At 66.6% G+C, this 55,385-nt stretch carries 50 protein-coding genes, 2 tRNA genes and 1 pseudogene (2 of these 53 only partly in view); 25 read left to right on the top strand and 28 right to left on the bottom strand.

Features of this window, described 5'->3' with window-relative positions; genetic code table 11:
* A protein-coding gene (locus tag ACQUQR_RS01170; protein ID WP_435194081.1) for an amidase crosses the window boundary here: on the top strand, positions 1-1,419 show its 3' portion. 93 nt of this gene lie to the left of the window's left edge; 1,419 of the gene's 1,512 nt are visible here — the last part of the coding sequence; the start codon falls outside the window, past its left edge; its stop codon occupies positions 1,417-1,419.
* A gap of 1 nt (position 1,420) precedes the next feature.
* Here the strand turns inward: ACQUQR_RS01170 and ACQUQR_RS01165 are convergent.
* Positions 1,421-1,708 (bottom strand): annotated as a pseudogene (locus ACQUQR_RS01165) (hypothetical protein); the annotation flags it as partial.
* The gene (locus tag ACQUQR_RS01160; RefSeq protein ID WP_435194079.1) at positions 1,624-2,667 is read right to left on the bottom strand and encodes an Mrp/NBP35 family ATP-binding protein; all 1,044 of its coding nucleotides are present in this window, start codon (positions 2,665-2,667) and stop codon (positions 1,624-1,626) included. The gene ACQUQR_RS01160 and the pseudogene ACQUQR_RS01165, both read right to left, overlap by 85 nt.
* 130 nt (positions 2,668-2,797) lie before the next feature.
* Here ACQUQR_RS01160 and ACQUQR_RS01155 point away from each other — a divergent pair, with 130 nt between their 5' ends.
* The 3 genes from ACQUQR_RS01155 to moaA all read left to right on the top strand — a co-directional run bounded on the left by ACQUQR_RS01155 (position 2,798) and on the right by moaA (position 5,272).
* The gene (locus ACQUQR_RS01155; RefSeq protein WP_435194078.1) at positions 2,798-3,412 is read left to right on the top strand and encodes a proteasome subunit beta; all 615 of its coding nucleotides are present in this window, start codon (positions 2,798-2,800) and stop codon (positions 3,410-3,412) included.
* Positions 3,412-4,149 carry an archaeal proteasome endopeptidase complex subunit alpha gene (gene psmA, locus ACQUQR_RS01150; RefSeq protein WP_435194076.1) on the top strand — a complete coding sequence of 246 codons (738 nt, stop codon included), beginning with the start codon at positions 3,412-3,414 and terminating at the stop codon, positions 4,147-4,149. The genes ACQUQR_RS01155 and psmA overlap by 1 nt, the downstream gene beginning before the upstream one ends.
* A 163-nt stretch (positions 4,150-4,312) precedes the next feature.
* Positions 4,313-5,272, top strand: coding sequence for a GTP 3',8-cyclase MoaA (moaA, locus tag ACQUQR_RS01145; protein WP_435194074.1), 960 nt, complete (start codon positions 4,313-4,315; stop codon positions 5,270-5,272).
* On the opposite strand, the gene ACQUQR_RS01140 is transcribed toward moaA, so the two are convergent.
* Genes ACQUQR_RS01140 through ACQUQR_RS01130 form a run of 3 tightly spaced genes read right to left on the bottom strand, consistent with a single transcriptional unit; the run spans position 5,269 to position 10,077 of the window.
* On the bottom strand, positions 5,269-5,766 hold the full coding sequence (locus ACQUQR_RS01140) for a hypothetical protein (protein ID WP_435194072.1): 498 nt from the start codon (positions 5,764-5,766) through the stop codon (positions 5,269-5,271). The genes moaA and ACQUQR_RS01140 overlap by 4 nt on opposite strands.
* A 37-nt stretch (positions 5,767-5,803) precedes the next feature.
* A complete protein-coding gene (locus tag ACQUQR_RS01135; protein WP_435194070.1) occupies positions 5,804-6,691 on the bottom strand; it encodes a hypothetical protein in 888 nt (295 codons plus the stop codon).
* A 35-nt stretch (positions 6,692-6,726) separates the two neighbouring features.
* Positions 6,727-10,077: a PKD domain-containing protein gene (locus ACQUQR_RS01130; protein ID WP_435194068.1), complete on the bottom strand. Its 3,351-nt coding sequence runs from the start codon at positions 10,075-10,077 to the stop codon at positions 6,727-6,729.
* A 146-nt stretch (positions 10,078-10,223) separates the two neighbouring features.
* Between ACQUQR_RS01130 and ACQUQR_RS01125 the strand changes: the two genes are divergently transcribed.
* Positions 10,224-11,567 (top strand): sensor histidine kinase, encoded by a 1,344-nt coding sequence (locus ACQUQR_RS01125; protein ID WP_435194066.1) that lies wholly within the window; start codon positions 10,224-10,226, stop codon positions 11,565-11,567.
* Between the two features lie 13 nt (positions 11,568-11,580).
* On the opposite strand, the gene ACQUQR_RS01120 is transcribed toward ACQUQR_RS01125, so the two are convergent.
* Positions 11,581-12,171 carry a response regulator transcription factor gene (locus tag ACQUQR_RS01120; protein ID WP_435194064.1) on the bottom strand — a complete coding sequence of 197 codons (591 nt, stop codon included), beginning with the start codon at positions 12,169-12,171 and terminating at the stop codon, positions 11,581-11,583.
* Between the two features lie 59 nt (positions 12,172-12,230).
* A complete protein-coding gene (locus ACQUQR_RS01115; protein ID WP_435194063.1) occupies positions 12,231-12,680 on the bottom strand; it encodes a hypothetical protein in 450 nt (149 codons plus the stop codon).
* Between the two features lie 122 nt (positions 12,681-12,802).
* Between ACQUQR_RS01115 and ACQUQR_RS01110 the strand changes: the two genes are divergently transcribed.
* Positions 12,803-13,507, top strand: a complete 705-nt coding sequence (locus ACQUQR_RS01110; protein ID WP_435194062.1) for an alpha/beta fold hydrolase — start codon at positions 12,803-12,805, stop codon at positions 13,505-13,507.
* Between the two features lie 7 nt (positions 13,508-13,514).
* Here the strand turns inward: ACQUQR_RS01110 and ACQUQR_RS01105 are convergent, their stop codons facing one another.
* Genes ACQUQR_RS01105 through ACQUQR_RS01090 form a run of 4 tightly spaced genes read right to left on the bottom strand, consistent with a single transcriptional unit; the run spans position 13,515 to position 17,470 of the window.
* A complete protein-coding gene (locus ACQUQR_RS01105) occupies positions 13,515-14,243 on the bottom strand; it encodes an ABC transporter ATP-binding protein (protein ID WP_435194060.1) in 729 nt (242 codons plus the stop codon).
* Positions 14,240-15,100, bottom strand: coding sequence for an ABC transporter ATP-binding protein (locus ACQUQR_RS01100; protein ID WP_435194058.1), 861 nt, complete (start codon positions 15,098-15,100; stop codon positions 14,240-14,242). The genes ACQUQR_RS01105 and ACQUQR_RS01100 overlap by 4 nt, the downstream gene beginning before the upstream one ends.
* Positions 15,093-16,364, bottom strand: a complete 1,272-nt coding sequence (locus tag ACQUQR_RS01095) for a branched-chain amino acid ABC transporter permease (protein ID WP_435194057.1) — start codon at positions 16,362-16,364, stop codon at positions 15,093-15,095. Before ACQUQR_RS01095 ends, ACQUQR_RS01100 begins: the two co-directional genes overlap by 8 nt.
* Positions 16,361-17,470, bottom strand: a complete 1,110-nt coding sequence (locus ACQUQR_RS01090) for a branched-chain amino acid ABC transporter permease (protein WP_435194056.1) — start codon at positions 17,468-17,470, stop codon at positions 16,361-16,363. The genes ACQUQR_RS01095 and ACQUQR_RS01090 overlap by 4 nt, the downstream gene beginning before the upstream one ends.
* Positions 17,471-17,653: 183 nt before the next feature.
* Here ACQUQR_RS01090 and ACQUQR_RS01085 point away from each other — a divergent pair, with 183 nt between their 5' ends.
* The 6 genes from ACQUQR_RS01085 (at position 17,654) to ACQUQR_RS01060 (ending at position 20,390) form a co-directional block, all read left to right on the top strand.
* Positions 17,654-18,844: a phosphoglycerate kinase gene (locus ACQUQR_RS01085; protein ID WP_435194054.1), complete on the top strand. Its 1,191-nt coding sequence runs from the start codon at positions 17,654-17,656 to the stop codon at positions 18,842-18,844.
* Positions 18,845-19,306 (top strand): GNAT family N-acetyltransferase, encoded by a 462-nt coding sequence (locus ACQUQR_RS01080; protein WP_435194052.1) that lies wholly within the window; start codon positions 18,845-18,847, stop codon positions 19,304-19,306.
* Between the two features lie 27 nt (positions 19,307-19,333).
* A tRNA-Thr gene (locus ACQUQR_RS01075) sits at positions 19,334-19,407 on the top strand.
* A 284-nt stretch (positions 19,408-19,691) separates the two neighbouring features.
* The gene (locus ACQUQR_RS01070; RefSeq protein ID WP_435194050.1) at positions 19,692-19,931 is read left to right on the top strand and encodes a type II toxin-antitoxin system HicB family antitoxin; all 240 of its coding nucleotides are present in this window, start codon (positions 19,692-19,694) and stop codon (positions 19,929-19,931) included.
* Positions 19,928-20,191 (top strand): type II toxin-antitoxin system HicA family toxin, encoded by a 264-nt coding sequence (locus ACQUQR_RS01065; protein ID WP_435195496.1) that lies wholly within the window; start codon positions 19,928-19,930, stop codon positions 20,189-20,191. The genes ACQUQR_RS01070 and ACQUQR_RS01065 overlap by 4 nt, the downstream gene beginning before the upstream one ends.
* 67 nt (positions 20,192-20,258) lie before the next feature.
* Positions 20,259-20,390, top strand: coding sequence for a hypothetical protein (locus tag ACQUQR_RS01060; RefSeq protein WP_435194048.1), 132 nt, complete (start codon positions 20,259-20,261; stop codon positions 20,388-20,390).
* On the opposite strand, the gene ACQUQR_RS01055 is transcribed toward ACQUQR_RS01060, so the two are convergent.
* Positions 20,387-22,705, bottom strand: coding sequence for a DEAD/DEAH box helicase (locus ACQUQR_RS01055; protein WP_435194047.1), 2,319 nt, complete (start codon positions 22,703-22,705; stop codon positions 20,387-20,389). The genes ACQUQR_RS01060 and ACQUQR_RS01055 overlap by 4 nt on opposite strands.
* A 94-nt stretch (positions 22,706-22,799) precedes the next feature.
* Between ACQUQR_RS01055 and ACQUQR_RS01050 the strand changes: the two genes are divergently transcribed.
* The 3 genes from ACQUQR_RS01050 (at position 22,800) to ACQUQR_RS01040 (ending at position 25,439) form a co-directional block, all read left to right on the top strand.
* Complete coding sequence (locus ACQUQR_RS01050; protein WP_435194046.1) at positions 22,800-23,609, top strand: hypothetical protein; 810 nt, start codon at positions 22,800-22,802, stop codon at positions 23,607-23,609.
* A 38-nt stretch (positions 23,610-23,647) separates the two neighbouring features.
* Entirely contained in the window at positions 23,648-23,878 is a 231-nt protein-coding gene (locus tag ACQUQR_RS01045) for a hypothetical protein (protein ID WP_435194045.1), read from the top strand.
* A gap of 292 nt (positions 23,879-24,170) precedes the next feature.
* Complete coding sequence (locus ACQUQR_RS01040; protein WP_435194043.1) at positions 24,171-25,439, top strand: RNA-guided endonuclease InsQ/TnpB family protein; 1,269 nt, start codon at positions 24,171-24,173, stop codon at positions 25,437-25,439.
* Positions 25,440-25,484: 45 nt separating this feature from the next.
* Here ACQUQR_RS01040 and ACQUQR_RS01035 read toward each other — a convergent pair whose 3' ends face one another.
* From ACQUQR_RS01035 to glmU, 3 genes are read right to left on the bottom strand one after another with little or no spacing between them, the layout of a single operon-like run.
* Entirely contained in the window at positions 25,485-25,670 is a 186-nt protein-coding gene (locus tag ACQUQR_RS01035) for a DUF7576 family protein (RefSeq protein WP_435194042.1), read from the bottom strand.
* 53 nt (positions 25,671-25,723) lie between these two features.
* Positions 25,724-26,584 (bottom strand): SDR family oxidoreductase, encoded by an 861-nt coding sequence (locus ACQUQR_RS01030; protein ID WP_435194041.1) that lies wholly within the window; start codon positions 26,582-26,584, stop codon positions 25,724-25,726.
* A gap of 45 nt (positions 26,585-26,629) precedes the next feature.
* Positions 26,630-27,814 (bottom strand): bifunctional sugar-1-phosphate nucleotidylyltransferase/acetyltransferase, encoded by a 1,185-nt coding sequence (glmU, locus tag ACQUQR_RS01025; RefSeq protein WP_435194040.1) that lies wholly within the window; start codon positions 27,812-27,814, stop codon positions 26,630-26,632.
* Positions 27,815-28,015: 201 nt separating this feature from the next.
* On the opposite strand from glmU, the gene ACQUQR_RS01020 reads away from it, so the two are divergent.
* A complete protein-coding gene (locus tag ACQUQR_RS01020; protein ID WP_435194038.1) occupies positions 28,016-28,210 on the top strand; it encodes a XapX domain-containing protein in 195 nt (64 codons plus the stop codon).
* A 316-nt stretch (positions 28,211-28,526) separates the two neighbouring features.
* On the opposite strand, the gene ACQUQR_RS01015 is transcribed toward ACQUQR_RS01020, so the two are convergent.
* From ACQUQR_RS01015 to ACQUQR_RS00995, 5 genes are all read right to left on the bottom strand, one after another.
* A complete protein-coding gene (locus ACQUQR_RS01015) occupies positions 28,527-30,353 on the bottom strand; it encodes an FAD-binding protein (RefSeq protein ID WP_435194037.1) in 1,827 nt (608 codons plus the stop codon).
* Positions 30,354-30,389: 36 nt separating this feature from the next.
* Positions 30,390-31,286 (bottom strand): succinate dehydrogenase/fumarate reductase iron-sulfur subunit, encoded by an 897-nt coding sequence (locus ACQUQR_RS01010; RefSeq protein ID WP_435194035.1) that lies wholly within the window; start codon positions 31,284-31,286, stop codon positions 30,390-30,392.
* 3 nt (positions 31,287-31,289) lie between these two features.
* The gene (locus tag ACQUQR_RS01005; protein ID WP_435194033.1) at positions 31,290-31,655 is read right to left on the bottom strand and encodes a succinate dehydrogenase; all 366 of its coding nucleotides are present in this window, start codon (positions 31,653-31,655) and stop codon (positions 31,290-31,292) included.
* 1 nt (position 31,656) lies between these two features.
* Entirely contained in the window at positions 31,657-32,049 is a 393-nt protein-coding gene (sdhC, locus tag ACQUQR_RS01000; RefSeq protein WP_435194032.1) for a succinate dehydrogenase, cytochrome b556 subunit, read from the bottom strand.
* A 125-nt stretch (positions 32,050-32,174) separates the two neighbouring features.
* Positions 32,175-34,058 carry a hypothetical protein gene (locus ACQUQR_RS00995; RefSeq protein ID WP_435194031.1) on the bottom strand — a complete coding sequence of 628 codons (1,884 nt, stop codon included), beginning with the start codon at positions 34,056-34,058 and terminating at the stop codon, positions 32,175-32,177.
* Between the two features lie 345 nt (positions 34,059-34,403).
* Here ACQUQR_RS00995 and ACQUQR_RS00990 point away from each other — a divergent pair, with 345 nt between their 5' ends.
* Positions 34,404-36,782: a DUF7405 family protein gene (locus ACQUQR_RS00990; RefSeq protein ID WP_435194030.1), complete on the top strand. Its 2,379-nt coding sequence runs from the start codon at positions 34,404-34,406 to the stop codon at positions 36,780-36,782.
* Entirely contained in the window at positions 36,782-38,026 is a 1,245-nt protein-coding gene (gene hemA / locus ACQUQR_RS00985; protein WP_435194029.1) for a glutamyl-tRNA reductase, read from the top strand. Before ACQUQR_RS00990 ends, hemA begins: the two co-directional genes overlap by 1 nt.
* Here hemA and ACQUQR_RS00980 read toward each other — a convergent pair.
* Positions 38,023-39,042, bottom strand: a complete 1,020-nt coding sequence (locus tag ACQUQR_RS00980) for a succinylglutamate desuccinylase/aspartoacylase family protein (RefSeq protein WP_435194027.1) — start codon at positions 39,040-39,042, stop codon at positions 38,023-38,025. The genes hemA and ACQUQR_RS00980 overlap by 4 nt on opposite strands.
* Positions 39,043-39,170: 128 nt before the next feature.
* On the opposite strand from ACQUQR_RS00980, the gene ACQUQR_RS00975 reads away from it, so the two are divergent.
* Together ACQUQR_RS00975 and ACQUQR_RS00970 are read left to right on the top strand one after the other, a co-directional pair.
* Positions 39,171-40,514 (top strand): RimK family alpha-L-glutamate ligase, encoded by a 1,344-nt coding sequence (locus tag ACQUQR_RS00975; RefSeq protein ID WP_435194026.1) that lies wholly within the window; start codon positions 39,171-39,173, stop codon positions 40,512-40,514.
* A 255-nt stretch (positions 40,515-40,769) separates the two neighbouring features.
* Positions 40,770-41,345 carry a DNA-3-methyladenine glycosylase family protein gene (locus ACQUQR_RS00970; protein WP_435194025.1) on the top strand — a complete coding sequence of 192 codons (576 nt, stop codon included), beginning with the start codon at positions 40,770-40,772 and terminating at the stop codon, positions 41,343-41,345.
* Here the strand turns inward: ACQUQR_RS00970 and epsC are convergent.
* The 3 genes from epsC to ACQUQR_RS00955 form a co-directional block, all read right to left on the bottom strand.
* The gene (gene epsC, locus ACQUQR_RS00965; RefSeq protein ID WP_435194023.1) at positions 41,342-41,896 is read right to left on the bottom strand and encodes a serine O-acetyltransferase EpsC; all 555 of its coding nucleotides are present in this window, start codon (positions 41,894-41,896) and stop codon (positions 41,342-41,344) included. The genes ACQUQR_RS00970 and epsC overlap by 4 nt on opposite strands.
* Before the next feature lie 210 nt (positions 41,897-42,106).
* On the bottom strand, positions 42,107-43,261 hold the full coding sequence (locus ACQUQR_RS00960) for an acyl-CoA dehydrogenase family protein (RefSeq protein ID WP_435194021.1): 1,155 nt from the start codon (positions 43,259-43,261) through the stop codon (positions 42,107-42,109).
* 465 nt (positions 43,262-43,726) lie between these two features.
* Positions 43,727-44,881 carry an acyl-CoA dehydrogenase family protein gene (locus ACQUQR_RS00955; protein WP_435194020.1) on the bottom strand — a complete coding sequence of 385 codons (1,155 nt, stop codon included), beginning with the start codon at positions 44,879-44,881 and terminating at the stop codon, positions 43,727-43,729.
* Positions 44,882-45,015: 134 nt separating this feature from the next.
* Between ACQUQR_RS00955 and ACQUQR_RS00950 the strand changes: the two genes are divergently transcribed.
* The 5 genes from ACQUQR_RS00950 to ACQUQR_RS00930 all read left to right on the top strand — a co-directional run bounded on the left by ACQUQR_RS00950 (position 45,016) and on the right by ACQUQR_RS00930 (position 50,739).
* Positions 45,016-46,983: a 3-hydroxyacyl-CoA dehydrogenase NAD-binding domain-containing protein gene (locus tag ACQUQR_RS00950; RefSeq protein ID WP_435194019.1), complete on the top strand. Its 1,968-nt coding sequence runs from the start codon at positions 45,016-45,018 to the stop codon at positions 46,981-46,983.
* Positions 46,984-47,054: 71 nt separating this feature from the next.
* Positions 47,055-47,762 carry an NUMOD3 domain-containing DNA-binding protein gene (locus ACQUQR_RS00945; RefSeq protein ID WP_435194017.1) on the top strand — a complete coding sequence of 236 codons (708 nt, stop codon included), beginning with the start codon at positions 47,055-47,057 and terminating at the stop codon, positions 47,760-47,762.
* A gap of 34 nt (positions 47,763-47,796) precedes the next feature.
* Positions 47,797-47,907 (top strand) — tRNA-Glu (locus ACQUQR_RS00940).
* 293 nt (positions 47,908-48,200) lie between these two features.
* Positions 48,201-48,590, top strand: a complete 390-nt coding sequence (locus tag ACQUQR_RS00935) for an Hsp20/alpha crystallin family protein (protein WP_435194015.1) — start codon at positions 48,201-48,203, stop codon at positions 48,588-48,590.
* A 124-nt stretch (positions 48,591-48,714) separates the two neighbouring features.
* On the top strand, positions 48,715-50,739 hold the full coding sequence (locus tag ACQUQR_RS00930) for an AMP-dependent synthetase/ligase (protein ID WP_435194014.1): 2,025 nt from the start codon (positions 48,715-48,717) through the stop codon (positions 50,737-50,739).
* On the opposite strand, the gene ACQUQR_RS00925 is transcribed toward ACQUQR_RS00930, so the two are convergent.
* The 4 genes from ACQUQR_RS00925 to ACQUQR_RS00910 form a co-directional block, all read right to left on the bottom strand.
* On the bottom strand, positions 50,736-52,160 hold the full coding sequence (locus ACQUQR_RS00925) for a DASH family cryptochrome (protein ID WP_435194013.1): 1,425 nt from the start codon (positions 52,158-52,160) through the stop codon (positions 50,736-50,738). The two genes, ACQUQR_RS00930 and ACQUQR_RS00925, sit on opposite strands and share 4 nt — an antisense overlap.
* Before the next feature lie 80 nt (positions 52,161-52,240).
* Positions 52,241-52,663 carry a DoxX family protein gene (locus ACQUQR_RS00920; RefSeq protein ID WP_435194012.1) on the bottom strand — a complete coding sequence of 141 codons (423 nt, stop codon included), beginning with the start codon at positions 52,661-52,663 and terminating at the stop codon, positions 52,241-52,243.
* A 42-nt stretch (positions 52,664-52,705) separates the two neighbouring features.
* The gene (locus ACQUQR_RS00915; protein ID WP_435194010.1) at positions 52,706-53,248 is read right to left on the bottom strand and encodes a DUF7344 domain-containing protein; all 543 of its coding nucleotides are present in this window, start codon (positions 53,246-53,248) and stop codon (positions 52,706-52,708) included.
* A 38-nt stretch (positions 53,249-53,286) separates the two neighbouring features.
* Positions 53,287-55,385, bottom strand: partial view of a SpoVR family protein gene (locus ACQUQR_RS00910; protein ID WP_435194008.1) — the 3' portion only. 1,069 nt of this gene lie beyond the right edge of the window; the window shows 2,099 of its 3,168 coding nt (coding positions 1,070-3,168); the start codon falls outside the window, past its right edge; the stop codon is at positions 53,287-53,289.

The following is a 55,385-nucleotide window of genomic DNA, read 5'->3' as shown; positions in this document are numbered from 1 at the left end:
CTCGTCGACCGCTATCTCGCCCGCATCGACGCCTACGATACGGCGCTCAACGCCGTACTCACGCTGAACGACGGCGCCCGCGAGCGCGCCCGCGAACTCGACGCGGCCTTCGAGGGAGATGGGTTCACCGGCCCCCTCCACGGGATACCCATCCTGCTCAAGGACAACCAGGACACCCACGACATGCCGACGACCGCGGGGGCGACGGCGCTCGCCGACTCCCGGCCACCGCGGGATGCGTTCGTCGTCCAACAGCTCCGAGAGGCCGGGGCCGTCGTCCTCGGGAAGACGAACCTCCAGGAGCTCTCCTTCGGCGTCGACTCCATCAGCTCCGCGGGCGGAGAGGTCCACAACCCCTACGACACGGACCACCGGCCCTCCGGCTCCAGCGGGGGGACGGCCGCGGCCATCGCCGCGAACCTCGCCACCGTCGGCACGGGCTCGGACACCTGCTCGTCCGTGCGCTCCCCGCCCGCGTTCAACGCCCTCGTCGGCGTCCGACCCACCCGGGGGCTCGTCAGCCGGACGGGGATCGCCCCACTGAGCGAGAGTCAGGACACCGCCGGCCCCATCGCCCGCACCGTGGAGGACGCCGCGCGGCTCCTCGACGTCATGGCGGGCTACGACCCGGCGGACCCCGTGAGTGCCCACGGCGTCGGGGAGGTTCCAGAGGAGGGATACGCCGGCGACCTCGACGCAGACGCGCTCGACGGCGCCCGTATCGGTATCGCCCGGCAGTTCTTCGGCCCGCAGAGCGACGCGGTCGAGGAGTCGGAGACCGAACCCGTCACCCGCGTCACCGACGCGGCCATCGCGGAGATGGAGGCCGCGGGCGCGACCGTCGTCGACCCCGTGGAGGTCGTGGACATCCCCACCCTCCAGAGCGCTCGCGTGCTGGGCTTCGAGTTCGAACGCGACTTCGACCGCTACCTCGAATCGCTCGGCGACGGAGCCCCGGTCTCCTCGCTCCGGGAGCTGTACGAGACGGGGACGATGGCCCCTGCCGTGCAGGAACGGTTCGAGGCCGCGCGGATTCTGGAGGGAGACCCCGACACCCTCGAAGAGAACACGGCCTACCTGCGACGGCTCCGCCGGCGCACCGAGCTCCGGACGACAGTGACCGCCTGCCTCGTGGAAAACGACCTCGACGCGCTGTTGTACCCCCCGTCGACGGTTCCGCCCGTGAAGATACCGAACCACCAGCCGTTCGAGGAGATGAACTGCGAGCTCGCGGCACACACCGGCCTTCCCTCCATCGTCGTCCCCGCAGGGTACACGGACGACGGGCTGCCGGTGGGCGTGGAGCTACTGGGACGACAGTTCGCGGAGCGACGGCTGTTCGACATCGCGTACAGCTACGAACAGACGGCCGGACATCGCGAACCCCCGGAAGGGTTCGGGCCGCTGGACGACGCGTGACTCAGTCGCGTTCGAGCGTCCCGCGCTCGCGGATGTTGAGGATGTTCCGGACGTTCAGGTAGATCTCCTCGGGGGAGGTCTCCTCCTCGGGGTCGTAGAGATCGGAGACGCGGTAGAGGATGGCGGCGATCTGCTCGGACTCGCCGGAGTCGCCTCTGACCTCCTCGGCGATCTCCCGGAGCAGTGCCCGCTTCTCGTCGTCGTTCATCGCTGTCGCTGGGTGCGGCGTCGGTGGACGATCCCCTGCATGTTCGCCGCGGTCTTCACGACATCGCGGAACGCCTCGCCCGTGGCGCTCTCCTCGTCGAGGACGACCGGGGCGCCGGTGTCACCGCCCTCGCGGACCTCGGGGTCGAGCGGGATGGAGCCGAGGAACGGGAGTTCGTTCTCGTCGGCGAAGCGCTCGCCGCCGCCCTCCCCGAAGATGGCGTGTTCGCCGCCGCAGTCGGGGCACTTGAACGTCGCCATGTTCTCGACGATTCCCAAGACAGGGGTATCGTGCTTCCCGAACATCCGCAGCCCCTTCCGGGCGTCGTCGAGCGCGACTTCCTGGGGCGTGGTGACGATGACGGCCCCCGAGAGCGGGACGGTCTGGAGGAGGGTCAGCTGGGTGTCGCCGGTCCCCGGTGGAAGGTCGACGATGAGGTAGTCGAGCGCGCCCCACTCCACGTCCTCGAACAGCTGGGTGATGAGCTTGTGGACCATCGGGCCGCGCCAGATGACGGGGTCGTCCTTCCCGACGAGGAAGTCCATGCTCATGAGTTTCATCCCGAACTTCTCGGGGGGGACGATGGTGTCGTCCTCCGTCGCCATCGGGTGGTCGTCGGCCTCGACCATCCGGGGGACGTTCGGCCCGTAGATGTCGGCGTCGAACAGCCCGACGCGGGCGCCGAGCTCCGAGAGCCCGGCCGCGAGGTTGACGGCGACCGTCGACTTGCCGACCCCACCCTTCCCGGACGCGACCGCGATGATGTTCTTCACGTTCGGGAGCACCTGCTCGCTGCTGGAGAGCCCGCGGTCGACGGACGCCGACAGCGAGATCTCCTTGCCCGTGTCGGCGAGTGCCTCCCGGACCGCCCCGGCGATGCTCGTCTCGTGGGGGGAGTACGGCGCCCCGAGTGCGAGGTCGACGCTGATGGCGTCGTCCGTCACCTCGACGTCGTTCACGAGGTTCAACGAGACGATGTCGTCACCGAGGTCCGGGTCCTCGACCGACCGGAGCCGGTCGAGCACGTCGTCTGCATCCATGGTCGTAACACGCCGGCACCCGTGGATAAGGGTTGTGAACGGCCGAGGTGAGTATATAAAAGCGCGTCGGAACGGGCGACCGGGGACGCATGGACAATATATAAACCCGTGCCGGGCCGATACCCACTCGATGGAATCATTTACCTCAGGTAAGTCCGAGACCGAGTTCTCGACCGGCACGACGACGGTCGCGGTGGTCACGGACGACGGCGTCCTCCTCGCCGCCGACCGTCGCGCCAGTCTCGGCGGACGGTTCGTCGCCAACAAGGGGATGACCAAGATCGAACAGGTCCACCCCACGGCGGCTATCACGATCGCCGGGTCCGTCGGCGGTGCCCAGGGCTACGCCCGGCAGCTCCAGGCCCAGGCCTCGCTCTACGAGACCCGCCGTGGCAAGCGCATGTCAATTCCCGCGCTCGCCCAGCACGCGGGCGACATGCTCCGCGGGCTCCCCGTGAGCATCCTGCTGGGCGGTGCCGACGACGAGGGCGGCCACCTCTATCAGGTGGACGCCGCCGGCGGCGTCATCGAGGAGCAGCAGTACGCCGCGAGCGGCTCCGGGATGCAGCTCGCCTACGGGACCCTCGAGAACAACTACGAGGAGGGGATGTCGCTCGACGACGCGAAGGAGGCCGCCATCGCGGCCATCGACGCGGCCAGCGAGCGTGACACCGCCTCGGGTAACGGGGTCGTGACCGCCACGATTACGAGCGAGGGCGTCGACATCACGGAGGAGGACGAATAATGCAGGGTGCAGACCAGCAGGCCTACGACCGTGGTATCACCATCTTCTCGCCCGACGGCCGCCTGTACCAGGTGGAGTACGCCCGTGAAGCGGTAAAACGCGGCTCCCCCGCGGTGGGCATCCGCACGGACGACGGGGTCGTCCTCGTCGCCGGCGGCCGCCTCCGCTCACAGCTTCAGGTGCCCGAGAGCGTCGAGAAGATCCACAAAGCCGACGACCACGTCGGTATCGCGAGCGCCGGCCACGCCGCCGACGCCCGCCAGCTCATCGACTTCGCCCGCGAGCAGGCCCAGATCGAGCGCCTGCGCTACGGCGAGCCCATCGGCGTCGAGACGCTGACGAAAGAGATCACCGACCACATCCAGCAGTACACGCAGGTCGGGGGCGCCCGACCGTTCGGTGCCGCACTCCTCATCGCCGGCGTCGAGGACGGCGAGCCCCGGCTGTTCGAGACGGACCCCTCCGGGACGCCCTACGAGTGGCAGGCCGTCGCCATCGGCGCGAACCAGAGTGAGATCCAGGGCCACCTCGAAGAGCAGTACGACCCCACGCTGGACCTCGACGGCGGGCTCGACCTCGCGCTCGAAGCCCTCGCACTCCCGAACGACGGCACGCTCGATCCCGCGGGGATGAGCGCCGCGACCGTCGACACCGAGTCCGGTCGCTACGAGATGCTCTCGACGGAGGAACTCCGCGAGGCGCTCGCCGAGGCAGACCTCCTGGCCGACGACGAGTAACCGCCCCGGCATCCGTAACCGTCTCCGGTTCCCCGCTCCCCGCCCAGTTCCCCGGTAACGTGCCGGTAACCACGCGCGCCAGAGTCGTTTCGTAACCAGTTTCAGTTACTCCCGAGCCACCGGTACCCACGCCGTTAAGTGTGTTCACCGGTACCATTTCGGTATGCTCACTGACGGGTTCGGTCGCGAGGTCACGGGGGTCCGGATCTCGCTCACCGACCGCTGTAACTTCGACTGCGTCTACTGTCACAACGAGGGGCTGGGTGACACCCGCGGGCCGATGGCACCGGGCGACGACGAGATGTCCACCGACGACGTGGTCCGCTTCCTCGAGGTCGTCGAGGAGTTCGGCGTCGAGAAGGTGAAGTTCACCGGCGGAGAGCCGATGCTCCGGCAGGACTTAGAGGAGATCGTCGAACGAACCCCCGACAGCATGGAGACCTCGCTCACCACGAACGGGACGTTCCTCCCCGGCCGCGCGGAGGCGCTCGCCGAGGCCGGCCTCGACCGCGTGAACGTCTCGCAGGACGCCATGGACCCCGAGGCGTTCCGCGAACTCACCAAATCCGGGGCGTACGACGACGTCATTCGAGGCGTCGAAGCCGCGCTCGAGGCCGGGCTCGCCCCCGTCAAGCTCAACATGGTCGTCTTCGAGGCCACGGCGGGCTACGTTCCCCAGATGGTCGACCACGTCGCGGAGAACGAGGGACTCCAGCTCCAGCTCATCGAGTACATGCCCGAGCTCGCCGGGCGCCCCGAGTGGGCCATCGACATCCAGCGGGTCCACGACTGGCTCGCCGAGAAGGCCGACCGCGTCGAACGCCGCGAGATGCACGACCGCAAACGCTACTTCGTTGACGGCGGAATGGTCGAGATCGTCGACCCCGTCGGCAACGAGGAGTTCTGCGCGAACTGCCACCGCGTCCGCGTCACCCACCAGGGCCACCTCAAGGGCTGTCTCAACCGCAACGACGACCTCCGCCCGATGGGCGAGATGACGAGAGCGGAGATCCGCGAGGCCTTCCGCGAGGTCGTCGCGAACCGCGTCCCCTACTACGGCGAATACCTCGTCCGCGACGAGAACGACGAGTGGGTGGTCAACGAGGAGTACATCGGCGCCTAGTACTCGACGACCGCCGTCACGATTCCGACCGTCTGTCCCACGCCCGCGAGCGCCAGCGCCGGCAGTGTCGCCACCCCCGAGAGGAACACGACCGCCCCCACGCCGGAGAGCACCCCACCGAGCGTGTACGCCCACGCCCCTTCCTCGCGGGGGAGGACTCGACCCGTGTAGCCGAGCGCGACGGCCGGGAGGAGCATCCATCCGAACACCGCGAACGTCGTCAGTGGGGCACCGCGGCCGGTCGCGAGCGCGTAGGCCCCCACGAGCGTCACCCCGAACCCGAGGACGATGACCGCGAGCCACGCCCGGAGGACAGGGTGCTCACGCATATCGCCCCACGAGAGCACGGCGAACCCGAACAGCAGCACCGACATGACGACGTGGCCGACGAGCACCGACCGCGTGGCGAGCAGTTCGAGATGCGCTGCCGTGGCGAAGACCCACGCGAGCGGGACGAGGAGAACGGGGCCAGTCTCACGAAGTCGACGGAGCATATCTGAGAGTCGTCCGCAGGGGGAATGAGTGTGGGTGCTATCGCCGGCGTCTGAACAGCAGGCCGACGACGATGAGACCGGCCGCAGCCCCGATGGCGTACTCCGTCGGGATGGACTCACCCGCGACAGATGTCGTCGGCGGAAGGGTGCTCTGCCGGACATCCGGGTCGTTGGCCGTGTTGTTCGGGCCCGGCACATACTGATAGCTATCCCAACCCTTCGGGACGTACGGCTCATCACGGAACGTGGTCTCGCCACCGATAGTGCCGTTGAACTCCTTCTGGTCGAGTGAGCCATTGGCCACGTCGACCTCGTTCGCGTACAGTCGGACCTCGCCCGCGACGTGTGGCGGTGTCTCCTCCGGGAGTGGTATCGTCGCCGTCCGGCTCTCGCCCGAGAGGACCGGGCCGGGCGCAGTACCACGGTCCTCCTCCGTCTTCACGACGATACCCGCCGGGTAGAGGTGGATCGAGGGATTCGAGAGCGTGACGTTCACCGCCGGGCCTTCGCTGGTGTTGATGACCTTCACCGATTCGATGTGGAGCTTTTTGACGTGGGAGTTGCTGCTGGCGTCGATTTCCTGGTAATGGCTGAATTTGACGTTGTCACCGAACGTGCCGACGATGATGGAGTGGTTATCCGTTGTCGGGTTCAAATCGCGGCTGTAGTTCCACGTTTGGTGGTACTCCTCGCCAGGAGAAATGGTAAACCAATCTTCGGGCCCATCCCTCCCATCAATCGTGACACCCACGACGGTCTCAACCGTGCGGTTGCCCTCGTTGACCCCATATATCGAGATAGTTTGTCTCTCGTTGTCGATTGAGACGGTAAATATCACCGAGTCGTGAGACATTGTTTTCGTGGCGGTCTCCGGGACGTTACCCGTAGCAGGGAGGGTTATCCCAGCACACAGTGAGAGAGCCAACAATCCGACAAGTAGGACCGAAACAAAACGGGGGCTCACGTTGAATCACCTCCTTGGTACCCAGCGTTCCGAATAGCCCGTTTTTTGATCTCTTCCTCGAAGATCCGAAGCAGCTCCGACTCAGAGAGCCTCGATTTCTCCGAGAAGTCGAACTCGAACGGCACGATCTTCATGATTTCACCGGTGCTGTTCGAAACGACCTCGACTGTCCCGTCGAACGTCGCACGAGTCTCTAAGACGGTATCAGAGGGGTCAGGCTGTGCGACTTTCGTCGTTTCGGTGCCGTTGGTGCGTACCATTATCCACTCAGGCGAGGACTCGGTCTCGCTGATTCGGTACTCAGTCTCGCTGCTTGAATATTTTTCGCTGAGCTTGTCGTAATAAACAGCGGTCGAACGCTGCTGTGTGGTCATGAAGTCCACCCACTCGTACTCCGCGGGAGCAGTCTGCACCTCCTTCGAGGCGAGGTACTCCGTGTACGTCTGTTTCCGTGTCGTTTCGTACTCGTACTGGTACTGGGTTTTGTACTCTGCAGACTCGATGAGCGTCCGGCGTGAACGGCCTGTCGGGTCGCCACCTCGGAGGTTGTGACGGGCCCAATAGGTATCCGTCACCGTCGTCGTATAGGTCGTCGTGCGAACGATTGGGACGCAGAACCCGATCCGACAACGGATGTCGTACTCCGTCCTGGTGCGGGTGACGGTGCGGTCTCTCTCGTACTGGTACTCCGTCCGATAGCGAGCGTCGTGGACGAGGACGTTGCGAGTTTCGCCGGTAAACGTCCCCGTTCCACCCCTACGGTCGCGCCACTCTGTCTTGGTTACCGTCTCGGTCTCCGTGTACGTTCGCTTCCCAGCCGCTCTCCAATCGAGTCCGGATTCCATGAACAGGTCGCGCTGGTGGCGGGTCGCGAACGCTTCCGTTCGGGTTTCGTACGTCGCGTTCGCCACTTTCGTGTACTTCTCGATGAAGTACTTCGTCCCCGTATTGCGTTTCTCAACGACCCTATAGCCGTCCTCACTCCGCGACTGTACAGCATCGCGCGTCTGGACGGTTAGACGGCTCGTATCTTGCGTCTGAACGATATAGTGAGCACTGACCGAGACGTTCCGTATCTGCGTCTGGTTTCCGGAGTGTATCGGATCGAGGACGATGCTCCGGGTCGCAGTTCTCGAGTAGTTGATGTTGAACAGAGTGACTTTCACCGGTGGCGTGTCCACGGAGAGTGCGGCCTTTGGAACACGGAGATACCCTTCGTATCGCTCAGCTCCCAACCGGCTGGATGACAAGCCACTTCCAAGTTCGTCATTGAGATCTTCTTTCGTGATACGGTCGTGGCTCCAGTTCACTACCTCGATGTCCGAGTAGTTCGTCCGAATCCCGAGCGTCGCGTCGTACCGTGACTTGGTGAACGAGTAAGGCTCCGTCGTCACTCGGACCGTTGCGTAATCACCACCCTGAGAAGTCTCCGGGGACGAGGCCCTGAGCTCGGGGACGTAGTAGTGATGGAACTTGAGCTGTTTGCTCTGGTCCTGTTGCTGGCCGTCGATGACCTTGAGATTGACAATCTCGGTCGAGTTCGCCTCGTACGTGCAGTCACCGGTCACCGCGGTGTCATCGGATAGCCGATACCACCGGTAGGTGAGCGAACTGTTATCTGGGTCGAACGAGTCACAGGCGTCTATCAGGATCCCCGCGTCACCGGGGTGGGTGCGCTCGTGGTTAGTCGAATTTGTGGTTTCGGTTCCGTCGTGCGGGTAGCTCGTCCGAATCTCTGGAGGGCTGTTTTCGACATCGAGAACGTCGCGGGATGTCCCTATAGTAGAGACAGCAACTTGGCCAGATTCCCAACGTGAAGTAATCTGGATATCATCAGCAGTTCGGCTCCCCCACAAAGAATGGTAGGTAATCGTATCGTTATCTGGGTTGTATACGTCCCCCCAACGGGATTCGTTCAGCCGAACCGCATCAACCCGGTCCGCTCCTCTATACTCCACGCTCACATCCTCCGGATCGACCCCATTCAACTGCAACTTCAGCACGTGATGGCCCGTATACCGCGAGGCGTTGATCCGGGGATGGAACGAATCCACGGGAGCGTTCACGAAGCCGGAGAACACCACCTCTGGGAGGCCGGTCGCGTTGATAGGAATCGTCTCGCGGGCGGCCTGTCCGCGGGCGTCGCGGGCGACGACAGTGAGGTTGTGTTGGCCAGCTTCGACACCGGAGGCGGAGAACGCGGTTTTCGCGCTGGTCACGTCCCGGCTCTTCGGGGTGGCGCGGGTCGTGCTGCCGTCGACCTGCTCGCCGTCCAGATACACCCGGACTGACCGCAGGTTGCCGTAGGCGTCGCTCCCGGTGGCGTTGCCCGAGATTCCGTTCGCGCTGAGCGTGGGGGTGACGGATATCTCCGGGCGTGGGTCGGCCGTGACGTTCCTGCTGCCGTCCTCGAACGTGGCGATGGCGTCCGGGCCCGACTCGTACTCCACGACGGCGAAGAGGTGGTGGTCACCGGGGGCCCAGTCGACGGTCGTCTGTCGGCCGGAGCCGCGGCGGATGCGGTCCGCGAACCACTGGATGCCGGTGACGTTCGCTGCGGAGCCCGGGCGAACGGAGTAGGTCGCCTCGAGGCTCCGCCCGAGGACGAGCTGTGGGCCTTCGATGATGGGACTCCGCGCGGGGTCGACAGCTGGGAGTGAGCCGCTCGTCGGGTCGCCCGTCGTGGAGGGGATCGGCTGGCGGACGGACCGCGGGTTCACGGGCAGGGTCGCCGTGTCGGTTCGTCCGGCGGTGTCCCGGACGGTCACCCGGACCGAGTCGGCGCTCGTCGACCGAAACACGCGGGTAAGCTCCTCCGTCGCGGTGGACCCCGAGACGGTCCGGGTGCGAGCCGGCCCTGCGCCGACCTGCCAGGTGAGCGTGTCGAGGGGGGCGTCACCGGCCGTTGCGGTTGCCGTGTAGGTCGCTGGCGTGTCGACCGGGGGCCGGGTCGGGCCCGTGAGCGTGACGGCGGGACCGACCACGGTGGACCCGTTCTCGACGGTCACGTAGAGCGTGTCGGTGCGGGTCGCGCCGTCGTCGTCGGTGACGCGAACCGAGACGGCGTACTCGCCGGTGCGTCTGGGGACGAATTCGGTCCGGCCGCAGCTGGCGCAGTCGGGGACCGTCGTCCGGCCGTCTGGCGTCCGTATCGTCCACTCGTAGGCGGCGATCGCCCCGTCGGGGTCCGTGGAGCCGGTGGCGTCGAGCAGGACAGTCGACCCGCGAGTCGCCTGCTGGTCGAGCCCCGCATCGGCGAGCGGCGCTTCGTTCCCCTCTAACGTGACGGCATCGGCCGTCCCACCGGTGAGCAGCAGGACGATAACCAACGTACGCGTCCATCGCATGGTTTGGAACTCATTGATATCTTTCTAAATATAAACTTTCGTTTCTAGAAATAAATTGCGGACCGAACTATCATACGACCGACACGGTTTTTGTAGGAGAACTGCGTGGTACTGGTATCTCCGGGAATCGACCGATGGACGTGTTCGTGGTAGGAGCGATCCCCGAAACGGTACTCGGGTCGCTGCACGACCGGCAGACGGTTATCGCCGAGCGCGACGTAGCCGCGGCATTGGACCGGCTTCCCGCGGCCACCCCTGCCTGTCTCGTCGTCGGTCGAACGCCCGTACCAGCCCGGACCGTCGTCTCCCGGGTCCGGGAGCACACGAACGCGCCGGTGGTCGTCCTCCTCAGTGACGGCGAGGACAGCAGTGGCCTTCCGACGCACGTCGCCGTCGCTCCCGAATCGGCTGCCGAGCGCGTGGTGACGCAGGTCGCCGACGCCATCGCGGAGGGGAGGCTCGACCGCCTCCAGCGGCGCCACCGGCAGGTCACCTCGGCCGTCGACGGGGTGAGAGACCGGCTCGATGTCGTCGACTCTCTCGACGGACTCGACGAGGCGCTCGTCTCGCTGGCCGGGGGGCCCGCGTACTACGGCGCGTGGGTTCTCAGGACTCCTCGGGGCGACGGCGATGGGGCTGGCGATGGCAGAACCGGGTCCGGGACGCTCACCGCGACGACTGCGTCAGGGGTCCCGACATCGACGCTGGCCTCCGTGTCGGTGGCCGACGAAACGGCTCCCGCACGGGCTTATCGCGAGGGGGAACTCGCTGTCGATTCGGCGGAAGATCTGTCGACCATCGCGCTTCCGTTCGGCGACGCGGTGCTCGTACTCGTAGCGCCCGTTTCGGACCTGCCAGCCGGCGAGCGGGAGACGCTGGCGGAGCTAGCCGACGCGGCCGGCTCGGTGCTCACACGAGGGACCGACGCTGTGACCGTCCTCGGCGATACGCTGGCCCACGAGCTGGCCAACCATCTGGAGCTCGCGGGGACGTATCTCGAACTCGCCGAGGAGCGCGGCGAGCCCGGGGATTTCGACCGGATCCGCGAGGCGCTCACCCGTATCCAGCGCGTCGCGGACGACGCCCGGACGCTCGCGCGCGACGACATCGACCCGGAGCCGGTGGACCTGGCGACCGTCGCCGAGGCTGCGTGGCCGGGGGGCGACGGGGCGAGCCTCACCGTCGAGGACGGGGCGCTCCGCGCGGACCGTGGCCTCCTCGAACTCTGCTTCGAGAACCTCTTCCGGAACGCCCGGGACTACGGCGGTGAGGACGTGACGGTGACGGTCGCTCCGGAAGGGTCGGGGTTCGCCGTGAGCGACGACGGCCCCGGCATCCCGCCGGAGAAGCGAGAGGCCGTGCTGACGTGGGGCGAAGGCGAGGGCGCGGGCGTCGGACTCGGTATCGTGCGGCTCGTCGCCGAGCGCCACGGCTGGTCGGTCGAGGTCACGGAGAGCGAGTCGGGGGGCGCGCGGTTCGTCGTCTCGTAGGGCGCAGTTTCGCCTACGCGTCCTGCTCGTCGCCGGCCGGGACCTGGCCCGCCGCGACGGCGTACCCCTCCTCGGCCGGCAGCTCGTCGAGAACGGTGGTCAGCTCCTCACACAGCTGGTCGCGTCGCTCGACGAGACTCCGGTACTCCACGCGCTCGGAGAGCACGTCGCGGTCGTGTTCCGTCTCGAGGACGGCCACCTTCGACGCGATGGCGAAGTAGGTCTGGAGCTTCGTATCGTAGGTCGCCCGGCGGTAGAGTCGCGCGACAGTCCGACGGAGTTCGTCGCCCGAGACGGGCTTGCGGAGGTAGTCGTCGAACCCCATATCGATGATGTCGAGCGTCGGTTCGACACCCGTGACCATCGCCACCCGGCAGGCGTACCCGTTCTCACGGACACGGGAGAGCACGTCGTCGCCGGAGAGCCCCGGCATCCGTCGGTCGAGCAGGACCACGTCGACATCCTCCGTCAGCCGTTCGAGCGCGGTCGCACCGTCGTACGCGGTTACGACCTCGTACTCGGGTTCGAGCCGTGCCGCGTGCCCCTCCGCGATCGGCCGCTCGTCGTCCACGACGAGGACCGTCCCCCGATTTCCTCCAGACATGATACGTTGTGGTACCCTGTCACCCACTCAGCATAGTGTTTTCGTCAGACGATATTCAATTACTCGATAGGTTCCTGCGGTTCCAGCTCCTCGAACGCCCAGAGTACGATCCGCGCCTCTACCGCGTCACGCTCGGAGACCGTCTGGTCTGCACCGTAACGGGCCAGTTTCTCCTCGGCGTCCACGCGCATCTCGGCTTCGAGCGGGCGCTGGTCCGGTTCTTCGCGCGTGTCGTTCAACAGCGCCTCGAAGTCCTCCCGGAGGACGAACGACGCCCGGGCGACGTTACACCGCGAGAGCGGCGACATCCCCATCTCCAGGACGAGGTCGGCGACGAGGTCCCAGTCCGACCTGCAGAAGTGCAGCGACACCTCCCCCTCGATATCCCGCCACGCGATCGGCTCAGAGTTCTTGAGCAGGGGGACCGCCCGAGGCGGGATATCGATCCGCATCGCCGTCTCGGGGTCACCACACAGACAACACGGCTGTTCCGTCTGCCCCGTGTACATACCTCGAGTAGGGACGAGCGCGAAAAGGGACCGTCGCAGGCGGCACCGACTGCCGGCTCGTCGGGCGCACCTCACGTATCCCGGGGCCACAGGCTTTTGCGTCTGCCGGGAGAGACAGCGCCATGGAGTTCCACCAGTTCGGTGCCGACACCGACCCCGACCTGCTGTTCGTCCTCGGGTGGGGGAATCAGCCGACACACGCCCCCGTCCGCTGGCTCATCGACCGACTCGCCGAGGCCGGCTGGCACGTCCACACCGCGACCATCCCGGTCCACATCACGGACGTGCAGCGTGAGTGGGTCCGCCCGGTCGAACGCTACGCCGACGACCTCGGGCGCGTGCCCGTCCTCGCGCACAGCGCCGGCGGCCTCACCGTCGCCCACGCCGATATCGACGCGGAGACGGTCACGTATCTCAGCCCGTTCTGGGGGTTCGCCCCGACCAGCGGCGGCCCGCTCATCAGTCTGCTCGCCCGACTCCCCACCGACAGACGCATCATCCCCCGCGGCGGCGGTGACACCGACTCGCTCGGCGAGTACGGCACCGAACAGCAGCTCGCCGACGGAGCGGACCGTATCTCGCCGGCGTTCCTCTCGACGACCGCACGAGCCCACCGGACCCTGCCACCCATCCGCGAGGACGCGGTCGGCTTCTGTTCGCTCACGGACGATATCGTCTCGACGCGGGCTATCGGCGAACACCTCCCGAGCGACCGCATCGTCCTCTACGATGGCGGCCACGAGCTGTTCTCGTCCGGCTCGCGAGAGGCGCATCTGGACACCCTGTTCGCAGCCATCGAGGACGGTGCAGCAGCGGTGAAAGAATAGCGGTCGGTTACCCGCCGAGGAAATCCTGCCGGACGTCCTCGTCCGCGAGCAGCGCGTCGCCGTCGTCCATGTATCTGTTCTCGCCGTTCACGAGCACGTATCCTCTATCGCAGCGTCGGAGCGCCTCCTTCGCGTTCTGCTCGACCATCAGCACCGCCGTCCCGGCCTCGTTGATGCGGTCGATGCGGTCGAACATGTCCGCGACGAGGTCGGGGGCGAGCCCCGCCGACGGCTCGTCGAGCATCAGCAGGTCCGGGTCGAGCATCAGCGCCCGACCCATCGCGAGCATCTGTCGCTGGCCGCCGGACATCGTGCCGGCCTTCTGGTCCTGGCGTTCCTCGAGGATGGGGAACCGCTCGAAGATGTCGTCGAGCCGCTCCTGTGGCACCTCGTCGAGGATGTACGCGCCCATCTCCAGGTTCTCCCGGACGGTGAGGCTGCCGAACACGTTCTCGTTTTGCGGGACGTAGCCGAGCCCGTAGTGGATGATCTCGTCGGGGGCCAGCCCGGCGATGGACTCGTCGTTGAACTCGATGGCGCCGCCCATGAAGTTCGTCAGCCCGAAGATGGACTTCATCACGGTGGACTTGCCCGCGCCGTTCGGCCCGACGATGGTGACGTACTCACCGGACTCGACGTTCATGTCGACGCCGGAGAGGATCTGTAAGTCGCCGTACCCCGCGTCGAGGTCCGACACCTGCAGCATCGAGTCCCCGTTCGTGACCCACTCGCTCATACGGTATCACCGAGATAGGCGTTGATGACCTGCTCGTTGTTCCGGATGTCGTCGGCGTCGCCCTCGGCGAGCACCCGTCCCTGATGCATGACGATGATGTGTTCACAGTTGTTCATGATGACGTCCATGTCGTGTTCGACGAAGAGGAAGGTGTACCCCTCCTCGCGCAGTTCGTGAATCCGGTCCAGCAGCTTCTCCTCCAGCGTGGGGTTCACCCCGGCGAGCGGCTCGTCGAGCAGCACCATCTCGGGGTCCGTCATGAGCGCACGGGCCATCTCCAGCAGTTTCCGCTGCCCGCCGGAGAGGTTGCCGGCGTACTCGCCGGCGAGGTGGTCGATCTCGAACAACTCGAGCGTCTCCCACGCGCGCTCGCGCAGGTCCTCCTCCTGTTCGACGACGGAGTCACGGAGCCCGGGCGTCACGGAGTGGACGAGCTTCTCGCCCACCTGCCCGCGCGGCGCGAGCATCATGTTCTCGAGGACGGTCATCTCCGAGAGCTCGCGGGCGATCTGGAACGTCCGGACGAGCCCGCGGTTCGCGATCTCGTAGGGCTCCAGCCCGGTGATCTCCTCCCCGTTGAAGTAGACGGACCCGGACGTGGGTTCGTGGACGCCGGCGATGCAGTTGAACGTCGTCGATTTGCCCGCGCCGTTCGGGCCGATGAGCCCCGTCAGCGAGCCCTTCTCGACCTCGAAGCTCGCCCCGTCGACGGCGACGATACCGCCGAACTGCTTGCGGAGGTCCCGCACCTGCAGCGGCACCGACGAGGGGGTGTGTTTCGCCGCCCGTTCGGCCGGGGAGTCGCTCGTCTCCGCGGTGGAATCACCGGGGTCAGTCGGCGTCTCGGCGTCACTCATCGGACCCACCTCGGTTCATGAGGTCGACGCTGGCAGCGTCCTCCTTCCGGTGGCCGAGCAAGCCGTCGGGTCGGTTGTGCATCAGGTACACCAGCAGGGCACCGACGATGACGAACCGGAGGTTCGAGAGGTTCTGCACGGCGTACGCGACGAACGGGAGCGGGTCGATGCTCCCGAAGGCCGCGATGGCCTCCACGATGTTGTCCGGCGTCGCCGACCGCGGGATGAGGTCACCGAGCGACTGGCCGACGAACTGCGGGAAGTAGAACAGCAGCGTCGCGAAGACGATGCCGCCGAGCACGCTCCCGGTGTTCGACCCCGACCCACCGATGATGAGCGCGATGAACACGTAGAACGTGATGACCGGGCGGAACGACAGGGCGTTGATGTAGCCCGACCGCCCGATGAAGAGGATGCCGGCGAGCCCCATCAGGGCACAGCCGACCGCGAACACCTTGATCTTGAAGAGGTTCGTGTCCTTCCCCAGCGAGTTCGCGACGAGTTCGTCCTCGCGGATGGCCTTCAGCACGCGACCGAACGGGGAGTTCCCGATGCGGCCGAGCAGCCAGTAGAAACCGTAGGCGAAGAGGATGAGGACGACGGTGTAGGCGATGTTGCGAACGACGGGCTGTGAGACCCCGATCGCCCCGAAGATCGCATAGAAGACGTCACCGATGGGCGTCTCGAACAGCGCCGCGATCGGGTCGGCGGGGCCGGGGTAGGAGATACCCCGACCGCCACCGGTCCCGAGCGTCGTCCCGAGGATGGTGAACTCCTGGAGCACCCGGGAGTTCACCGCGAGGCGGATGATCTCCGAGAACGCGACGGTGACGATGGCGAGGTAGTCGGCCTCGAGTCGGAGCGCGGGCAGCGCGGCGACGAGACCGATGATGGCGGCCGCGACCATCCCACCGATGATACCGATGGGAAGCGGCAGCCCGAGCCCCGGCGGCGTGCCCGTCGGGGACGCGGTGAGGATGGCCATCGTGTACGCGCCGACGGCCATGAACCCCGCGACACCGATGTTGAACAGCCCGGTGTACCCCCAGTGGAGGTTCAACGCGAGCACGAGCATGGCGTACGCCGCGGCGAGCAGCGTCGCCTGCCGCAGCGTGTCGACGATACCGTTCGTGTTGAAGCCGACCGCGACGGCGACGGCGGTGAGCAGGGCGTAGACCCCGAGCATCAGCGTTAGCACCATCGCCGCGTCGTTCTGCCGGACGACGGCGGGGAGCGCGTCGCGGACCTTGTTCGCGACGCTCATGCGGTTTTCACCCCGCCGAAGATGCCCTCCGGCCGGACCAGGAGGACGACGATGAGGATGAAGAACGCCCCGGCGCGCGTCAGGCTGTCAGGCAGCCAGATGATGCTCGTCGTGTCGACGATACCGATGATGACGCCGCCCGCCATCGCGCCGTAGATGGACCCGATACCACCCAGGATGACGGCCGCGAAGATGAGAAGCAGGAGCACCCACCCGAACGAGAAGGACATGACCCCGCGTTCGAGGACGATGAGGTAGCCCGCGATACCGGTGAGGCCACCGCCGATGATCCAGGTCATACGGATGACCCGCTCGGTGGGAATCCCGGTGACCTGTGCGAGCGACTTGTTGTCCGCCATCGCACGCATGGCCTTCCCGAGTTTGGTCTGCTGGAGCAGGACGTGCATCCCGGCCATGAGCACGATGGAGACGACGACGAGCGTCGCGGCGTGGGTCGTCAGCGAGACGGGGCCGACCACCACCTGCCCCGGCTGGGCGGTGACCCCACGGACGTTCACGCCGAAGACGAACGCGAGGAGGTATCGGAGCGCGAGCGCGACCCCGATGGAGGCGATGAGCAGCGAGATCCCCTCGTCGTTCCGCATCGGCTTGTAGACGATGCGGTCGAGCGCGAGCGACAACCCGATGGTGAACAGCGCCGCGATGACCAGTCCGAAGAGGATGGAAAGCGGCGTGTTGGCGATCGACAGCGCCACGGCGTTGTTGTTGATGAGGAACAGTCCGGCGAAATCGTGCGAGCCGAGCCCCGCGATGAGATACGCCGCGGCCCAGCCGGCGAACGCGCCCGTCGTGACGTAGTCACCGTGGCCGAAGTTGGCGAAGTTCAGGATGCTGTACGTCATGGAGAGCCCGATGCCGGCGAGCCCGTACGCCAGTCCCAGAACGATCCCGTCGAGCAGGATCGAGAGGAACTGTTCCCCCGTCAGGGACCCACCGACGATGTGGACCCCCCCAACGGCGACCTGTACCCCGGCGAGCTTTCCGATCAGGTCGACGACGAGATAGAGGCCGACGATCGTCAGGAACGTCACGAACGGACGTTCGACGAGTTCGCGGCCGCGTGATAGTGAGTTAGCTACACCCATGATTATTGGTCACGGAGTAGCGTGGGGGTTGCAGTAGATAATAAACCTTCGTTCCGCCGCTGTCCGAGGGTTTCAGCGGGTCAACATGAGAAATCGGGTCATACCATGGGAGGGCGTCGCAGTCGGCGGGGTAGACCGGCCGGCATCACAACACCTTTGGCGTGGCTAGCGGCAGTCCCCGATATGATACGGACGCTCGACGACCTCGATGCGGCGGGGACGACGGTCGGGGTGCGCGTCGACGTGAACAGCCCACTCGGTGACGACGGTCGGCTCGCGGACGACGCGCGGATCCGTGCACACGTCGACACGCTCTCCGAACTCATCGAACGGGACGCGCGGGTCGTCGTGCTCGCCCATCAGGGTCGCCCGGGCGGCGACGAGTTCTCCACGCTCGAATCTCACGCTGAACGGCTCGACGAGCTTCTCTCCGGTCCCGTCTCCTACTCCGACGCCATCTTCTCCGCGGACGCGCGCGAGGCCGTCCGCGCGCTCGACGACGGCGAGGCGCTCGTCTTAGAGAACACCCGCTTCTACTCCGAGGAGTACATGGCGTTCGAGCCGAGCGCGGCCGCCGAGACCCACATGGTCGCCAAGCTCTCGTCCGTCCTCGACTGCTTCGTCAACGACGCGTTCGCCGCGGCCCACCGCTCGCAGCCCTCGATGGTCGGCTTCTCCACGGCCCTCCCCGCCTACGCCGGGCGCGTGATGGAGACGGAACTCGAAGTGCTCGGGAACATCGACGAGACGGCGACCCCCCGCGTCTACGTCCTCGCCGGGGCGAAGGTCGTCGACTCCATCGACGTGGCCCGCTCCGTCCTCGAACGCGGCCTCGCGGACGCCGTCCTCACCGCCGGCATCGTCGGCAACACCTTTCTCCTCGCGGACGGCGTCACCCTCGGCGCGGCCTCCGCCAGCATCGTCAACGACCGCTCCGCGGACGCCGTGAAACGCGCCGGCGACCTGCTCGATGATTACGGCCACCGCATCTATCTCCCGCGCGACGTGGCCATCGAGCGCGGTGGCGAGCGCGTCGAACTCGACCTCAGCGAGCTCCCCACCACCGAGCCCGCGATGGACGTGGGCTCCCGGACCATCGCCGCCTACGCGGACGTGCTGGAGGACGCCGGCACCGCCATCCTCAACGGCCCCGCCGGCGTGTTCGAGGAGGAGCTGTTCGCCTACGGGACGAAGGAGCTCTACACCGCCGCGACCCGCGCGGAGTACAGCATCGTCGGCGGGGGCGACACCGCCGCCGCCCTCCGGCGGCTCGGCATCGACGACTTCAGCCACATCTCGACCGGTGGCGGGGCCTGCCTCCGGATGCTCACCGGCGACACCCTCCCCGCCGTCGAGGTGCTCGACCGTTACTGAATGACCATCGAGACCCCGGACACCGCCGACGCGGACGCCCTCGCAGAGCTGTGGGTCGCCCTCGCCGACGGCCAGCGCGCCTTCGGCTCGCACCTCCGCGCCGACGCGAACCGCGACGCCATCCGGGAGTCGTTCCTCCGCCACATCGTCACCGATACCGTCCGCGTCGCCCGCGAGGACGACGCCATCGTCGGCTTCGTCACCGTCTCCATCGAGCGCGGCCGCTTCGAACAGGACGCCACCCGGGGGATCATCGAGAACCTCTACGTCGTCCCCGAGGCCCGCGGCGAGGGGGTCGGGAGCGCGCTGCTGGCGGCCGGCGAGGACGCAGTATCCGCCGCCGGCGCAGACGTTATCGCGCTCGACGTCATGGCGGAAAACGAGGACGCGAGGCGGTTCTACGACCGGCACGGCTATCGGTCGCACCGCGTCGAGCTGGAGAAGCAAAGCGATACGTCTTAACCGGAGGACGTGAAAATCACGGTACGCGCCAAGGGAGCTTGGGCGGTTCAAGTGCTCGACTTGTAATCGAGAATTCGTGGGTTCAAATCCCACCCTTGGCTCTTCTGTGCGAGCAACGCGAGCACGAAGAGCCACCGGTGGATTTGAAGCCTGTGACGCGAGCACCGCGAGTCTCGCGGCGTCCTCGCGAGCAGCGCGAGCGAGGGTTTGCCGGAGCTCGCTCCGGCAATAGTTCAAATCCCACCCGACGAGAGCTGACCGGAGACCCCCACGACCACTCTCCGGAGCACCGCGGCCGGAGAACCATCGGTGGGCCCAGTCGATCGGTTCGGGTCACTACCCACCCGAACTGACTTATTTTGGCCCGTTCTACGTAGTGTAGAGCATGGGCGCAACGCAAATCCGCCTCGAAAAAGACGATGGCTGGTGGGTCGCGACCGACCTCGCGACCGGTGTGGCCTCGCAGGGGCGAACACGGGAGGACGCCCTCGAGAACCTCGATGAAGCCGTCGACGGCTACGAGGGGGCCGGGGATCCGGTGACGGAGGGGGAACTCCGTGAGTTAGGCATCGACCCCAAGGACAATACCTCCGGCTCGCTCGACGAGTCGCCGATTTTCGAATAACTGTCCCACCGAATGCCATACAGCCCGGTATCAGGGAGGGACATCGTGAAAGTGATGGTGGGGGATACGAGTGGGTCCGGACGAACGGAGACCACGCGATACTTCGCTGGAAATCGCCGCCCGGTCACGATGCTGATTCGCGGACGGTTCCTGTTCCGCTCCACGATGAGATCAGTGAAGGAACGCTACGGCAGATCGGAGAACAAGCTGGAATGAAGGATTTTCAGGATTTCAAGGCGTGGATCGACCGGAACTCGTGACTTTGCAGAAGAACACGGCCCACGACGATTAGACAGTTTCATACGCCGACCGGTGTGACCGTGGCATATGAGCCAGACCGTCACGCTTGGGCTGATCGTCCTGTCGATGCTGTCGCTTCTCGGAATCGTCGTCATGGGGATTCGCGAGATGGAACACGTCCTCGGGGAGGACGACCACGACAACGGCGCGTCCCACTAGTTCTCGGTTAGCGCGTTTAGCAGTTCGAGTGCCGCCGCCTCGTCGAGCGGGTCGTTCGCGTTCCCGCACTGGGGAGACTGGACGCAGGCGGGGCATCCTGACTCGCAGGGACAGGCCCGAATCATGTCGCCCGTGACACCCAGGTGGTCGTCCACCGTTTCGTAGCCGCGTTCGGTGAGGCCGACACCGCCGGGGTGGCCGTCGTAGATGAAGATCGTGGGCTCGTTGGTGTGCGGGTGCAGGGGGGTCGAGAGCCCGCCGATGTCGCCCCGGTCGCAGAGGATTTCGGTCGGGAACATCGCGATCATCCCGTGTTCCGCGGCGTGGATACCGCCGTTGAAGTCGCCGACGGCGCGCATCGCGGCCTCCACGTCGTCCGGGACCGTGAAGTAGAGCGCTTTCGTTCGGAGGGTGGTCTCGGGCAGGTCGAGTTCGACGCGGCCCAGCGGCTCTCCAGAGGACGAATCCCGGCGCTCGAACCCCGTGATCTGTTTGCGCATCGTGACGGTGGCGTAGCGGACGGGGACGTCCTCCCTCGCCGCCAGGGATTTCTCGCGGTGGTCCGCCTCGACGGTGATGGTCTTGTCGTGGAGCGTCTTCGTGTAGTAGTCGGCCCACGTCGGCTCCAACTCGGCGACGCCGAACTCCAGGTCGAGCGAGACCACCTCGTACGACTGGCCCTGGTGGTGGTAGATGGCCCCCACGTGGGCATCGCGCAGGCCGTCAGCGAACGGCAGGCGGGCGATGACCGAACCGTTGCGTCTGTCTTTGAGCTTGATCTCGCGGTCGGAGACGGTGCGGAGGCTCATGCCGTGCTGGGGTGAGCCCTCTCCAGAGTCGATCCACCGCGGGCCGTCCGACGTGGAGCGTCGGGCGAGGGTGCCCTGTGACTCCATGTGGGCGACGAGGTTCGGGAACTCCTCCCCGAAGTAGCGGTCGTCCTCGGGGGAAAGCCAGTTCTCCTGGGCGGCAGAGCGCACGTGGTCGGGCAGGAGTTCCTCGTTTGCGGGGTTCGTGACGGCCTGCTCGGGGTCGCCGTCGAAGAAGTCACTCGGATTGGCCATGAAATACTGGTCCAGCTGGTCCTCCCCGCCGACGAGGACGACGAGTGAGGGGTCCGTCCCCCGCCCCGCGCGCCCGGCCTGCTGGAACGCGCTCATCCTCGTGCCGGGGTAACCGTCGACGATGACGGCGTCGAGCCCTCCAATATCGACGCCGAGTTCGAGGGCGTTCGTGCTCCAGACGCCCGCGGTCTCGCCCGACTGCAGTCCCGCTTCGAGTTCGCGCCGGCGCTCGTTCGTCAGCGCGGCCTGGTACGCCCCCACGCGGGAGGCGAGATCGTGGTGGCCGCGCTCTCTGAGCTCCCGCGCGCTGTCCGTGGCGTAGCGTTCCGCGGTCTGTCTGGAGCGGGTGAAGACGACGGTCTGGTGGCCCTTCGCGACCAGATCGACGAACAGTCGTTTGGCTTCGGTGTGTGAAGAACGGCGTCTACCGGAGTCACCCCACCCGCCGCCGTCGTACTCCGGGGGGTTCCACAGCAGCCAGTGGGTCGGCCCCGACGCGGAGGTGTCCTCGTCGACGAGCCGGAACCCCGACTCGGGGCGCCCCGTCACCCGGGCCGCGTGCGCGACGGGGTTCCCGATGGTGGCCGAGCAACAGACGAACTGCGGGTCGGCGTCGAACCGGTCACAGAGCCGGGCCAGCCGGCGAAGCACGAGCGCGACGTGGCTGCCGAACACCCCGCGATACTCGTGGACCTCGTCGATGACGACGGTCTCCAGTCGCGAGAGGAACCACTCCCAGAGCCGGTGGCCATGGGGAAGGATGCCGTAGTGGAGCATGTCGGGCGTGGTGAGCAGGACGGTCGGCTGGCGCTCCCTGACGGTTCGTTTCTCCCCCTCGTCGAGCCGACCGGTGTACTGGTCGACCTTCACGCGGGAGCCGAAGCCGAGGCCCGACGCGAGCTCCGAGAGCGTCGCCTCCTGGTCGTTGATGAGCGCGACCTGCGGACCGATGTAGAGCGTCGTGCCGTTGTGGTCCAGCGCGCGCTCGAACGCCGGCACCGTGTAGGCGAGTGACTTCCCGCTCGCGGTCGGGGTCGCGAGGACCACGTCCCTTCCGTCGCGGATGGCCTCGACCGCGCGGGCCTGATGGGCGAACGGCCGGTCGATCCCCCGGTCCGCGAGCACCGACGCGACTCTGGAGTCGAGCTCCAGCGGCTCGAAGGCGGCCTCACGGCCCGGGACCGTCCGCTCCGCGGCGACCTGCCCCTCGTAATACGGCCGGTCGCGGAGCCACGCGATAGTTTCGTCCACGGCGACCGTTCCGTGCGGGCCGGCCTAACGCTTCCGTCCGCGGAAGGGTGAGCGACCGCGAAACGTTCATCCGGCCGCACGGACTGCAGACCGTATGGCGCTGCTCCCCGATGTCTCGCTCGTGACGGCCGCCGTCCTCCTCGTGGCGGTCGCCCTCACCGTCGCGCTCATCGCCCTCGAGCGGCCGCCGATCACGCGGAGCGTGGCGCTGGCGTTCACGCCGTGGGGGGTCGTCGCCGCCCTGCTCCACTCGCTGGCTGTCGCCGGCGCGTACCCCTCCTCGGTGAGGGGAGTCTTCGTCATCCCGTACGCTTTCCTCACGACGTTCGTCATCGCCGGGCTCTGCTGGGCGCTGCTCCATCAGCTCGCGACCGTCCGGGACACGGAGCCCGCGGGCGACTATCTCGCCGCCGCGGGCATCGGGACGCTCATGGTGCTCTCCGTCGTGCTGGTCTGGCGCGCACCGCTCGACGGCACCGCCGCGCTCTGGCTTACGGCCCCGCTCGTCGTCTCGGCGGTGCTCGCCGCCGGCACCCTGCTGTTGCTCGCGTTCTGGGACACGTCCGCGCTCACCCGCGTCGGCTCGCTCGGGCTGGTGACGGCGGCAGGGTACATCCTCCTCGGGGTGACCGTCGTGGTGCGCGTGGACGTGTACGGCCGGCCGCTCGGCCCGGGACTCGGCCGCGACCTCCTCGCGTGGACCGCGACGCTTCCCACGGCGAGCCTCTTCGGCACGGGCTGGCCGTTCGTCCTCCTCGGGCTCACCGTCGCGCTTTTCACCGCCCGGTATCTCGGGCGGGCCGCACGCGGTGACCCGGTTCGGGCGTACCTCCTGCTCGGGGCCATCGCGACCGTGGGGACAGGAACCGGTTTCGCACTGCTCATCGGGACCGTCTTCGCGTAGCCAGCGACTTTTTCAGGCCTGACCGCCTTCTCGTCGGCATGCAGACTACCGCCGATGACGGCTTCGGCATCGCGCTCGCCTTCTCCCTCGGGACCGTCATCGGCATCGCCCTCGGTGCCGCGGCCCTCCCGCCGGGCTTCGCGCTCGAGCTGGGCGAGAGCACGCTCGACCCCATCGGCACCGCGCTGCTCCTCGGCGCGTTCGCGCTCATCTGTATCCCGCTGGGGATGGTGCTGCTCTACGTCGTCTTCGGCTCGTTCGACCGCTGAGCCCGAAATCGTCGCCGCACTGTGGTATGAACTAACACAGTCTTTACTACCTCTGAGCACATAGCCGGCATACGGCGTACGACGACCCCGAAAACTGTCACCTTGGGTAGGGATAATTACGCTGTCGTCGTATGCCGCCCCTCGTTATTCAAGGCTAAAACCCCGCCCTTCAGGGCGGGGATACAGCCGACAATTCCTCCACTAACCACGTTCGATGGCACTGCTGGATATTCCACACTCAGCCGTTACTTTTAATATATAATCTCTCATAACTGGTTATGAACACAGTCTGATGCTGGAGACCACTCGTACCTATCGGGCGAAAATCGTCAACCACTCTCAGGTGAGTGACGACCTCGACCAGTGTGGGTTCTCCGCATCCAAACTGTGGAACGTCGCCCGATACTACACACAAGGTCGCTGGGATGAAGACGGGGAAATACCCGACGACGGCGAACTCAAATCCGAACTCAAGGAACACGAACGATACAGTGACCTGCATTCTCAGTCAAGTCAGCGAGTTCTCGAAGAGCTTGCTGAGTCGTTCACCAGTTGGTACAAAGCACGCCAACGCGAAGACGAGGACGCCAACCCACCCGGCTATCGCAAACACGGCGACGAACACCCACGCTCCACCGTGACGTGGAAACAGAAAGGCATCAAGCACGACTCCAAGCACAACCAACTCCGACTGAGCAAAGGCTTCAACCTGAAGACCCACCGCTCGGACTTCATCCTGTGTGAGTACGAGACGCGCCCGGATGTGACCGTGGAGAACATCCAGCAAGTACGAGCCGTCTGGAACGGCGACAACTGGGAACTTCACCTCGTCTGCAAGGTCGAAATCCCTGTTGAGGACGCACCCGGCGAGAAGACGGCGGGTATCGACCTTGGCATCAAGAACTACCTCGCTATCGCCTACGACGACGGTGAGGCAGAGTTATATCCGGGGAATGTCCTGAAACAGGACAAGCACTACTTCACCCGCGACGAGTACGACACGGAGGGCGAGAATGGCCCGTCACGCCGTGCCCTTCGTGCCCGGAAGAGACTCTCACGCCGGAAAGACCACTTCCTACACGCACTCGCCAAACACGTCGTTGAGCAGTGCATCGACCACGAGGTCGGTCGTATCGCCATCGGTGATTTGAGCAAGATTCGAGAGGACGAGAACGGCGAGTCGCGGAATTGGGGTCGAAGTGGAAACAAGAAGCTCCACGGGTGGGAGTTCGACCACTTCACCACGTTGCTCGAATACAAGGCTGAGGAACACGGTATCCTCGTTGACCGCACGAGCGAGAGAGATACAAGCAAGACGTGTTCGTGTTGTGGGCGAAAGCGTGATGCGAATCGTGTAGAGCGTGGCTTGTACGTCTGTGAGTCGTGCGGTACAACGATGAACGCGGACGTGAATGGTGCGGTGAATATTCGCAGAAAGATAACTCAGAATCCCCCCATAGGGGATATGAGTAACGGTCGTTTGGCACGGCCAGTAGCCTACCTGTTCAACCAAACCTCTGGGTCGTTCCACCCGAGGGAACAGGTGGGTTGCAAACCTTAATATCCCAACGCTCGGGAATCCTCGCCCTTCAGGGCGGGGAGGATGTCAATCCGTTTTCCATGCCTCGCGACACGCGTCGTCACAGAAGTGTGCCGTCTCGACAGCCCCGTCTTCCACCCACGTGACGACCCGGTGACTCGGCGACTGCACGATCGGCTCCCCACAGCGCTCACAGCGTGGCGCGTTCTCCTCGGTGACGTCTTCACCGAGCTCCGACGTCGGGTCTACCATCTATCCACCCTCTTTTTCCGCGGGGGCTTAAAGCCCATAGCTCACGGCAGATGTCACGGCCGCTCGAACTCGGGGTCGAACATCTGTGCGGACATGGGTGCGGGATCACCCGCCGTGAGGTTGTACTGTTCGAAGTCCTCGACGCCCGCCTCACGGAGGAGTGCCTCGTCGTACACTGCGTTGCCGGTGTACTCGGCGGGGTCACGCGAGAGGATCTCGAGGACCGCGTCTGAGACGATATCGGGCGAGCGCCAGTCGTCTTCCGTCCCGAGCCCGAAGTAGCGGGTCGCCCGGGTGTCGATGGCCGTCACGGGCCAGAAAGTGTTACAGCCGACGTCGTCGCCGGCCAGCTCCGCGGCAAGCGAGAGCGTCAAGAACGACATCCCCATCTTCGACCACGAGTAGGGTGCCTTCCCCGGCGCGCGGTCGATCTTCACAGGCGGGGCGTTCGTGAGCAGCCACGCGTTGTCGACCTCCTTCAGATGGTCGATGAACGCCCGGCTCACGAGGTGGGTGCCCCTGATGTTCACGTCCGTCAGCAGGTCGAACCGGTTCGCGGGGAGGTCCTCGACGTTCGCGAGCTGGATGGCCGAGGCGTTGTTGATGACGATGTTCACCTCGCCGAACGCGTCGATAGCCTCCTGTGCGGCGGCCTCCACGTCGGCCTCCTCCCGGACGTTCAGCTTGATCGCGAGCGCCTCGGGGCCCTTCTCGCGGACCTCACGGGCGGTCTGCTCGATGGTCCCCTCGAGGTCGCGGTCGTCGCCGTAGTCGTCTTCCTCGCTCGTCTTACCGGTCGAGACGATGTTGCAGCCGCAGTCGGCGAGCGCGAGCGCGATGTGTTTCCCGATCCCCCGTGTGGTGCCGGTGATGAAGGCCGTCTGGCCGGAGAGGTCCGGCTTCTCGAGTGTCATGCCACGGGCTTCGGCAGGGGATGGCATAATCCCCCGTGGTATAAATTATCGGTCCCGGGTGACGGATTCACCGGGCGTGGTCCGGGCGTCCGCCGAGAGCACCACACCCGCGTTCAGCGACGTGTTGATGGCCGTCTTCGCACGCGGGCCGACGACGACCCCGAACTTCCGGCGGCCCGTCGAGGTGCGCTCACCCTTCACGGTGACGCGTACGTCCTCGCCGTCGTGTCGGAGGTTCGCGACCTGCGTACCCGCGCCGAGGTTGGCGTCCGGGCCGATGACGCTGTCCCCCACGTACGAAACGTGCGGGACGTTCGAGCCGGTCATGACGACGGTGTTCTTCACCTCCACGCCGTGGCCGACGTGGGTGTCCTCCGCCAGAAGCGTGGCTCCGCGCACGTAGGCGTTCGGACCCACGTCAGCGCCCGAGCGCACGAGCGCGGGCCCCTCGATGACCACGCCGGGTTCGACCGTCGCGCCCTCCTCGACGACGACCGTCCCCCGGAGTTCGGCGTCACCCTTCACCTCGCCGTCGATGCGCGAGTCGAGTTCCGCGAGTTTCCACTCGTTCGCTTCCAGCAGCTCCCAGGGCCGACCGACGCCGAGCCAGCGCTCCACGTCGATAGCCTCGACGGCGTACTCGCTGATGACGCGCTCCACCACGTCCGTGATCTCGTACTCCCCGCGCTCGGATAGTTCGACCTCCGTGAGCCAGTCCGCGGCCGCCGCGGGGAAGTGGTACGCCCCGACGTTGACGCGGTTGCTCGGCGGATCGTCGGGCTTCTCGACCACGCCAGTCACGTGGCCGTCCTCGATGTCGAACACGCCGTAGGGACGGGGGTCCTCGACCTCGTAGGCACCCACGGCTGGCGAGGTGGCGAACAGGGCCTCGATGGCCGCGTCGTCGTACAGGTCGTCACCGTTGAGGACGACGAAGTCGTCGTCGAGGTACTCGCGGGCCGCCGCGGCGGCATGCGCGGTTCCGAGTTGCTCCTCCTGGACGGCGTACTCGACCGGGACCCCCCGGTAGGAACCGCCGAAGTGGTCGCGGACCGCCTGTGCCTCGTAGCCGACGACGAAGACCAGCCGATCGACGCCAGCTTCGACGGCTGCGTCGGCGGTGTGTGCCACCAGCGGCCGGTCGGCTACCGGGAGCATCGGCTTCGGCACGGACTCCGTGAGCGGTCGCATCCGGGTCCCTTCCCCGGCCGCGAGGACGACTGCTTGCATGGACGCGACTGCCGATGGACGGAACTAAGCAGTACCGATGGGCGAACAGGCGACCCGTCGCTGTCGAGTGGGGTGGGTCGCACTCCCGTCTCGGCCACCACCCGACGATGCTCAGACGATGGGGCCGCTGGTCCCGTTCTCCTACAAAAACGTTCGCCGGACACCGGAAGTGGTTTTGACGGCCGCTGGATGATGGGAGGTATGAACCTCACCACGCCCATCCTCGCCCTCCTCACGGGGACGCTGGCCGGGGCGCTGTTCGCCTTCTTCCGCGTGCCGATTCCGGCCCCGCCGACCATCTCGGGGATCCTCGGTATCGTCGGCATCTACCTCGGCTTCAAGGCCATCGACGCGCTCGGCTACGGGTTCGACCTCATCGAGGCGCTGGGACTGTAAATTAAGACCGTGCGGTGAGCATCCGAGCGTGAGCGAAGCGAGCGCTCGGTTCGATGCCGACGAACCGGCCAGAGGCCGGTGAGGAGCACCGTGAGACTCGCAACGCTCGTCTCACGGGCCTTCGTTCGTTACACTCACGAAGACATTTTTTGGTGTCCTCGTGAGCGAAAGCGAACGAGGGCTTGCGAGGCGCGAAGCGTCTCGCAGTGGGGATTTTCTCGAGCAGTGCGAGGCGCAGCCTCGCGGGCCGTGCGAGCGGGCGCGATACGCCCGCGAGCAGAGAGTGGGTCGCGAAGCGACCCCGACGAAAAAGGTCCTAGTACGACCGAACTTTCGGCTCGTACGTCTTCTCCTCGCCCTCGAGGATGACAGGCTTGTAGTAGATGTCCGGGGAGCCGTCGTTCCAGGCGATGAGCGTGTGTTTGAGCCACTCGTCGTCGGCGCGGGTCTGGTTCTCCTGTCGCCAGTGAGCCCCGCGGAACTCGTTGCGGACGAGCGCGCCGAGCGCGATGGTCTCGGCCACGTCGATGAGGTTCCGGGTCTCGATGGTGTGAATCAGGTCCGTGTTGAAGGTGCGCGAGGGATCCGCGACGGCCACGTCCTTGTAGCGCTCGCGGCACTCACGAATCACGTCGAGCGCCTTGCGGATGCCCTCTTCGGTACGGAAGACGTTCACCCAGCGGGTCATGGCCTCCTGGAGGTCGGCGCGGATCTCGGCGTGGTTGACGCCGTCGCGCTCCATCAGCGTCTCGACGCGCTCCTGCTCGCGGTCGAGGGCGTGCTGGATGACCTCGTCGGGTTCGACTAAGGCACCGTCCGCGGCGACGTCCTCGCTCGTGGAGTCGAGTTCGCCGGGCGAGATGCCCTCGAGCTCCTCGGCGTCCTCCGATTTGGCGGAGGGACCGGTCTCGATCTGGGCCTCGCCGAGGTCCGTCCCGGCGGCGTGGCGGCCGGCGCGGGCCCCGAAGACGATGAGCTCCGGCAGCGCGTTCCCGCCGAGGCGGTTCGCGCCGTGGACGGAGACGCAGGCACACTCGCCGGCGGCGTAGAGCCCGGAGATACAGGTCTCCCCGTTCTCGTCCGTCTCGATGCCACCCATGTGGTAGTGCTGGCCGGGCTTGACCGGCATCGGCTCCTCGAGGGGGTTGACGCCCTCGAAGTCCTCCGCGAGGTGGATGATGTTCTCGAGGCGGTCGAGGATGCGCTCCTCGCCGAGGTGGCGCATGTCGAGGTAGACGTACTCGTCGTTGATGCCGCGACCCTCGTTCACCTCGGTGAGCTCGGCACGGGAGACGACGTCACGCGACGCCAGTTCACCGGCGTTCTTCGCGTAGCCGTGTTCGAACATGAACCGCTCACCCTCGGCGTTGTAGAGGATGCCACCCTCACCACGGACACCCTCGGAGATGAGGACACCCGTAGAGGGAAGCGTCGTGGGGTGGAACTGGACGAACTCGGGGTCCTCGACGGGGACGCCGGCGCGATAGGCCATCGCCGGGCCGTCGCCGGTATTCGCCACCGCGTTGGTTGTGTGGTCGAACGCCTGCCCGTCGCCACCGGTGGCGAGGACGACGCCGCCGGTCGCCTTGAACGAGACGAGGTCGCCGTGTTTGATGTCGTAGGCGATGACGCCGTGACACTCGCGGTCCTCGGGGTCGTCGTGGTCCGTCACGGCGAGGTTCATCACGTAGAACTCGTCGTAGACGGTGATCCCCCGCTTGACGACCTGCTCGTACATCGTGTGGAGCAGGTGGTGGCCGGTCTCGGCCCCGGCGTACGTGGTTCGGGGGAACGAGAGGCCACCGAACGGGCGCTGAGAGACGCGGCCGTCCTCCTCGCGGGAGAACGGCATCCCCCAGTGTTCGAGCTGGATGACTTCTTCGGGACTCGTGTTACAGAGGGTCTCGATGGCCGGCGCGTCGCCGAGATAGTCGGACCCCTTCATGGTGTCGTAGGCGTGGTCGTGCCAGTCGTCACCGTCGCGCAGGGCGGCGTTGATGCCCCCTTCCGCGGCCCCCGTGTGCGACCGCACCGGGTGGAGCTTGGTGACGATGGCGACGTCCGCACCTTCCTCGTGAGCGGCGATGGCCGCGCGGAGCCCCGCGCCACCCCCACCGACCACGATGACGTCGTGTTCGTGCATAGTTGAGTTTAGGAGTTTGTTGACTTGAGCGTGACTCTACCAGAACTTCAGGTTGCTCTTGACGGCCTCGCGTTTGAGCTCCTGGATGTGTTCGGTGAGCGGGATGTCCTTCGGGCAGACCTCCGTACAGGAGAACTGGGTCTGACACCGCCAGACACCGTGTTCCTGCTCGATGATGTTCAGCCGGTGTTCCTTCATGTCCTCGCCCTCGCGCTCGTCCATCGCGAAGCGGTAGGCCTTGTTGATGGCCGCGGGGCCGAGATACTGGTTGTCGCCGGCGGCGATGTTACACGAGGACATGCAGGCGCCACACCAGATACACCGGGTGGACATCTTCACCTTCTCGCGGTTCTCGCGCGTCTGGCGCTGCTCCTCGAGGTCACCGGACGGGAGCTCGTTGGTCTGGAAGTACGGCTCGACGGACTCCATCTGGTCGTAGAAGTGCTGCATGTCGACGACGAGGTCCTTCACGACCTCGTTGTGCGGCAGCGGCTCGACGCGGACGGAGGCCGGCGGCCCCTCCTGGTCGTGGAGGTCCGTGAGCTGCGTCTTGCAGCCCAGACGCTGTTTGCCGTTGACGAACAGCGCGTCCGACCCGCAGATGGCCTGCCGGCATGAGTGCCGGAAGGTGAGCGAGGAGTCGTAGTGGTCGCGCGCCCACATCAGCGAGTCGAGGACGGTCATCCCCTTCTTGAACGGGACACGGAACGTGTCGAAGCGGGGCTCCATCTTCCCCTCGACCTCGGGGTCGTAGCGGAACACCTTCAGCTCGAACGTCTCGTCGGCCTCGCGGAGCCGCTTCTCGACGCGCTCCTTCTCGGCCCGTTCGATCGCCTTCTGTCGTTTCTTCGCCTCGCGCTCCTCCTGGAACGCGGACGTCTCTTCCTGTGCTTCCGTTTCGGTCTCGGCTTGCTCGGTGACTTGCGTGCTCATAGGTTAGATGATTCCCGCCATGACGAGTGCCAGTCGGACGATCTGTGCGGAGAGCACGATGCTCGCCACGATAAGTGCGTACTTGATGACCGTCTTCTGGGTACCCTCGAGCCCCTGATTGACGAGGGCGTTGTAGACGCCGTTGACCCCGTGGAACGTGGCCGTGAGGCCGAACAGGATCATCGTCAGCAGGTAGCCGAGCTGCTGCATCCGCATCTGCGTCCCGGCGAACGTGACCTCGGCGGCGTGGTTCACGAAGTGAAGCAACATGAAGTGGAACGCGAGCACGCCGACGAGGAACGCCGCCGTGAGCCGCTGGAGCAGCCAGCGCGTCCCCTTCCGTTCGAATGAAGAGTAGTGTTCTGCCATGTTAGAGGGCCCCCGCGACGAACGTCGGGATGCTAGCGACCACGATGGCCCCGGTCAGCACCAGCGACGCGTAGAAGCTCTTGTCCTGTGATTCCAGCCCGATTCCGAGGTCCACGAACAGCAGACGAAGTCCGTTGAGGATATGGAAGACGGCCACTGCGAGCAGACCGACCTCGAGGATACGGACGATAAGCAGGCCTTCGAGCAGCCTGATCGTCTGGGTGTAAGTGGCCCCGTCCACCGTCGCGGTCGAGAGGACCGCGATATGGGTGAACAGGTACCCGATGAGCACCCATCCGGTGAACTTGTGGAAGATCCAGGCCCACATCCCGGCCGAGAACTCCCGCCACCGGCCGAAGTCCTCGACGAGACCCCGGTCGTACGATTGACTCATGCACCCGACTGATTGGACCCACCGGGTATAGTAGTTATCATCAAGCGGGTTGGCGGTCTCTACCCAAACCGTTTTATAAAAGACCGGGCGCGAAAGCCGCCCAAATCCGAAATAAACCCCCCGGGTCAGCGCCGCAACACGAGGAGCGCCCCCGCGGCGAGCGCGACGAGCACGCCACCGAGCACGGCCGCGGTCGGAACCGGGCCACTCGCGGGGGCGCCCTCGGCGGGAACGTCCTCGGCGGGCGTCCCGCTGTCCATGGGTTCGGGGGTCGGTGCGACGGCGGGCTGGTCGGGCGCCTCGCTCGCGCGGACCACGGAGTCGACCAGCCGACCGTTCACCGCGATGTCGTAGACGCCGGAGTCGACCGTCTCGACGGTGAACGTGACGGTCTCCGTCTCGCCGGGCACCAGCTCGACCTGCTGGGTCGCCGCGGGCTCGCCGTTCACCGTGACCACGAGGTCGAGCACGCCGGCGGCCCGCCCCTCGTAGCCCACAGAGAGGAACAGCGTGTGCGCGTCGGCGTCGTCCAGCGCGGGCTTGGCGACACCGGCGAGGGTGTAGGGCTGCTCGCTGGGTGCCGACACCGCGAAGCTCCCGAGAGCAATCGTCTCGACGGCGTAGACGTACCGACCGTCGCTCTCGTAGACGAACGTCGCGGCGAGCGGGGTCCACTCGCCGTCGTGGCGGTAGAACCGCACCGTGTCGGGGTCCGCGACGAGCGCGGCGTCCACCGTGAGCGTGAGCGTGGCCGACTCGAACGCCGTCGAGGAGTGACCCGCGACGAGGTAGGCGATGGGTGCGTCGTCACCGACGGCAAGCGGGGCGAGCCCCGCGTCGGGCCGGTCGGCGAAGCGGAGGTCGAACGCGAAGTCCGGGTCCGCGCTGGCGACGGTCACCGACTCGACGCCGACCCCGTCGACCGCGTAGCCGACCGGGACGACGAGCGGGCCGTCGAGGTCCGAGACGTTCCCGACCGCCGCACCGTCGGCGAGCGTCACGACCGCGGCGGGCTCGACGACCACCGGCGCGGGCTCGGGGGTCGGGGGTGCGCGGCTCGCGGAGCCACCGGAGCCACCCCTGCTCCCCGTCGACTGATCGGCGCTCGGAGTGGGCGCCGGTGACGGTGCGGGTGCCGGACTGGGAGTCGGCTCCGGCGTCGGCGCGGGAGCCTGCGGGGTCGGTGGGGCCGGCGGGGCGACCACGGGGAACGATTCCGCGGGGATGGATCCGTCCCCGTCCGTGGTGTTGACCGCCCCGGCGACGGTGACCGAGGTCCCGACCGTCGCGTCCGTGGGGACGGTGACGTTCGTGAGGAGCGTGATGACCGCGCCGCCCTCGACGGTCTCGATGGCGACGTCGACGCCGTCCGCGGCGTCCAGCTCGAGGACGACGGTGGCGTTCCCGCCACCGACGGAGACGGCGTGGAGACCGATGTCGACCTCGGCCCCGTCGTAGCGGTCCGCGATGGCCATGCGGGTCTCCGCGGCGGGCGCGAGGACCACCGTGCGGACGGAGACGAGCTCACCGGGCTCGGCGTCCGCGGGGAGGACATATGCACCGAGCGGGTCCGTGAGCGCGGGCGAACCGGTCGCCTCGCCGAGTGCGAGGCCGACGACGGCCGTCCCGTTCGTCGTGAGCTGGACCGCGTCGCTCGCACTCGCGGGGGCGCCGGTGGGCGTGTACGCGAAGAGGTCGAGCGAGACGTTCTCGGTCGCGACGGGGAGGACGGCGACGCCCGTCTCGTCCGTGAGGAACAGCCGGGCCGCGGCGGAGTAGTTCCCCGCGGTCGTGGCGACGACGGGGGCGTACGGGACCGCGGCGCCCGTCGCGTCACAGACGACGAGATAGAGCCCCGGCTCGGCCGGGAGCGTGCCGTTCTCGGCGGCCGCGACGAGTTCGTGACTCGCGCAGGCGTGCGTGACGGTCGCCCCGCTGGCGGCGACCGGGGTCGCAAAGAGGCTGACGACGAGCAGCAGCGCGAGCGCTACTGCGCGCTGTTCACGCATCGCCCCCCTCAGAGCGTGACGTTCGACTGCTGACGGCTGGCACTGTCGGCGACATGATTGACCGAGAGAACGGAACGGCCAGCGCGATAAGAAGGGCGGCGGGCGGACCGCGCCGGTCGGGGAAGAATCGTCGCCGTCCGGTGCGAACGGGTGGTGACTGGGGCGCTCCGTCCCGGTCGCACGCGAGTGGCAGAACCCCCCACAGAGCCTCTGAACGGGCGTTCAACTGGGATTCGGCCTGGGACAGATCCGTGACGGGTGGCGTGAGAACAGGGGGACACTCCGCCAAGCGGGGCGGTTCTTCACCCACCGTACATACCCTGCAGGGGGATAGGAGGGACCATCATGAGCTGTCCCTATGCGAACCGAGCACGCGACACGTCCGAGGGGGACGAGCCGTCCGTGCAACGCCGCGAGTTCATGAAGGCGATGGTCGCCCTCGGGGGAGTGCGCGCGCTCTCGCGTGCCCAGGAACTCCAGGCACCCGTCTTCCAGCTGCAGACCGCCCCGTTCACCCCACCGGACCGCGACAACCGCCAGCACGCGTGGGGTGCGTTCCTCGAGAAGAACGAGGTTGGCGTCGGTACGCCACCACGTCACCACGTCCTCCTGTGTCTGGACTACCTCGGCGTCGGTGAGCCGACGGGGGCTGACCGCCGTCGGATGGAGGGGGCGCTGCGCCAGCTCGAACGCGCGTTCGAGTGGTCGAACGACGGGCTCCTGTTCACCGTCGGCTACTCCTCGGAGTACTTCACGCGATTCGCGGCGACGCTCCCCGCAGGGGTCGACCTGGCTGACGCCCGATCCATCATCGACGAGGTCTCCGTCGACGGGGAGTCGCCCGAGGCCGACGAGTACGAGGTCTGTATCCACCTCGCGTCGGACAACGCGACGAACCTGCTGCTCGCCGAGGAGGCGCTGTGGGGCGGCGTGACCGACCTCGACGGCGTCCCCGTCGACGACACCCTCGTCGGGCTGTTCGACCGGCCGGCCGAGTACCCCGGACGCCGGACCGGCTTCGTCGGGGAGGGGCTCCCCCGCGAGGAGCTCCCCGCCGTCGACCTCCACGAGGAGATCCCCGGACTCCCGCCGACGCCGACGTTCTCGAAGGAGATCCCGAACGACGCCGTCCTCTCGATGGGGATCGACTCCGGGTTCCCGGACAACCTCCCCTCCGACGACGAGGTGAGCCTCCACGCGGACGGCCAGTTCCAGGTCGGCCCCGACACGTTCGTCCCGATGCCACCCGGCATCTTCGCGCAGGGGACCCAGGCACACGTCTCGCACCTGCGGCTCGACCTCCACGACTGGTGGGAGGACGAACCCCAGAACCAGCTCGACGAGATGCTCTCGCCGCACCACCGCGTCTCGGAGGTCGGCTTCCTCGCCCGCGACCGGCTCGAGGATTCGGGGACGCCCACCCTCCGGTTCCGTGACCCGAACGCGCCCGTCGACCTCGCGCGACTCGTCGAGGACGACGCCACCCCGGTCGACATGCAGGACGTGCTCCTCCGACCCCTGTTGCAGACCATCGAGGCCGGCATCACCGTCCTCCACGAGGCGGATCTCGCCATCCGGCGAGCCATCCTCGCACCCACCGTCGAGGAGGCGAACACCTTCCTCCAGGAGGCCGAACGGCTCCTCGCGCAGGCGGCCGAGGCCGTCCCCCTGATGGAGGAGGAGCTGCTCGCCGCCCGCCAGCTCGAGTTGATCCCGGCCCGCCAACTCGGGCTCGAGGCCGCCGCGGCCGTCATCGCCGATGCCCACCTCGCCATCCACGAGGCCCGGGTCGCGCTCTCCGAGGAGCGGTACATCGACGCGGTCCTCCGCATCACGGAGTGGCTCGACTCGACGTTGCCGCTGGAACCCCAGATGGTCGTCGACCACGCGACGGTCGTCGGCCACTCACAGAAGCTCGCACGCGCCCGTGTCGACCTCGGGCTGCGCCGCATCGGCGGTGAGCCGCAGGGCGTCCACAAGCCCACCATCCAGCGGCGCGACTTCGACACCATCGACAGCGGCGTCCCGGGGCTCCACTTCGTCTCGATCCAGCCCTACTCCCAGGACTTCATCGACACCCGGAAGGCGATGAGCTTCATCAGCTTCCAGTCGCGCGACGGGGAGATCGACCACGTCGAGCCCGAGAACCGCCTCGACGGCATCGCGGAGAACGGCATCCTCGAGTACGTCCGGACGCTGCGCCGAGGCAACTACCTCCTCCCGCCGCTCACGCTTCGGGCGCTCCCGCCCGCGAGCGGGCTCACTCCCACGTTCACGGTCGCCGTCGCGGGTATCGACCTCGTCCGCACCGACGAGATCCCGGTCATCCTCTCGGGCATCGACGGCGCGGCGCTCGACCAGCTCGACCCCGAGAGCATCCGCTTCGGGAGCCTCGACGAGGTGGACAGAGGGCGCGGCGTCGCCCCGACGAGCATCGAGCCGTCCGCGGACGGCCTGGTCCTCACCTTCCCCACGGAGGGGACGGGCCTCCGGCACGGCGACAGCGCGGTCCGGCTGTTCGCCTACACCGCGGACATGCTCCCGGTCTACGGCACCGCCGGGACGAGCGCCACCCACCCGTACGTGGACGACAGCGGGACCGTCGACACGACCAGCGTCCGCCGGGCCATCGACGACTGGGTCCACCTCGGGCTGGAGACCGACGACCTCCAGCAGGTCGGCGCGGAGCACGAGGCGGCGGCCGACGGGGACGGAGGGGACTGATGGCGCTGGCGGCGCGCGTCGTGAGCCACCGGACGGGGACCAGTGACGACGTCGCCGCCGCGAGCGACCGCCCCACCCGGAGCCTCGTCCGCGAGTTGCTCGATGCGGGCGCGACGGAGGCGTTCGTCCTCCAGACCTGCACCCGCGCGGAGACCTACGTCGTCGCCGACAGCCCCGACCGGCTGCTCGATACCCTGGGAATCGACGGCGAGCGATTCGACGAGGGCGACGCCCTCGACCACCTCCTGGCCGTGGCCGCGGGGCTCGACTCCATCGTCATCGGTGAGGACGGCATCCTCGGCCAGCTCCGGCGGGCCGTCGCGGACGCCCGTGCAGTGGGGGGGATCGGTCCCGTCCTCGATACGGTCTGTACGAAGGCCATCCGGGTGGGCGAGCGCGTCCGCTCCGAGACGAGCATCAACGAGGGGGTCACCTCGCTGGCGAGCGCCGCGGTCCGACTCGCCAGCGAGGGCTGTTCGCTCGCCGACGCCACCGCCCTCGTCATCGGCGCGGGCGAGACCGGCGAGCGAGCCTGCCGGGCGCTCGTCGATGCCGGTGTCGGCCGGCTCTACGTCGCCAATCGCACCCGCGCCAGAGCCGAGACGCTGGCCGCACTCGTCGGGGGTGAGGTGGTGGATTTCGCCGGCGTCGCGACCCTCCTACCCACGGTCGACCTCGTCGTCACGGCGACCGGGAGCCCGACGCCCATCCTCGACGCGGGGATGCTCACGGACGAGAGAGCGCGGGTCGTCATCGACCTCGCCCAGCCCCGCGACGTGGCTCCGGACGTGGGGAGCCTCGCCGGGGTGACCCTCCACGACCTGGACTCCCTGCGCGTGGTGACCCGGGAGACCCGGGCGAGCCGGCAGGCCGCGGCCGCCGACGCCGCGGCCATCGTCCGCGAGGAGCGCGCCCGGCTCGACACGCAGCTCCGGGAGCTCGCGGCCGACGCGACGCTCGGGGCGCTCTACCGCCGGGCGGAGACGACGAAACGCGACGCGCTCGACACCGCGCTCGCCGCGCTGGAGCTGACCGCGACGCAGGAGGCGACGCTGTCGGCGTTCGCTGACGCGCTCGTCTCGGAACTGCTCGCGGCCCCGACCCGGCAGGTCCGGACCGCGGCCCGAGCGGGTGACGAGGAAACGCTGGCGGTCGCTCGGGCGCTGTTCGAACTCGACGCGGAGGCCCCTGACGAGCTCGAGGCCGGCGTCGCCGACGCGCTCGCGGACGTGCTCGCTGACTAAGTCTGGTGCGGGCGGGCCTGCTCCTGCTCGATAGCCCGCCGCGTCCGCTCGTCGAGCTGGACGAGATGACACATCGGGTTGCCCGGATACACCAGTGGGTTCTCGAGAACGCCGACGAGCAGGCCCGTGAACGGGGCCCGAACCCTGTCTACGTCCTCCTTGAACGGGTTCGTGATGGAACAGACCACGTCACCGGCCTCGACGAGCGAGCCGCGGTCGTGGTGCATCTCGACGAGCCCGCCGGTGTCCGCGCGGAGCCACGTCTTCTCGTCGGAGGACTCGATGACCGTCCGCCAGCCGGGCCACGAGACCAGATCGGCCTCGCGCATGCCGTACTCGGCCATCACGCTGACGACGCCCTCCATCGCCTCGTCGATGAGCCCGCGCTGGAACTTGTGGGCCTCCCCCATCTCGATGGTGATGGAGGGGATGCCCTCGTCGCTGGCCTCGCGGCGGAGCGACCCCGAGGGACCCTCCGAGGAGATGATGACGTTCGACGCGAACGCGTTGGCGAGCCGGGCCACGGCGGGGTCGTCCATGTCGGCCCGGACGTGCAACATGTTCGTTCGCCCGCGCGTGGAGGTGTGGAAGTCCAGCCCCAAATCGCAGGGCGCGATGAAGTTCCGGAAGATGCGGTGGGCGATGCGTTTCGCGCTCGTCGAGGTATCCCGACCCGGGAACGAGCGGTTCAGGTCGCGGTCGTAGATAGGGAGGTAGCGCTGTTGGGCCATGAAGCCGGGGACGTTGACGACGGGCAGACAGACGAGCGTGCCACAGAGTCCGTCGTGGTCCCACTCGTGGGCCACCTCGCGGACCACCTCGATGCCGTTGAGTTCGTCCCCGTGGAGCGCCGCAGTCAAGAACAGCGTCGGGCCGGCGAGCTCCCCGTTGATGATGGTGACGGGGATCCGTATCGGCTCGCCGAGATACGTCTCGGAGACCGTATACCGGAGGTTCTGGGTCTCACCCGGATCGACTTTCCCCCCATCATAGGTGAAGGGCTCGCCGGCAGCCATGCCCGGACACACGACACCGGAGTATAAAAGCATGCGGCGAAACCGACAGCCGGCGGTCGTCCCTCGGATAGCCGACATCTCGCCCGGCGTTCCGTCAGTATTTTCTCCGGGCTGTTAGACTCCTAAGTATGAGCGAGGATATCACCGTCGGGGTGCTGAGTCTCCACAACTCCAAGGAGACGAAGGCAATCCTGAACGCGGTGGACGATCTGGGGTACGATACCGAGTGGCTCCGCGCCGAGACCCTCTCGGTCGAGATCAGTGATGGGGAGGTGATCCTCGAACCGGACGTGGACATCATCGTCAACCGGCTGCTGCTCTCGAAGGAGGAACAGCCCGCCGAGGCGCTCGGGCTGGCGACGATGCTCGACCGGCTGCGGCCAATGTTGAACCACCCGACAGAGACGATGACGGCGATGCACAAGTTCGCCTCCGGCACCGCGATGGCCGAGGCCGGGCTCCCCGTCCCGGACGCGCTGATGGCACTCTCCAGCGAGGGGCTCAACGCCAACCGCGACAAGTTCGGCGAGGAGGTCGTCTACAAGACCGCCATCGGCACCCACGGCGGCGGGACCTGGAAGGTCTCGGCCGACGACCCCGTCAACCCGATGGTCGGCTCGCGGCAGGCGTTCCTCCAGAAGTTCATCGACCACGACGAGAAGCGGCACTCCGACCTCCGCGTCTACGTCGTCGGCGAGAAGGTCGTCGGCGCGATGAACCGCTACGCTCCCGAGGGGGACTGGCGGACGAACGTCGCGCTCGGCGGCGACGTGGAGGACGCGTCGGAGCTGCTCACCGAGGAGGTGAAGACGATGGCCAAGCGCGCGACGGACGTGGTCGGCCTCGACTACGCCGGCGTCGACATCGTCGAGGGGGAGGACGGCTACTACATCCTCGAAGTGAACCCCACGGCGGGGTTCAAGGGGCTGTTCAAGGCGAGCGGTCGCTCGCCCGCCCCGCATATCGCCCGGCTCGCCATCGAGCGCGCCGGCGGCGAGGTGGACGCGGAACGCGTCTACGAGCTCTCCGCGACGCTCGACGACTCCGTGCCCGCGTGTGCCCCCCGGAAGAAGGAGACGGGGACCATCGACCGCATCACCATCGGCTACATCGAGGAGGTCATCGCCATGGGGACGAGTGGCCAGAGCACCGTCTTCGCGAAATCCGACACGGGCGCGACCCGCACCAGCATCGACGCGCGGCTCGCCGCCGAGATCGGGACCGGCCCCATCAAGGACATCGTGAAGATCAAATCCGGCTCGGTCAAATCCGGGCGCTCGCGCCCCGTCGTCGACCTCGTCGTCGGGATCGGTGGCACCCAGCACACCGTCACCGCGAGCATCGAGGACCGCTCGCACATGGACTACCCGCTGCTGCTCGGTCGGGACATCCTCAAACACTACCAGGTGGACGTGACCCGCCGCGCCGACAAGGACGACGACCGGCCGGACGAGGACGCGAACGAAGAGTAAGCGCCACGAGGGCGCTTACGTGACGACGCGTCCATCCGGGCAGCACGCGAACGAAGAGTAAGCGACCCCGCGGGGCCACCCGTATCACCGCGTTTCTTCCCGATACTTCGTCGCGGAGTTATGTGACTGGCCCCGGTAGGCCGAGACGGCCGCCCCCGGACACGGGGACTCACGCGGCTCGGACAGCACGCTCCCGAATCTCTCCTCTTCACCGTCGACCGACCCCGCTTTGGGGTTCGACCCCCTGGGGTCGGTATGGACGACCCACACGCGATGCTCGGCGAGGACCCCGAACTCGGCCCCGTCGTGGCGGAACACGGCCCCATCGAGCTGGAGCCTGCGACCGACCCCTTCGAGCGGCTCGTCGTCTCGGTCATCAACCAACAGCTCTCCACGCAGTCAGCCGCTGCCATCCGCGACCGGGTGTTCGAGACCGTCGAGGTGACGCCGCGTGGGCTGCTCGCGGCCGACGACGCCGTGCTCCGCGAGGCCGGCCTCTCGGGCCAGAAGATCGACTACGTCCGGAACATCGCCCGCGCGTTCGACGACGGGACGCTCTCGCGGGACGCGCTCGCGGCGATGGACGACGACGCGGTGGTCGAGGCGCTCACCGACATCAAAGGCGTGGGGACCTGGACCGCGAAGATGGCCCTGATTTTCGTCCTCGCACGTGAGGACGTCTTCCCCGTCGAGGACCTGGGGATTCGGAAGGGGATGGCCCAGCTCTACGGGTTCGACGAGGACGACCGCGCGGGGATGACCGAGCACGCGGAGCGCTGGCGGCCCTACCGGTCATACGCGAGCCGCTATCTCTGGCGCGCGGTGGATTAGTTCGCGCGGAGTTCCACGTCGTCCGGCTCCCCCGCGTTCGCCTCGTCCACGAGTCGCGCGGGGTTCCCGACGGCCGTCCGGCCGGCCGGGATGTCCTTCACGACCACGGCACCGGCTCCGACGTTCGCCGCTTCACCCACGGTAATCGCGCCGATAAGCGTGGCGTTCGCGCCGAGCGTGACCCCCGATTCGATGGTGGGGTGGCGTTTGACGGGCTCCGAATCAGCCCCGCCGAGGGTGACGCCGTGGTACATCACCACGTCGTCTCCGATCTCGGCCGTCTCACCGATGACGACCCCCGCGCCGTGGTCGATGAACACGCGGCGACCGATGGTCGCGCCGGGGTGGATTTCGACGCCCGTGAGAAGCCGGACGAGCTGCGAGAGGAAGCGGGCGAGAAAGCCGAAGCCGGCGGCGTGGACGCGGCTGGCGACCCGGTGGCCCCAGACGGCGTGGAGCCCCGGATACAACAGGGCGACCTCCAGCGCCGACTTGGCGGCGGGGTCGTGGTCGAGTGCGGTGCGGACGTCTTCGCGGATACGAGTGAACATTGGTGACAGAGAGCGCGTAGTCGGAAACGAGCGAGCGGACAGAAGAAGGCTCAACAACAACAGCGCCAGCGCACGGACAGCGCAGGCTGACGAACGATGCGACCACCGGAACGAGCGGTCGTCATGGTATCAGAGATAGGCATCGGATGGGGCTAAAGGGTGTCGGTGTTCGGGGCGAGGAACGCGGAGACGGCGAGTGGTGAGCGTCCGTCAGAACCCCTTCCCGAGCAGCTCGCGGGCGATGATGTTCTTCTGAATCTCGGTGGTCCCCTCGTAGATCTGGGTGATCTTCGCGTCGCGGTAGAACCGCTCCACGTCGAAGTCGTTGACGTAGCCAGCACCACCGTGGATCTGGACCGCCTCGTTGGCGACGTCGACGGCCACGCGGGAGGCGAACTCCTTCGCCATCGAGGCGAGCGTCGTCAGCTGGCCCTCGGCGTGGTCGACCGACCACGCGGACTTGTAGGTGAGGTTCCGGGCCGCCTCCGTGCGGGTGTGCATGTCGGCGAGCTTGTGCTGGATCGCCTGGAAGTCGCCGATGGGCTTGCCGAACTGCTCGCGCTGTTTGGCGTACTCCAGTGCGCGCTCGTTGGCCCCCTTCGCGATGCCGACGGCCTGTGCGGCCACCCCCGTACGAGTCTCGTCGAAGAACTGCATCTGCTGGAAGAAGCCCATCCCGCGCGTGCCGACGAGGTTCTCCTCGGGCACACGCACGTCGTCGAACAGCAGCTCGGCCGTGTCGCTCGCGCGGATGCCGAGTTTCCCGGTGATCTTGTCGGCCTCGAAGCCGTCGCGGTCGGACTCCACGATAATCTGCGAGAAACCGTTGTACCGACCCTCAGCGTCGGGGTCGGTCTCGCAGAGGACGACGAAGAAGTCACCGACGGAGCCGTTGGTGATCCACATCTTGTTGCCGTTAATCACCCACTCGTCGCCGTCTTTCTCCGCGGTCGTGGACACTGAGGAGACGTCCGACCCGGTGTCCGGTTCCGAGATGGCCGCGCCCATGATGGCGTCCCCGCTGGCGATGTCGGGGAGGTACTCCTCCTTCTGCTCCTCGGTGCCGAACTCGATGATGGCCTCGCTTCCGAAGCCAGTCGAGGTGAGACACAGCCCGATACCGGGGTCCGCGGCGAACAGCTCCTCGATGATGATGGCCAAATCGAGCGTCTCGTAGCCCGCACCGCCGTAATCCAGCGGAATCTGCGGCGCGAGCAGGCCCATATCGGCCGCCTCCTGCACGATGTCGTGGGGGTACTTCTCCTCGACGTCGTACTCCTCGGCGTTCGGCCGCACCTCGTTCTCGGCGAACCGTGAGACCTCCTTCTTGAGTTGCTCCTGTTCCTCGGAGAGGTTGAAGTCCATAGAAACAGTCAACGAGTGGAGATAGAAAAACCCACAGGATTCTTCCAACAGCTCTGAAAGGAACCATCGACGTTTACGACGGTAACTGAAATCGGGAAGCGGTCGTACAGTTCTCGGTCCAGATGTACGGTGTGTGAGCGAGGACGAGCGGGGGCGAGCGGGGGCGATGCTGTGCGGTGGCTGTGCGGAGCGGAGGCGGTCGGCCGGGACTCCACGGGAGCGCAGTTCGCGCGACCGTGGAGGAGTCGGGGAAGGGCTGGTGCGGTGCGGTGGCTGGGCGTTGCGGTGGCGGTGCAGTCGCTGGGCGGTGGCAGTGCGGTGATGTCCGAGCGAGCGAAGTGAGCGAGGTTCACCGCAGGCGAACAGCGTGAGCCTGCGACCTTTTTGGTCCAGCTTTTTCAAGGAGTGGTTCCCGCAGGTCGCCGAAGGCGACCGAGGAAACCCGACGCAAAAAAAGGTGGGGTTTTAGAAGCCTTTACCCAACAGCTCCCGCGCGATGATGTTCTTCTGGATCTCCGTGGTGCCCTCGTAGATCTGGGTGATCTTCGCGTCGCGGTAGAGCCGTTCCACGTCGAAGTCGTTGACGTAGCCAGCGCCACCGTGGATCTGGACGGCCTCGTTCGTCACGTCCACGGCGACGCGGGAGGCGTACTCCTTGGCCATGGAGGCGAGGGTGGTGAGCTGTTCGTCGGTGTTCTCGACGGACCACGCGGACTTGTAGGTGAGGAGGCGCGCGGCCTCCGTGCGGGTGTGCATGTCGGCGAGCTTGTGCTGAATCGCCTGGAAGTCGCCGATGGGGCGGCCGAACTGCTCGCGGTCCTTCGCGTACTGGAGGGCGCGCTCGCAGGCCCCCTTCGCCATGCCGACGGCCTGCGCGGCGACCCCGGTGCGCGTCACGTCGAAGAAGTGCATCTGCTGGTAGAACCCCATGCCGCGGGTGCCGACGAGGTTCTCCTCGGGCACGCGCACGTCGTCGAAGATGAGCTCCGCGGTGTCGGAGGCCCGGATCCCCATCTTCCCGGTGATCTTGTCGGCCTCGAAGCCGTCGCGGTCCGACTCGACGATGATCTGTGAGAAGCCGTTGTACCGGCCGTCGGCGTCCGGATCCGTCTTACAGAGGACGACGAAGAAGTCCCCGACGGTCCCGTTCGAGATCCACATCTTGTTTCCATTAATCACCCACTCGTCACCGTCGAGTTCGGCGGTCGTCGAGACGGAGGACACGTCAGAGCCGGTATCGGGTTCCGAGATGGCCGCGCCCGAGACGGCCTCACCCGCGGCGACGGGCGGGAGGTACTCCTCTTTCTGTTCCTCGGTGCCGAACTCCTCGATGGCCTCCGTGCCGAACGACGAGGCGAGGATACAGAAGGCGATGCCGGGGTCGGCGGCGAACAGCTCCTCCGCGATGATCGTCGTCTCGATGGCGTTGTAGCCCGCACCGCCGTACTCCATCGGGATGGAGGCGCCGCACAGCCCCATCTCCGCGCCCTTCTGGACGATGTCGTAGGGGTACTTCTCTTCCTCGTCGAACTCCGTCGCGTGCGGACGGACCTCCTCGTCGGCGAAGCGTCTGACTTCCTTGCGGATCTGCTCGATCTCGTCGGAGAGCTCGAAGTCCATGATAGTTCACGTGTCGGGAGCACCGTGATAACTATTTCCAACCCTTAAGAAACGGATTCTCCGTTTAAACTCTCGTTCATGGTCGGCGATAAAGAAACGTTAAACACGACGGCCAGAGACGGTGTTCCTGTTCAATGGAGTTCGACGACATCGAGACCATCGCGGTGCTTGGCGCGGGGAACATGGGCCACGGCATCGCGGAGGTCGCCGCCCTCGCGGGGTATCAGGTGAACCTTCGGGACATCAAAGAGGAGTTCGTCCAGAAGGGGTACGACCAGATCGAGTGGTCGCTCGACAAGCTCGCGGAGAAGGAGCAGATCTCCGAGAGCGAGGCCGAGGCGGCCATCGACCGGGTGACGGCGTACGTCCCCGTCGAGGATGCCGTCGAGAACGCCGACTTCATCATCGAGGCCGTCCCCGAGAAGATGGAGATCAAGAAGGACGTCTACGGCGAGGTCGAGCAGTACGCCCCCGACCACGCCATCATCGCGACGAACACCTCCTCGCTCTCTATCACGGAGCTCTCCGAGGTCACGGAGCGCCCCGAGCAGTTCTGCGGGATGCACTTCTTCAACCCGCCGGTGCGGATGCAGCTCGTCGAGGTCATCTCCGGCGCTCACACCGCCGAGGAGACGCTCGAACTCACGGAGGAGCTCTCCGAGGCGTTCGGCAAGACGCCCGTGCGCGTCCACAAGGACTCGCCCGGCTTCATCGTCAACCGGATTCTGGTTCCGCTGATGAACGAGGCCTGCTGGCTCGTCTCGGAGGGGACCGCCACCGTCGCGGAGGTCGACTCCACGACGAAGTTCGACATGGGGCTCCCCATGGGCTCGTTCGAACTCGGAGATCAGGTCGGGAACGACGTCACCTATCACGTCCTCGAGTACATGAACGACGTGCTCGGCGAGGCGTACGAGCCGGCTCCCTTCCTCGAGGAGACCGTCGAGGCCGAGAAGTACGGGAAGAAGACGGGTGAGGGGTTCTACGACTACGAGGACGGCCCCGGCGCCGAGATCCCGACCGACGCGGGCACCGAGGAGATCAAGCTCCGGCTCGCCGCCATCATGGCGAACGAGGTCGGCAACCTCGTCGGCAACGACGTGTCGAACCCGGCCGACATCGACGAGGCCGTCATGCTCGGCGCGGGCTTCCCCGACGGCCCCGCCAAGATGGCCGACGACATCGGCCTCGACCGCCTCGTCGAGACCCTCGAGGAGTGCCACGAGGAGACGGGCCACCCCCGCTTCGAGGTGAGCGACGGCCTCCGCGCAGCCGCCGAATCCGGTGGCTTCCACGGTGAGAAAGACGAGGACGACGTCCAGTTCACCAACATCGAACTCGAGTACCCCGGCGACATGGTTGGCCACATCATCCTCTCGCGTGAGGCCCGGATGAACACCATCAACCTCGACATGCTCGACGAGCTCGAGGCCGCGCTCGACCGCTTCGAGGCCGACGACGAGGTCCGCGCCGTCCTCATCACCGGGAAGGGCGACCGCGCGTTCTCCGCGGGCGCGGACGTCACGTCCATGGCCTCCTCCGCCGAGCCGCTGGAGGCCATCGAGCTCTCGAAGAAGGGCCAGTCGGTCTTCGGCCGCTTCGAGGAGTCCCCGCTCCCCGTCCTCGCCGCAATCGACGGCTTCGCGCTCGGTGGCGGCCTCGAACTCGCCGCCTGCGCCGACCTCCGTATCGCCAGCGAGCGCTCCGAGCTCGGCCTCCCCGAGCACAACCTCGGCCTCCTGCCGGGCTGGGGCGGAACCCAGCGCCTCCAGCGCATCGTCGGCATGGGCCGCGCGAAGGAGATCATCTTCACCGCCGAGCGCTACGAGGCCGAGACGATGTACGACTACGACTTCCTCACCGAGGTCGTCCCCACCGCCGAGTTCGAGGAGCGCGCCCACGAACTCGCCGCGAAGCTCGCCGGCGGCCCGCCGGTCTCCCGCAAGCTCACGAAGCGCGCGATGCTCCGCGGCTGGGAGAACACCGAAGCCGGCCTCGAACTCGAAGCCCAGGCGTTCGGCCACCTGTTCGGCACCGACGACCTCATGGAGGGCATCACGGCCTTCATGGGGGATAGTGAGCCCGATTTCCAGGGCAAATAACCGAACTCGATTTTCTATTTTTCGCGCCGGAGAGCCGTAGGTTTTTGCGAGAGGACGGGACCAGACCGGCCGTGGTCCGGTACCGTGACGCGTCGTGGCTCCACGAGCAGTACCACGACGAGGGGAAGACACAGCGCGAGATCGCCGAGGAGTGTGGCGTCTCCCCGACGACAGTTCGGAAGTGGATGAGTCGTCATGGCATCGAGACGCGAGAGGTCGCGGGAGAGAACCACGGACTGTACGGACAGGAGCGCGACGAGGACGTGAAAGCGAAAATCTCGGAGACGTTGGAGGGGCGGGAGTTCGACGAAACGTGGCGCGGACGACTAGCAGACGCACGGCGGGGGCGGACAGTCGAGGAGGAAACGCGGCGCAAGATTTCCGAGTCATTGGAAGGGCAGGCAAAGAGCGAATCGACACGCCAGCGGATGAGTGAGGCGACGCGCGGTGAGCGAAATCCGAACTGGCGCGGCGGGTATAGCGAGCGGTACGGCCCTGGGTGGGCGCTCGCCCGTGAACGTGTGCAAGACCGCGACGGAGTCTGTCAGCACTGTGGCCATGACGGGGACGCCGTTCGGCTGGAAGTCCATCACATCATCCCTGTTCGGGTGTTCCGAGAAACGGCAGGCGTCTCGCTTACGGACGCACACGACCCTTCGAACCTCGTGCTTCTCTGTCGGCGCTGCCATCCGAAAGCAGACCACGGGAAGCTTGGGTTCTCGTCAGGAATCGCGGACCCGAGGGGTGAGAACGGGACACAGAGGAGGGACGAAGGGTAGCGTTTATAATGGGCCGTCTCCCAGACCAAGATGCGCTCGGTTGGTGTAGTCCGGCCAATCATCTTGGCCTTTCGACCGAAAAGTGAGACCTGGTGTCTCGTCGGGAGGACAGCCGAGGACAGGGGTTCAAATCCCCTACCGAGCATTTTCACGAACGTAGTGAGTGAAAAGCGGAGCGTGGGGGATTTGAACCCTGCCAGTCGCGCGCAGCGAACGCGAGCACGTCTGGCTCCGGTTCAAATCCCCTACCGAGCATTCTCACGAAGAATACTCCGGGGAGCGACAGCGTTCGCCGAATATGCGTCCGGTTTCTTCCAACCACACATCGACAAATAGCCTGCTTGTCCAGTAGTTAGCACAGTTACCGCGAGGTTTAATATTTGAGAGCGCCATACTGGATTTCGATCAGAAATGGCAATTCGGCGATACCCCTTTGACATGTTCGACGAGATGGACCGCATGTTCGGCCAGATGCGCCGCCCGATGTGGTCGCGCCCCGAGTGGGGTGTACGCGGCGAGGAGTTCGGGAGCGACAACCTCCGCCTCGAGACCACGAAGGAAGGCTACGTCGTCATCGCCGACCTCCCCGGCTTCGAGAAGGAGGAGATCGACCTCCGGTTCGACGAGGGGGTCCTCTCCATCAACGCCTCCCACGAGGTCGCCGAGGATAACAGCATGCGCTCGCGGCACGTCCACGAGTCCATCAGCGTCCCGGGTAGCGTCCTCGAGGACGAGATCTCGGCGACGTACCGCAACGGCGTCCTCGAAGTCACCCTCCCCACCGAGGAGGACGTGACCGAGGAGAGCCACCGCATCGACATCGAGTAGCGTCGAGAGGAACGGCCGTCAACCAGTCATCAGTTTCTTCTGGCGGACCAGAACCCACTACCAGCGAGGCGGTGTAACAACGTTCATATTAATTAGCCCTGGTTGTCATCATTGATTAGACACCATGGCACACACGCAGGCAGACTGGTTCCGAGCGGAACAGGAGTATACCGACGAGGTCATCGGAGAGGACACCATCCCGCGGATGTTCGAGGCGAGTGCGGAACGCAACGCCGACCGTGAGGCGCAGTGGTACAAGGGCGGCATCTACAATCGGTCGCTCACACCGGGTGTCCTCCCGGAGGCCCCACCCGGGGAGTACGCGGCACTCACCTACGAGACGATGCGTGAGATCGTCCGGAACCTCGCGGCGGGGTTCCGGGGGCTCGGCGTCGAGGCGGGCGCCCGGGTGGGCATCTACGCCGATACGCGGATGGAGTGGGCACAGGCCGACCTCGGCGCGCTCGCGGCGGGGGCCGTCGTGACGACGGTGTACACCGAGTCCTCCGAGTCGCAGGTGGAGTACCTGCTGTCGGACCCCGACGCCGGCGGTGTCGTCGTCGAGAACGGGGAGCTTCTCGAGCGCGTGCTCGCCGTCGAGGACGCTCTCGAGTTGGAGTTCATCGTCGTCATCGACGAGTACGAGGGCCACGAGGACCGGGAGGACATCATCTCGCTGGCCGAGCTCCACGACCGCGGGGCCGAGGCCTTCGACCTCGAGACGTACGAGGGGTGGCTCGACGAGCGTGACCTCGACGACCTCGCCTCGCTCATCTACACCTCCGGCACGACGGGGAAGCCGAAGGGCGTCCAGCTCACCCACGGGAACTTCCGCGCGAACGTGAATCAGGTGCGAAAGCGGTTCGCCCCGCGCCCGGACAAGGACCCCGACGTCCCCTCGCTCGGCACGCACACGCGGGCGCTGTCGTTCCTTCCGCTGGCCCACGTCTTCGAGCGGACGGCGGGCCACTTCGTCATGTTCGGCTCCGGGGCGACCGTCGCCTACGCCGAGTCGTCGGACACCGTCGGCGAGGATATCACGCTCGTGCGGCCGACGAGCGCGACCTCGGTTCCCCGGGTGTACGAGCGCATCTTCGACTCCATGCGCGAGGGCGCGAGCGAGTCCCCCGTGAAGGAGAAGATCTTCAACTGGGCCATCGGCGTCGGCAAGCAGTATGCGACGACGGAGAACCCCGGGTTCGGCCTCCGGCTGAAACACGGGCTCGCCGACCGGCTGGTGTTCGGGAAAGTGAAAGCGCAGATGGGCGGGAACGTAGAGATGTTCATCTCCGGGGGCGGCTCGCTCTCGAAGGACCTCGCCGACCTGTTCAACGGGATGGGCCTCCCCATCCTCGAGGGGTACGGTCTCACGGAGACGGCCCCCGTCGCCTCCACGAACCCGCCGGAGAACCCCAAGGCGGGGACGCTCGGTCCCCCGGTCGTCGATATGGAGACGAAACTCGACCCGAGCGTCGTCTCGCCCGAGCAGCGCGAGAAGGCGACCGGCGAGATCGGCGAACTCCTCGTCCGCGGCCCGAACGTCACGCAGGGCTACTGGAACCGGCCGGAGGCCACGGAGGAGGCGTTCACCGATGTCCCCGCGGGCGACGCGAACGGGGAGTCGCCGGACTCGTCCGGCGGAAGGTGGTTCCGCACCGGCGACATCATCGAGCGCGACGAGGACGGCTATCTCGTCTACCACGACCGCCTGAAGCAGATCCTCGTCCTCGACACGGGGAAGAACGTCGCGCCAGGTCCCATCGAGGACGCGTTCGCCACGAGCGAGCGCATCGAGCAGGCGATGGTCGTCGGTGACAACCGGAAGTTCATCGCCGCGCTGTTCGTCCCGAACATGGAGGCGCTGCGTCGGTGGGCCGACCGCACCGACTACGACCTGCCGGACGACCCCGACGCCGTCTGCCGCGACGAGCGGGTCCGCGAGTGGGTCGCCGAGGAGGTCGACCGCGTCAACGAGACGCTCTCACACCACGAGCAGATCAAGGAGTTCCGACTCGTCCCCGTGGAGTGGACACCGGAGAACGACCTGCTCACCCCGTCGATGAAGCTCAAGCGCCGGAACATCCTCGACGAGTTCGACGGCCACGTCACGGAGATCTACGAGTCGCCGGCGGCCGCGGCGGACGACTAACGGGCGTTCGCCAGTTCCTCGTACCGTCTCTCGATGTCGACCATCGGTTCCGGGTAATCGACGCCGAGCTCGACACCCCTGCGGGCCTGTTCTTCCGGACCCATCCGCCACGGCCGGTGGGCCACCGTCGCGGGGAGGTCGGCCAGTTCGGGGAGCCAGTGTGTGACGTACTCCGCGTCGCCGTCGTACCGCTCCGCCTGCGAGAGCACGTTGAAGTAGCCGTCCCGGGAGTCGTTGCCCACCCCCGCCTGGTACGCCCAGTTCCCCCAGTTCGAGCAGGGGTCGTAGTCGACGAGTCGCGATTCGAAGTACGCTGCCCCCCACCGCCAGTCGATTTCGAGCACGTCAGTGAGGAAGGAGGCGACGTTCTGTCGGCCGCGATTGCTCATGAACCCAGTCTCGTTCAGCTCCCGCATGTTCGCGTCGACGAACGGGATCCCGGTCTCGCCCGCGGCCCACCGCTCGAAGGCGGTCTCGTCGTGCGCCCACACTTCGTCGACCTCGCGAATCCCACCCGGATAGAAGAACTGCGCGCCGTGTTTGATGAACTGGAACTGGAAGAAGTCTCTCCAGAGAAGTTCGAAGACGAGCCAGTAGGTGTCCGTGTTGGAGACGCGCTCCTCCTCGTATCGGCTGACCTCGTTTTTGATGTATCGCGGCGAGAGACAGCCGTGGGCGAGCCACGGCGAGAACTTCGAGGAGTAGTCGTTCCCGAGGAGGCCGTTCCGCGTCGCCTTGTAGTTCCGCAGGTTGTCGTCCTCCCACATCCATTCGTGGAGCCGTTCACGCCCCCGAGTTTCGCCCCCGCGGAAGTCGAGGACCCCTCGCTCGTCCACCGTGGGGTCGTCGTACCCGAGGGCCGCGAGCGACGGAACCTCCCCGAACTCCGCGTCGGGAACGGAGACAGCGGACGGGGTAGCCACGGAATCGCGAACCGTCGCGTTCCGTTCCACCTCCTTGCGCCACGGCGTGAACGTGTCGTCGATCTCGTCGACGGGCGTCGGGAGGTCGTTGATGTGATACAGCGTGTGCGTCCAGTAGCGCTCGTAGTCGGTCGCCTCGGGGAGGGCTGCTTTCACCGCGTTCTCGACCTCGAGCTCCTCGGTCGCGGGCATCGTCTGGAAGTGGACCGTATCGGCGTCGTACTCGGCCGCGAGTTCTGGGATGCGTTCTTCGGGGGGCCCCTCCCGGACGAGCAGGTCACCCCCGCGAGCGCGGAGCGAGGCCCGGAGGTCGTTCACGGCGTCGAGCAGGAACCGGGCGCGATACGGCCCGGTCTTCGGCAGGTCGGCGTACTCGCTTTCGGCGAACTCCCGCGGGTCGACGCAGTAGACGGGGAGCACCTCACCGCGTTCCACCGCGGAGGCGAGCGTCTCGTTGTCGTGGAGCCGCAGGTCACGCCGGAACCAGACGATGTCCATACCTGTCGTTCGTGCGGGGACCGAAAGCCGATGTGGAAAGCGGAAAACCGACCCGGTTCGGCGGGTCGAGGGGCGGCGGTTCAGCGGTACGCCTCGCGGAGGAACGCCAGCGCACCGCCGAGCATCGCGACGTTGCCGAAGAAGGCGAGGCGCTCGCCGCTCGCGTCGTCCTCGTCGGCGTTCCAGAAGTCGTGCATCGTCGGCGTCACCACCGCGAGGAACGTCACGGCCGCCCCCGTGGCGACCCGCGGGAGGCGCCACAGCGCGAGCGCGATACCACTCACGAGGAGCATCCCCGAGGCGAACGGGGCGAGGACCTCCGGCATCGGCACCCCGGCCGACTCGGCGTACTCGATACTGTCTTCCATGTCACGGAAGTCCTCCGCGGCCTGCATCGACAGGCCGAGGCCGAGGAGGACGCGCCCGAGCGGGGCGGGGCTGGTCGATTCGGCTGGCTCGGCGGACTCGGCGGACTCGGCGGACTCGGCGGAACTGTCACCCATGCTCGAGGATAACGGCACAGTCGCCAATAAGTCTGGGCGGTGTCAGCGGAACCGCTGGAACAGCACGCGGTCCTGCTGGACGTAGACGTGGTAGGCCGACGAGAGCATGACGAGCGTGAAGAAGCCGCTCGCGACGACGGTGGGCTCGAGCGCCGACACGCCGGGGACGCCGACGAGGACGGCGAGCGTCGTGAGCATGCCGAGCAGCCCCAACGCGAAGTAGTACTCTCCCCACGAGAGCCCGTAGCGGGGGACGACCTCCATGTACACCTCCACCTGCCGCACCTTCTCCTTCAGCGTGACCAGCTTCTGATCCGAGTCGTACTCGACGATCCCGAGCTTGTGGAGCTTCGGCAGATGCGTCTGGTGTAAGGAGACGTACACCGACTGGCGTTTGTTCCGTGGCGGCGGGTCCTCGCCGGTCTCGAGGGTGGCGACCCGCTCGGAGAGCTCCCGAACGGCCAGCTGTCCGTCGTCGGTCTCCTGCAAGGCCGTGATCGTGAGGCGACGACGGTCGTTCCGGAGGACGTCGTGGATGTCGCCCTGGTCGAGGTCGTCTGCGGGGACGGCACGCTCGGTCGACACGGTTGGGGACATGGTGGGGCGTGGAATAAGTGTTCACCTCACGCCAGCCAGTCGTCCGGCTTCGTGTCGTAATCGATATCCGTCGCCGCGATGTCCTCCACCTCGCTCCACTTCAGGTCGCTGACGGAGAACTCCTCGCCGTCGTACCGCAGGAGCTTCCCCTTCTCCTCGGGGGTCGGCTCCTTGTCGCGACGACGCGCGATCTCCACGTCGTGCTGGTCGACCTCCTTCACGATGGTCTTGAGATTCACCGGCCGACCCCACAGCTCGAAGGCGCGTTCGAGCACGTCACGCGCCTGCTCGATGTCCAGCATCACGCCGTTGTAGTGGTGGGCCAGGAGGAGCTCGTTGCGGTTCTCGTAGTTCCCGTCGTACACCGTGACCGTGGGTTTCCCGAAGTTCGTGAACTGGAGCATGAGCTTCTTCTTCACGTCCTCGGCCTCCGTCGAGGTGACGCGGAAGTCCCGCGTCGTGTGGGCGTACTCGTACGCGAAGTAGTGGTTGTCCGTGACGAACTCGGGCGTGAGGAACTCGTCGAGGAAGGTCACGTCGTTGTGGCTCTCGCGGATCTCACGCATCCGGGCCCAGCCGGCGTCCTTGTTCACCGCGGCGACGGCCTCCTCCACCGTCGAATAGCGGTCGGTGTCGAACAGATAGCGGGCGGTCTGTTCGAGTTCGCTTCTGGAGACACGGGTGAGGAACCCCCGGTACTGGCGCTTGACGAGCGAGTAGTGGCGTTCCACGAGTCCCTCGTAGGTGAGCACCTTCCACGGGTACTGCTCGACATCGAACTCCCCGGCCTTCGCCGCGGAGAGCCCCTCCGAATCGACGCGGGGGTCGAGCGGGTCCAGCTCGTCGAGGTGGCCCACGATATCGACGAGCCACGGCTCGGGCTCCAGCATCTCGACCACGTCGCGGAGGTCGACGTTGTCCTTGAGGTTCCGCCACGTCACGCCCTCCACGCGCAGGAGATGTTCGATCACCTCCCGTCTGTTCGTCGTGTTCTCGACGTACTCCCACAGCTCCTTCCCGAGCTTGTAGGGGTTCAGGCCGGGCGAGCCGAGGACGCGGGCCTGGTGGTCGGCGTAGGAGATGAACTCGTCTTCCCCCGCGAACCGCTCCTCGCCCATCATCATCGACTCCCAGTAGGAGTTGTGGTTGACGACGCCGGCAGCAGCGTAGCGGTGCGTCTCCCTCACGGAGATGTCGTACACGTCGCCGGTCCCGGTTTCGATATCCGTGATTTCGTCGGTCCACGACTCCGCTTCGAACCATGCCAGGTCATCGAGGTAGGTGGACAGCCGCTCGGCCTTCTCGCCGTAGCCGAATCCGACCTCGCTCGCGAACCGCTCGGCCGACTTCCCCGTCAGGTGAACGTGATAACAGCCGTCCGACTGCCGGCGGCGACGGCTGAGAACGCCGAAGTTCAACAACAGCAACTGGACCTGCCGACTCAGCTCGTCGCTCTTCGTACGCAGGATCGCTCCGTGCGACCCCGCGTATCCGTCGGCATCGAACAGGCCCTGGAGGAACGCCGCGACGACGGAGCGCGGCGACCGAAGAATCCGGTCCGGAACCCGTTTTCGCGCCGCTGCCACGCCCGTCGGGAGGCCGAACGCCTCGACGAGGAGGTCACGGAGATGCTCGGAGTACGCGTAGACGCGGTAGCGTGAGCCCTGTTCGTCGACCGTCGCCTCGATGCCGAACAGTTCGCTGAGGAGTCCGGCGAACTCCGCGGCGTGTTCCCGAACGCCAGTGGTGAAACCGACATGGCGGGAGTTCGATGGGACGTGGCCGTCGCCGATTAGCAGCCCGAGGAACCGTCCGAACGACTCAGTCACTTCGTCGGGGACGACGATGTCGTTCCGCTGGGCGAGCCGTTGGTCCTCCTCCTCGTAGTCGGCGAGTGCGGTCTCGATAGCGGCCGCCTTCCTCGCCCGGCCGGTCTTGCGGTATCTGAGCACGGTCCAGACCGAGACACCTGCCTCGTCGGCGACCGCTTCGAGTGTCACCTGCTCGGGAGGCGTCCACTCGACCGGGACGTACCGTTCCGGCCAGAGATCGTTCCCGCCCCGGACCTCGATCTCGTCGCCCTCCGTCAGCTCGTCCAGGCGGACCCAGGACCCGTCGGGTCGCC

The organism is Natronomonas sp. EA1, from assembly GCF_051195035.1.
Classification (GTDB): Archaea; Halobacteriota; Halobacteria; order Halobacteriales; family Haloarculaceae; genus JBNTJV01.
This window is presented reverse-complemented; position numbering and strand designations above follow the sequence as displayed.

Excerpts from the sequence above, each read along its gene's own strand:
- ACQUQR_RS01160 (WP_435194079.1), bottom strand. The coding sequence starts at position 2,667 with ATGGATGCAGACGACGTGCTCGACCGGCTCCGGTCGGTCGAGGACCCG.
- ACQUQR_RS01155 (WP_435194078.1), top strand. The coding sequence starts at position 2,798 with ATGGAATCATTTACCTCAGGTAAGTCCGAGACCGAGTTCTCGACCGGC.
- psmA (WP_435194076.1), top strand. The coding sequence starts at position 3,412 with ATGCAGGGTGCAGACCAGCAGGCCTACGACCGTGGTATCACCATCTTC.
- moaA (WP_435194074.1), top strand. The coding sequence starts at position 4,313 with ATGCTCACTGACGGGTTCGGTCGCGAGGTCACGGGGGTCCGGATCTCG.
- ACQUQR_RS01140 (WP_435194072.1), bottom strand. The coding sequence starts at position 5,766 with ATGCTCCGTCGACTTCGTGAGACTGGCCCCGTTCTCCTCGTCCCGCTC.
- ACQUQR_RS01130 (WP_435194068.1), bottom strand. The coding sequence starts at position 10,077 with ATGCGATGGACGCGTACGTTGGTTATCGTCCTGCTGCTCACCGGTGGG.
- ACQUQR_RS01120 (WP_435194064.1), bottom strand. The coding sequence starts at position 12,171 with ATGTCTGGAGGAAATCGGGGGACGGTCCTCGTCGTGGACGACGAGCGG.
- ACQUQR_RS01115 (WP_435194063.1), bottom strand. The coding sequence starts at position 12,680 with ATGTACACGGGGCAGACGGAACAGCCGTGTTGTCTGTGTGGTGACCCC.
- ACQUQR_RS01110 (WP_435194062.1), top strand. The coding sequence starts at position 12,803 with ATGGAGTTCCACCAGTTCGGTGCCGACACCGACCCCGACCTGCTGTTC.
- ACQUQR_RS01105 (WP_435194060.1), bottom strand. The coding sequence starts at position 14,243 with ATGAGCGAGTGGGTCACGAACGGGGACTCGATGCTGCAGGTGTCGGAC.
- ACQUQR_RS01100 (WP_435194058.1), bottom strand. The coding sequence starts at position 15,100 with ATGAGTGACGCCGAGACGCCGACTGACCCCGGTGATTCCACCGCGGAG.
- ACQUQR_RS01095 (WP_435194057.1), bottom strand. The coding sequence starts at position 16,364 with ATGAGCGTCGCGAACAAGGTCCGCGACGCGCTCCCCGCCGTCGTCCGG.
- ACQUQR_RS01090 (WP_435194056.1), bottom strand. The coding sequence starts at position 17,470 with ATGGGTGTAGCTAACTCACTATCACGCGGCCGCGAACTCGTCGAACGT.
- ACQUQR_RS01085 (WP_435194054.1), top strand. The coding sequence starts at position 17,654 with ATGATACGGACGCTCGACGACCTCGATGCGGCGGGGACGACGGTCGGG.
- ACQUQR_RS01080 (WP_435194052.1), top strand. The coding sequence starts at position 18,845 with ATGACCATCGAGACCCCGGACACCGCCGACGCGGACGCCCTCGCAGAG.
- ACQUQR_RS01070 (WP_435194050.1), top strand. The coding sequence starts at position 19,692 with ATGGGCGCAACGCAAATCCGCCTCGAAAAAGACGATGGCTGGTGGGTC.
- ACQUQR_RS01060 (WP_435194048.1), top strand. The coding sequence starts at position 20,259 with ATGAGCCAGACCGTCACGCTTGGGCTGATCGTCCTGTCGATGCTGTCG.
- ACQUQR_RS01050 (WP_435194046.1), top strand. The coding sequence starts at position 22,800 with ATGGCGCTGCTCCCCGATGTCTCGCTCGTGACGGCCGCCGTCCTCCTC.
- ACQUQR_RS01045 (WP_435194045.1), top strand. The coding sequence starts at position 23,648 with ATGCAGACTACCGCCGATGACGGCTTCGGCATCGCGCTCGCCTTCTCC.
- ACQUQR_RS01040 (WP_435194043.1), top strand. The coding sequence starts at position 24,171 with ATGCTGGAGACCACTCGTACCTATCGGGCGAAAATCGTCAACCACTCT.
- ACQUQR_RS01035 (WP_435194042.1), bottom strand. The coding sequence starts at position 25,670 with ATGGTAGACCCGACGTCGGAGCTCGGTGAAGACGTCACCGAGGAGAAC.
- ACQUQR_RS01030 (WP_435194041.1), bottom strand. The coding sequence starts at position 26,584 with ATGACACTCGAGAAGCCGGACCTCTCCGGCCAGACGGCCTTCATCACC.
- glmU (WP_435194040.1), bottom strand. The coding sequence starts at position 27,814 with ATGCAAGCAGTCGTCCTCGCGGCCGGGGAAGGGACCCGGATGCGACCG.
- ACQUQR_RS01020 (WP_435194038.1), top strand. The coding sequence starts at position 28,016 with ATGAACCTCACCACGCCCATCCTCGCCCTCCTCACGGGGACGCTGGCC.
- ACQUQR_RS01015 (WP_435194037.1), bottom strand. The coding sequence starts at position 30,353 with ATGCACGAACACGACGTCATCGTGGTCGGTGGGGGTGGCGCGGGGCTC.
- ACQUQR_RS01010 (WP_435194035.1), bottom strand. The coding sequence starts at position 31,286 with ATGAGCACGCAAGTCACCGAGCAAGCCGAGACCGAAACGGAAGCACAG.
- ACQUQR_RS01005 (WP_435194033.1), bottom strand. The coding sequence starts at position 31,655 with ATGGCAGAACACTACTCTTCATTCGAACGGAAGGGGACGCGCTGGCTG.
- sdhC (WP_435194032.1), bottom strand. The coding sequence starts at position 32,049 with ATGAGTCAATCGTACGACCGGGGTCTCGTCGAGGACTTCGGCCGGTGG.
- ACQUQR_RS00995 (WP_435194031.1), bottom strand. The coding sequence starts at position 34,058 with ATGCGTGAACAGCGCGCAGTAGCGCTCGCGCTGCTGCTCGTCGTCAGC.
- ACQUQR_RS00990 (WP_435194030.1), top strand. The coding sequence starts at position 34,404 with ATGAGCTGTCCCTATGCGAACCGAGCACGCGACACGTCCGAGGGGGAC.
- hemA (WP_435194029.1), top strand. The coding sequence starts at position 36,782 with ATGGCGCTGGCGGCGCGCGTCGTGAGCCACCGGACGGGGACCAGTGAC.
- ACQUQR_RS00980 (WP_435194027.1), bottom strand. The coding sequence starts at position 39,042 with ATGGCTGCCGGCGAGCCCTTCACCTATGATGGGGGGAAAGTCGATCCG.
- ACQUQR_RS00975 (WP_435194026.1), top strand. The coding sequence starts at position 39,171 with ATGAGCGAGGATATCACCGTCGGGGTGCTGAGTCTCCACAACTCCAAG.
- ACQUQR_RS00970 (WP_435194025.1), top strand. The coding sequence starts at position 40,770 with ATGGACGACCCACACGCGATGCTCGGCGAGGACCCCGAACTCGGCCCC.
- epsC (WP_435194023.1), bottom strand. The coding sequence starts at position 41,896 with ATGTTCACTCGTATCCGCGAAGACGTCCGCACCGCACTCGACCACGAC.
- ACQUQR_RS00960 (WP_435194021.1), bottom strand. The coding sequence starts at position 43,261 with ATGGACTTCAACCTCTCCGAGGAACAGGAGCAACTCAAGAAGGAGGTC.
- ACQUQR_RS00955 (WP_435194020.1), bottom strand. The coding sequence starts at position 44,881 with ATGGACTTCGAGCTCTCCGACGAGATCGAGCAGATCCGCAAGGAAGTC.
- ACQUQR_RS00950 (WP_435194019.1), top strand. The coding sequence starts at position 45,016 with ATGGAGTTCGACGACATCGAGACCATCGCGGTGCTTGGCGCGGGGAAC.
- ACQUQR_RS00935 (WP_435194015.1), top strand. The coding sequence starts at position 48,201 with ATGTTCGACGAGATGGACCGCATGTTCGGCCAGATGCGCCGCCCGATG.
- ACQUQR_RS00930 (WP_435194014.1), top strand. The coding sequence starts at position 48,715 with ATGGCACACACGCAGGCAGACTGGTTCCGAGCGGAACAGGAGTATACC.
- ACQUQR_RS00925 (WP_435194013.1), bottom strand. The coding sequence starts at position 52,160 with ATGGACATCGTCTGGTTCCGGCGTGACCTGCGGCTCCACGACAACGAG.
- ACQUQR_RS00920 (WP_435194012.1), bottom strand. The coding sequence starts at position 52,663 with ATGGGTGACAGTTCCGCCGAGTCCGCCGAGTCCGCCGAGTCCGCCGAG.